General features: G+C 66.9%; 47 protein-coding genes and 2 pseudogenes (1 of these 49 running past the window's edge). 16 read left to right on the top strand and 33 right to left on the bottom strand.

What is annotated here, in order from left to right; all coding sequences use genetic code 11:
• On the top strand, nucleotides 1-77 hold the 3' end of the coding sequence (locus tag DB30_RS29160) for a PEGA domain-containing protein (protein ID WP_052555078.1). The gene continues 985 nt to the left of window position 1, outside the view; 77 of the gene's 1,062 nt are visible here — the last part of the coding sequence; the start codon falls outside the window, past its left edge; its stop codon occupies nucleotides 75-77.
• Between the two features lie 481 nt (nucleotides 78-558).
• On the opposite strand, the gene hisB is transcribed toward DB30_RS29160, so the two are convergent.
• The 18 genes and pseudogenes from hisB to rplU form a co-directional block, all read right to left on the bottom strand.
• Complete coding sequence (gene hisB, locus DB30_RS29155) at nucleotides 559-1,176, bottom strand: imidazoleglycerol-phosphate dehydratase HisB (RefSeq protein ID WP_052555076.1); 618 nt, start codon at nucleotides 1,174-1,176, stop codon at nucleotides 559-561.
• Nucleotides 1,177-1,185: 9 nt separating this feature from the next.
• Nucleotides 1,186-1,704: a J domain-containing protein gene (locus DB30_RS29150; RefSeq protein ID WP_146661096.1), complete on the bottom strand. Its 519-nt coding sequence runs from the start codon at nucleotides 1,702-1,704 to the stop codon at nucleotides 1,186-1,188.
• 44 nt (nucleotides 1,705-1,748) lie between these two features.
• Nucleotides 1,749-3,389 carry an Hsp70 family protein gene (locus tag DB30_RS29145; protein WP_052555072.1) on the bottom strand — a complete coding sequence of 547 codons (1,641 nt, stop codon included), beginning with the start codon at nucleotides 3,387-3,389 and terminating at the stop codon, nucleotides 1,749-1,751.
• A gap of 471 nt (nucleotides 3,390-3,860) precedes the next feature.
• Nucleotides 3,861-4,463 (bottom strand): polysaccharide biosynthesis/export family protein, encoded by a 603-nt coding sequence (locus DB30_RS29140; RefSeq protein ID WP_052555070.1) that lies wholly within the window; start codon nucleotides 4,461-4,463, stop codon nucleotides 3,861-3,863.
• A gap of 1 nt (nucleotide 4,464) precedes the next feature.
• Nucleotides 4,465-5,829 (bottom strand): hypothetical protein, encoded by a 1,365-nt coding sequence (locus DB30_RS29135; protein WP_165703997.1) that lies wholly within the window; start codon nucleotides 5,827-5,829, stop codon nucleotides 4,465-4,467.
• A gap of 151 nt (nucleotides 5,830-5,980) precedes the next feature.
• A complete protein-coding gene (locus tag DB30_RS29130) occupies nucleotides 5,981-6,724 on the bottom strand; it encodes a hypothetical protein (RefSeq protein ID WP_146661092.1) in 744 nt (247 codons plus the stop codon).
• Between the two features lie 143 nt (nucleotides 6,725-6,867).
• Nucleotides 6,868-8,823 carry an AgmX/PglI C-terminal domain-containing protein gene (locus DB30_RS29125; protein WP_052555065.1) on the bottom strand — a complete coding sequence of 652 codons (1,956 nt, stop codon included), beginning with the start codon at nucleotides 8,821-8,823 and terminating at the stop codon, nucleotides 6,868-6,870.
• A gap of 305 nt (nucleotides 8,824-9,128) precedes the next feature.
• Complete coding sequence (locus tag DB30_RS29120; RefSeq protein WP_052555063.1) at nucleotides 9,129-9,662, bottom strand: biopolymer transporter ExbD; 534 nt, start codon at nucleotides 9,660-9,662, stop codon at nucleotides 9,129-9,131.
• Between the two features lie 43 nt (nucleotides 9,663-9,705).
• Nucleotides 9,706-10,281 (bottom strand): biopolymer transporter ExbD, encoded by a 576-nt coding sequence (locus DB30_RS29115; RefSeq protein ID WP_146661091.1) that lies wholly within the window; start codon nucleotides 10,279-10,281, stop codon nucleotides 9,706-9,708.
• A 135-nt stretch (nucleotides 10,282-10,416) separates the two neighbouring features.
• Nucleotides 10,417-11,049 carry a MotA/TolQ/ExbB proton channel family protein gene (locus tag DB30_RS29110; RefSeq protein WP_052555059.1) on the bottom strand — a complete coding sequence of 211 codons (633 nt, stop codon included), beginning with the start codon at nucleotides 11,047-11,049 and terminating at the stop codon, nucleotides 10,417-10,419.
• 932 nt (nucleotides 11,050-11,981) lie between these two features.
• Nucleotides 11,982-13,475 carry a tetratricopeptide repeat protein gene (locus DB30_RS29105; protein ID WP_052555055.1) on the bottom strand — a complete coding sequence of 498 codons (1,494 nt, stop codon included), beginning with the start codon at nucleotides 13,473-13,475 and terminating at the stop codon, nucleotides 11,982-11,984.
• The gene (locus DB30_RS29100; protein ID WP_052555053.1) at nucleotides 13,472-16,957 is read right to left on the bottom strand and encodes a tetratricopeptide repeat protein; all 3,486 of its coding nucleotides are present in this window, start codon (nucleotides 16,955-16,957) and stop codon (nucleotides 13,472-13,474) included. The genes DB30_RS29105 and DB30_RS29100 overlap by 4 nt, the downstream gene beginning before the upstream one ends.
• Nucleotides 16,957-19,365: a tetratricopeptide repeat protein gene (locus DB30_RS29095; RefSeq protein WP_052555051.1), complete on the bottom strand. Its 2,409-nt coding sequence runs from the start codon at nucleotides 19,363-19,365 to the stop codon at nucleotides 16,957-16,959. The genes DB30_RS29100 and DB30_RS29095 overlap by 1 nt, the downstream gene beginning before the upstream one ends.
• Nucleotides 19,366-19,387: 22 nt before the next feature.
• Complete coding sequence (locus DB30_RS29090; RefSeq protein ID WP_146661090.1) at nucleotides 19,388-20,290, bottom strand: hypothetical protein; 903 nt, start codon at nucleotides 20,288-20,290, stop codon at nucleotides 19,388-19,390.
• A 312-nt stretch (nucleotides 20,291-20,602) separates the two neighbouring features.
• Nucleotides 20,603-21,301 (bottom strand): annotated as a pseudogene (locus DB30_RS29085) (Obg family GTPase); the annotation flags it as partial.
• A 447-nt stretch (nucleotides 21,302-21,748) separates the two neighbouring features.
• Nucleotides 21,749-22,036: pseudogene (locus DB30_RS29080) on the bottom strand (GTPase ObgE); the annotation flags it as partial.
• Between the two features lie 162 nt (nucleotides 22,037-22,198).
• Entirely contained in the window at nucleotides 22,199-22,489 is a 291-nt protein-coding gene (gene rpmA, locus DB30_RS29075) for a 50S ribosomal protein L27 (protein WP_052555044.1), read from the bottom strand.
• Between the two features lie 20 nt (nucleotides 22,490-22,509).
• On the bottom strand, nucleotides 22,510-22,827 hold the full coding sequence (gene rplU / locus DB30_RS29070; protein ID WP_052555042.1) for a 50S ribosomal protein L21: 318 nt from the start codon (nucleotides 22,825-22,827) through the stop codon (nucleotides 22,510-22,512).
• Between the two features lie 237 nt (nucleotides 22,828-23,064).
• Between rplU and DB30_RS29065 the strand changes: the two genes are divergently transcribed.
• The 4 genes from DB30_RS29065 (at nucleotide 23,065) to DB30_RS29050 (ending at nucleotide 26,761) form a co-directional block, all read left to right on the top strand.
• Nucleotides 23,065-24,099, top strand: coding sequence for a lytic transglycosylase domain-containing protein (locus DB30_RS29065; RefSeq protein ID WP_165703996.1), 1,035 nt, complete (start codon nucleotides 23,065-23,067; stop codon nucleotides 24,097-24,099).
• A gap of 23 nt (nucleotides 24,100-24,122) precedes the next feature.
• Nucleotides 24,123-25,385, top strand: coding sequence for a cysteine desulfurase-like protein (locus tag DB30_RS29060; protein ID WP_240480355.1), 1,263 nt, complete (start codon nucleotides 24,123-24,125; stop codon nucleotides 25,383-25,385).
• Nucleotides 25,382-26,098 (top strand): hypothetical protein, encoded by a 717-nt coding sequence (locus DB30_RS29055; protein WP_052555038.1) that lies wholly within the window; start codon nucleotides 25,382-25,384, stop codon nucleotides 26,096-26,098. The genes DB30_RS29060 and DB30_RS29055 overlap by 4 nt, the downstream gene beginning before the upstream one ends.
• A 255-nt stretch (nucleotides 26,099-26,353) precedes the next feature.
• On the top strand, nucleotides 26,354-26,761 hold the full coding sequence (locus DB30_RS29050; RefSeq protein ID WP_052555036.1) for a host attachment protein: 408 nt from the start codon (nucleotides 26,354-26,356) through the stop codon (nucleotides 26,759-26,761).
• A gap of 5 nt (nucleotides 26,762-26,766) precedes the next feature.
• Here DB30_RS29050 and DB30_RS29045 read toward each other — a convergent pair whose 3' ends face one another.
• Nucleotides 26,767-29,706 carry a protein kinase domain-containing protein gene (locus tag DB30_RS29045; protein WP_052555034.1) on the bottom strand — a complete coding sequence of 980 codons (2,940 nt, stop codon included), beginning with the start codon at nucleotides 29,704-29,706 and terminating at the stop codon, nucleotides 26,767-26,769.
• A 61-nt stretch (nucleotides 29,707-29,767) separates the two neighbouring features.
• A complete protein-coding gene (locus tag DB30_RS29040; RefSeq protein ID WP_146661088.1) occupies nucleotides 29,768-30,340 on the bottom strand; it encodes a Crp/Fnr family transcriptional regulator in 573 nt (190 codons plus the stop codon).
• Between the two features lie 148 nt (nucleotides 30,341-30,488).
• Here DB30_RS29040 and DB30_RS29035 point away from each other — a divergent pair, with 148 nt between their 5' ends.
• Together DB30_RS29035 and DB30_RS29030 are read left to right on the top strand one after the other, a co-directional pair.
• Complete coding sequence (locus tag DB30_RS29035; protein ID WP_146661087.1) at nucleotides 30,489-30,773, top strand: hypothetical protein; 285 nt, start codon at nucleotides 30,489-30,491, stop codon at nucleotides 30,771-30,773.
• Nucleotides 30,774-30,788: 15 nt separating this feature from the next.
• Nucleotides 30,789-31,484: a hypothetical protein gene (locus tag DB30_RS29030; RefSeq protein WP_052555028.1), complete on the top strand. Its 696-nt coding sequence runs from the start codon at nucleotides 30,789-30,791 to the stop codon at nucleotides 31,482-31,484.
• 96 nt (nucleotides 31,485-31,580) lie between these two features.
• Here DB30_RS29030 and DB30_RS29025 read toward each other — a convergent pair whose 3' ends face one another.
• Entirely contained in the window at nucleotides 31,581-32,936 is a 1,356-nt protein-coding gene (locus tag DB30_RS29025; protein WP_146661086.1) for an NHL repeat-containing protein, read from the bottom strand.
• Between the two features lie 171 nt (nucleotides 32,937-33,107).
• A complete protein-coding gene (gene trxB, locus DB30_RS29020; RefSeq protein WP_052555024.1) occupies nucleotides 33,108-34,049 on the bottom strand; it encodes a thioredoxin-disulfide reductase in 942 nt (313 codons plus the stop codon).
• A gap of 195 nt (nucleotides 34,050-34,244) precedes the next feature.
• Between trxB and DB30_RS29015 the strand changes: the two genes are divergently transcribed.
• The gene (locus tag DB30_RS29015) at nucleotides 34,245-35,432 is read left to right on the top strand and encodes a fatty acid desaturase family protein (RefSeq protein WP_052555022.1); all 1,188 of its coding nucleotides are present in this window, start codon (nucleotides 34,245-34,247) and stop codon (nucleotides 35,430-35,432) included.
• Nucleotides 35,433-35,532: 100 nt separating this feature from the next.
• Here DB30_RS29015 and DB30_RS29010 read toward each other — a convergent pair whose 3' ends face one another.
• A complete protein-coding gene (locus tag DB30_RS29010) occupies nucleotides 35,533-36,429 on the bottom strand; it encodes a hypothetical protein (RefSeq protein ID WP_240480353.1) in 897 nt (298 codons plus the stop codon).
• Between the two features lie 273 nt (nucleotides 36,430-36,702).
• Here DB30_RS29010 and DB30_RS29005 point away from each other — a divergent pair, with 273 nt between their 5' ends.
• Entirely contained in the window at nucleotides 36,703-37,572 is an 870-nt protein-coding gene (locus DB30_RS29005) for a MerR family transcriptional regulator (RefSeq protein WP_052555018.1), read from the top strand.
• A gap of 616 nt (nucleotides 37,573-38,188) precedes the next feature.
• On the opposite strand, the gene DB30_RS29000 is transcribed toward DB30_RS29005, so the two are convergent.
• Nucleotides 38,189-38,719 (bottom strand): TetR/AcrR family transcriptional regulator C-terminal domain-containing protein, encoded by a 531-nt coding sequence (locus DB30_RS29000; RefSeq protein WP_052555015.1) that lies wholly within the window; start codon nucleotides 38,717-38,719, stop codon nucleotides 38,189-38,191.
• Between the two features lie 146 nt (nucleotides 38,720-38,865).
• On the opposite strand from DB30_RS29000, the gene DB30_RS28995 reads away from it, so the two are divergent.
• The gene (locus DB30_RS28995) at nucleotides 38,866-39,813 is read left to right on the top strand and encodes a M28 family peptidase (protein WP_052555013.1); all 948 of its coding nucleotides are present in this window, start codon (nucleotides 38,866-38,868) and stop codon (nucleotides 39,811-39,813) included.
• Here DB30_RS28995 and DB30_RS28990 read toward each other — a convergent pair.
• Nucleotides 39,808-40,554, bottom strand: a complete 747-nt coding sequence (locus DB30_RS28990; protein WP_052555011.1) for a tetratricopeptide repeat protein — start codon at nucleotides 40,552-40,554, stop codon at nucleotides 39,808-39,810. The two genes, DB30_RS28995 and DB30_RS28990, sit on opposite strands and share 6 nt — an antisense overlap.
• Nucleotides 40,555-40,766: 212 nt before the next feature.
• On the opposite strand from DB30_RS28990, the gene DB30_RS28985 reads away from it, so the two are divergent.
• Complete coding sequence (locus DB30_RS28985; protein ID WP_146661083.1) at nucleotides 40,767-41,573, top strand: DUF6159 family protein; 807 nt, start codon at nucleotides 40,767-40,769, stop codon at nucleotides 41,571-41,573.
• A gap of 162 nt (nucleotides 41,574-41,735) precedes the next feature.
• Here the strand turns inward: DB30_RS28985 and DB30_RS28980 are convergent, their stop codons facing one another.
• Nucleotides 41,736-42,005 carry a DUF1294 domain-containing protein gene (locus tag DB30_RS28980; protein WP_146661081.1) on the bottom strand — a complete coding sequence of 90 codons (270 nt, stop codon included), beginning with the start codon at nucleotides 42,003-42,005 and terminating at the stop codon, nucleotides 41,736-41,738.
• 161 nt (nucleotides 42,006-42,166) lie between these two features.
• On the opposite strand from DB30_RS28980, the gene DB30_RS28975 reads away from it, so the two are divergent.
• Nucleotides 42,167-42,895, top strand: coding sequence for a type 1 glutamine amidotransferase (locus DB30_RS28975; protein ID WP_146661079.1), 729 nt, complete (start codon nucleotides 42,167-42,169; stop codon nucleotides 42,893-42,895).
• Nucleotides 42,896-43,397: 502 nt separating this feature from the next.
• Here DB30_RS28975 and metK read toward each other — a convergent pair.
• Both metK and DB30_RS28965 read right to left on the bottom strand, forming a co-directional pair.
• Nucleotides 43,398-44,537 carry a methionine adenosyltransferase gene (gene metK, locus DB30_RS28970; protein WP_052555005.1) on the bottom strand — a complete coding sequence of 380 codons (1,140 nt, stop codon included), beginning with the start codon at nucleotides 44,535-44,537 and terminating at the stop codon, nucleotides 43,398-43,400.
• A gap of 125 nt (nucleotides 44,538-44,662) precedes the next feature.
• Nucleotides 44,663-45,808, bottom strand: coding sequence for a hypothetical protein (locus DB30_RS28965; RefSeq protein WP_052555004.1), 1,146 nt, complete (start codon nucleotides 45,806-45,808; stop codon nucleotides 44,663-44,665).
• Between the two features lie 100 nt (nucleotides 45,809-45,908).
• Here DB30_RS28965 and DB30_RS28960 point away from each other — a divergent pair, with 100 nt between their 5' ends.
• Together DB30_RS28960 and DB30_RS28955 are read left to right on the top strand one after the other, a co-directional pair.
• Nucleotides 45,909-47,336 carry a monooxygenase gene (locus DB30_RS28960; RefSeq protein ID WP_052555001.1) on the top strand — a complete coding sequence of 476 codons (1,428 nt, stop codon included), beginning with the start codon at nucleotides 45,909-45,911 and terminating at the stop codon, nucleotides 47,334-47,336.
• Nucleotides 47,337-47,374: 38 nt separating this feature from the next.
• Nucleotides 47,375-48,568 (top strand): glycosyltransferase family 4 protein, encoded by a 1,194-nt coding sequence (locus DB30_RS28955; protein WP_052554999.1) that lies wholly within the window; start codon nucleotides 47,375-47,377, stop codon nucleotides 48,566-48,568.
• Here DB30_RS28955 and DB30_RS28950 read toward each other — a convergent pair.
• Entirely contained in the window at nucleotides 48,565-49,158 is a 594-nt protein-coding gene (locus DB30_RS28950) for a hypothetical protein (RefSeq protein ID WP_052554997.1), read from the bottom strand. The genes DB30_RS28955 and DB30_RS28950 overlap by 4 nt on opposite strands.
• 169 nt (nucleotides 49,159-49,327) lie before the next feature.
• Nucleotides 49,328-51,673 carry an O-antigen ligase family protein gene (locus tag DB30_RS28945; protein WP_052554995.1) on the bottom strand — a complete coding sequence of 782 codons (2,346 nt, stop codon included), beginning with the start codon at nucleotides 51,671-51,673 and terminating at the stop codon, nucleotides 49,328-49,330.
• A gap of 68 nt (nucleotides 51,674-51,741) precedes the next feature.
• Here DB30_RS28945 and DB30_RS28940 point away from each other — a divergent pair, with 68 nt between their 5' ends.
• The gene (locus DB30_RS28940) at nucleotides 51,742-52,110 is read left to right on the top strand and encodes a TerB family tellurite resistance protein (RefSeq protein ID WP_052554993.1); all 369 of its coding nucleotides are present in this window, start codon (nucleotides 51,742-51,744) and stop codon (nucleotides 52,108-52,110) included.
• Between the two features lie 798 nt (nucleotides 52,111-52,908).
• Here DB30_RS28940 and DB30_RS28935 read toward each other — a convergent pair.
• Together DB30_RS28935 and DB30_RS28930 are read right to left on the bottom strand one after the other, a co-directional pair.
• Nucleotides 52,909-54,690, bottom strand: a complete 1,782-nt coding sequence (locus tag DB30_RS28935; protein ID WP_205633094.1) for a phosphoenolpyruvate carboxykinase (ATP) — start codon at nucleotides 54,688-54,690, stop codon at nucleotides 52,909-52,911.
• A gap of 137 nt (nucleotides 54,691-54,827) precedes the next feature.
• Nucleotides 54,828-55,181, bottom strand: coding sequence for a VOC family protein (locus DB30_RS28930; protein ID WP_052554988.1), 354 nt, complete (start codon nucleotides 55,179-55,181; stop codon nucleotides 54,828-54,830).
• 198 nt (nucleotides 55,182-55,379) lie between these two features.
• On the opposite strand from DB30_RS28930, the gene DB30_RS28925 reads away from it, so the two are divergent.
• Nucleotides 55,380-56,222: a hypothetical protein gene (locus DB30_RS28925; RefSeq protein WP_052554987.1), complete on the top strand. Its 843-nt coding sequence runs from the start codon at nucleotides 55,380-55,382 to the stop codon at nucleotides 56,220-56,222.
• Nucleotides 56,223-56,243: 21 nt separating this feature from the next.
• On the opposite strand, the gene DB30_RS28920 is transcribed toward DB30_RS28925, so the two are convergent.
• Complete coding sequence (locus DB30_RS28920; protein WP_052554985.1) at nucleotides 56,244-57,281, bottom strand: S1C family serine protease; 1,038 nt, start codon at nucleotides 57,279-57,281, stop codon at nucleotides 56,244-56,246.
• Nucleotides 57,282-57,671 lie beyond the last annotated feature (390 nt).

Raw genomic sequence — 57,671 nt, 5'->3', positions numbered from 1 at the left:
CGCGCAAGCAGGCCAAGGTCGAGGCGGCGGTGAAACACCTGCAAGTCGGTCCCGGCGGCGTCGGAATTCGGTTTTAGTTTAGACCCCCACAGCCGCTTTGGCACTTCTTTAGACCCCCACAGCCGCTTTGGCACTTCGCGGTCACTCGCTTCGCTCGCTCCCAAGAGGCCGTTTGTTCGCGGCGGCATGTGTGGCCCCCTCGAAGGGGGCTGTTTCATTGACCCGCACAGGCGCTTTGGCACTTCGCGGTCACTCGCTTCGCTCGCTCCCAAGGGGCCGTTTGTTCGCGGCGGCATGTGTGGCCCCCTCGAAGGGGGCTGTTTCATTGACCCGCACAGGCGCTTTGGCACTTCGCGGTCACTCGCTTCGCTCGCTCCCAAGGGGCCGTTTGTTCGCGGCGGCATGTGTGGCCCCCTCGAAGGGGGCTGTTTCATTGACCCACAGGCGCTTTGGCACTTTTGGGGCCGCTTGTTCGCGGCGGCATGTGTGGCCCCTTCGAAGGGGACTGTGTCATAGACCCACAGTACTTTTGGGGTCGCTGCTTGCTCTGTGGCGTGACTAGATCACGCCCTTGGTCGAGGGGACGACGCCGGCCGCGGCTGGATCTCGAGCGCAGGCCATTCGCAGGGCGCGAGCGAGACCTTTGAAAGAGGCCTCGACCACATGGTGGGCGTTGCCGCCAGCGCGCAGGTGCACGTGCAGGTTCATCCGCGCCTGCACGGCGAGCGCCTGAAAGAACTCGCGGACCAGCTCGCAGTCGAAGCGCCCGATCCACTTGCCGGAGATCGCCGGCAGATCGAAGACGAGGTAGGGGCGACCGCCAAGATCCAGCGCCACGTCGACCAGGGTCTCGTCCATCGCCAGCGAGAAGTGCCCGTAGCGGTAGATCCCAGTCCGATCCCCGAGCGCCTGATCCAGCGCTTGGCCAAGCACCAAGCCCACGTCCTCGACGGTGTGGTGATCGTCGATCTCGACGTCGCCGGTGGCGTCGACCTCGAGTCCCATCGCGCCGTGTCGGGCCAGGGCCTCGAGCATGTGCGACAAGAACGGCACCGGTGTGGAGATCTTGGGCGGCGCGGGGGCGTCCCCGGGCAGCGCCAGCGCCACGCGGATCTGCGTCTCACGGGTGCTCCGCTCAACCTCGGCTCGACGAACGCTGGCGACCGTGTCCTGCACCGGCGCAGCTTACCGACCGGCTAGCGCTTTGACGACCGCGACATGCAGGTTGCGCAGCGGCGGGGTCTCTTCCAGGGACAGCCCGAGCTCGCAGTCGATCCACGCGCCGTTGAGATCACCGGCCTCGTACTTGCGCCGACCCGCGCGCAGGTAGATCCGCGCGAACGGGTTCGAGACCTGGCGCTCGTCAGCGTCGAGCCGCCGGGATCGGGACTCCGCCGCCAGCCGCACCGCCCCCGAAGGCAACCCTTGATCGTAGGCCGAGCGCAGCTCGGGATCGCTGAGCACTTGGTAGGCCTCGGTCATGCGCTTGTAGACCGTGTAGACCGCCCGCTTGACGGTCTCGCCCTCCATCGACACGAAGCGATCCGGGTGGAACAGCTGCGCGCGGGTGTAGAACGCGTCACGGATCCCGATGTAGTCAGCCTTTGGCGTGACCCCGAGAAACTCGTAGTAGCTCAGCCGCTCGATCTCGTTGCTGAGGCGCGCGACCTCAGAGACCAGCTCTCCCATGCCGGACTTCGACATTGCCGGAGCATATCCTGTTTGGGCCCTGCATGTGGCGGGGCGATCTAAACGCCACCACCTCGGCGGGCCACGGAGCCGTCGCCGGGTCCGCGCAGCTCCTGCGCCCGGGCCATGATCGCCTCGACCTCATCTTGCGGGAGCCCACCAAGCACCCGCATCGTCGCGACCTGCTCTTGCCCGGTGTCCTGATCCAGCGCGCGGACCTCGAGCAAGCCGTCGGTGTTGATCTCGAAGGTCACGGCGATGCTCACCGACCCGCGCGGCGCCTCGCGCAGGCCGGTCAGCAGGATCTCGCCCAGCTTGGTGTTGCCGTCGAAGCTGGAGCTCTCGCCCTGGCACACCTGGATGCGGACGTAGCGTTGGTTGTCGGTCGTGGTCGTGAACACGCGCGTCTGCTCGACGGGGATCACGGAGTTGCGCTCGATGATGAAGTCGACGTTGCCGCCGATCGTGCCGACCCCGAGGCTGCGCGGGGTCACGTCGAGCAGCACGGCGCTCTGGGCCATGCTCGGCATCGAGACCCCGCCGCTGGCCATCGGCACCAACGAGCCGAGCAGGGCCGCGCCCTGGATCGCCGCGCCAACGGCCACGACGCTCATCGGGTTGATCGATGTCTGCGGTGGCTTGCCGAAGATCTCTTGGATGACCTCGCGGACGATCGGCAGGCGGGTGGTGCCGCCAACCAGCACGATCTCGTCGATCTGCGACGCGCCCACACCCGCGACCCGCATCGCGTCTTCACACACGGGGATCGTGCGTCGGACGATCGTGCCCGCGATGTTGCGCAGCTCCGCTTCTGACAGCGAGAATTCGAGGTCGCGGTTGCTGCCCGGCGGCACGTTGGGCACGCGAATGGACGAGTGCGAGGTCTCGGACAGCTGAATCTTGACCTGCTCGGCGACCGCTCGCAGCTGCTCCATCGCCCGCGGATCCCCGCGCAGATCGACCCCATGCTGCTGCATGTAGACCGCGGCCATGCGCTCGAGGATCACCGCGTCGACGTCGTCGCCACCCAGGAACATCTCGCCCGAGGTCGACAGCACCTCGAACACGTTACGGGTGATCTGCAGCAGCGTGACGTCGAAGGTCCCGCCGCCAAAGTCATAGACCGCGATCCGGCGATCCATGTCCTCGATGTAGCCATAGGCCAGGGCCGCCGCGGTGGGCTCGTTGATCACCCGGATCACGTCGAGCCCAGCCAGCCGCGCGGCGATCCGCGTCGCGCTGCGCTGCGAGTCCGTGAAGTTGGCCGGGACCGCGATCACGGCCTTCTTGACCCGCCGCCCAAGCGCCTCTTCGGCCATCTGCCGCAGGTACTTGAGGATCAACGACGAGATCTCGACCACGCTCAAGCGCCGGCTGCCGACCTCGATCATCACCGACTCGTTGTTGCCCTCGACGATCCGATACGGCATCGACCGCATCATTCGCTGGACCTCGGGCGACGAGAACCGCCGGCCGATCAAACGCTTGGCGCTGTACACGACCTGGGCCGGATCGATCGCCCTCTGCAGCTTCGCCTCGCTGCCCACGACGATCTCCCCGTTCGAGAGCGCCGCGATCACCGACGGAACGATGCGATCTTCGCCGCGACGAACCACCGAAGCCCGCCCGTCTTGCACGACCGCACAGGCCGAATTCGTCGTGCCCAGGTCGATCCCCAGGACGATGTTCGGATCCGTCATCCACCCAGCAGTGTATCCGAACCCGCCCACCGACGAAAAAAACGCCAAACACGCAGGGCCTTTGACCCGCAGCAGTCGGCGAAGCCACCCGAGCCCCCTTCCAGGGGCCTCACATGCAGATGCGAGTGACCTGCGAAGTGCCAAGGTCCATGTGGGGGCAGGATCTTGGCCCTTCGCCGAAAGCAGTCGGCGAAGCCACGCGAGCCCCCTTCTAGAGAGGCGAACCGCTAAATCGCGCGTGCCAGGGTGCGTCTGGGGCCGTTCCTGACTAGGAGCGAGGCCGAAGCTGTATCGGGATACTGCGAGCGCCGAGTCGACAACGGCAGGGACGGCCCCAGGCGTGCACTGGTGCGTGGGATTTAGCGGTTCGCCTCTCTAGGGGGCCACACATGCGGATGCGAACAGCCTGCTCATCGGGAGCGAGCGAAGCGAGTGACCTGCGAAGTGCCAAGGTCCATGTGGGGGTAATGACTAGATCGGGGCCAGGGGCACGAAGATGATGTCGCCCGGCTGCAGCAGCAGATCCGGCTCACGGCCATCCGTGATCGCCTTGACCGAGACCTCGTAGGTCCCCACGCCGGTCGGCCCCTTGCGCGTCAGCTTCACCCGCCGCGCATGCGCGAGCTCGTTGAGCCCCCCGGCCTCCGAGATCGCCTGGACCAGCGTCAACTTCTCTGCATAGGGAAACGTGCCGGGCTTCGAGACCTGCCCGAGCACGCTGACCTCGAGGTTTTCCCGCGAGGTCAGGATCACCGTGACATGCGGGCTGCGAAGGTAGCCGTCGCCCAGCTGCTGCTCGAGCAGCGCGGCGAGGGCGGCCTGCGTCTTGTCGGTCACGTCGACCCGGCCGATCAGCGGAAAGTCGATCGTCCCGTCTCCTTGCACTTGAAAGGTCCCGCCGATGTCCTCTTCACCGAACACCCGAACCTCGAACACGTCGCCAGCGGTCAGCCCCGAGGTCACCTCAACCGGCTGCGCGGGCGGGATCAGGCTGTGATCCGGCTCGAAGCAGCCGGCGGTCAGCACCGCGAACACCAGCGAGATCAGCCCGACCAACCCGGCGACGCCGCGCACGTCAGTACCTCACGGCGATGAAGCCCATCAGCAGGTTGCGAGTGAAGCGGCCCGGGTTCGAGTACCCGTCGGCGTAGTCAACCACGAAGTCGGTCAGATCCGCCGCGACCGCGTAGCGAAGCCCAGCCACCAGGTACTTGCCGATCGGCTGCTCGAGCTGGAGGTTGAAGGAGATCAGCGTGTCGCGTCGCACGAACCCGTCGGCGGCCGTGTAGCCGGTGATCTGCTGGGTATCCACGCCGGGGATCGGCAGCCCCGCGTAGCGACGCGCATAGATGCCAAGCCCCGCGTCGAGGCCCATCTTCCACGGGAACACATGGCTGGCCACCAATGATCCGCCGACGTCGGTGAAGTAGTTGCCGAACACCGAGTCGTGAAAGTCGCGACCCACGCGCAGCCCGATCTGGGTCTTGGGCGAAGGGAACACCCCGAGCGCCGCGTAGCCGATGAAATTCTTGTGGTTGGGCCCCGAGGTGTCTTGCTTGTACAGGCCCCAGCCCCAGCCGCCGAACACGTCGAGCACGACCTTCTTGCCGAGCTGGCCGACGTAGCCGCCGAGCAAGCGGTGCGCGTGCGAGTCTTCGTTGCGGCCGATCCCCGTGTCCACGCAGCACAGGTAGTAGGTGTAGTGGTACGCGTAGCGAACGGCGAAGGCGCTGCGATCCCGAAACCGGTACTTGGTCTCGGTCTCGGCGCCGTTGACGATGCGATCCGCCGTGCTGATGCTGCCGCTCTCGAAGTACAGGATCTCGTTGCGGTACGCGACGTTGAGGCTCAGCCGCCCGCCGCTGGGACGGATCAAGAAGCGCAGCGCCGCCGAGTTGTCGAAGCGGTTGAAGTTGTACGAGCGCCCAGCTTCGAAGTTGGTCGGCTCGCCGATGCGGTTGAAGTCGTCCTCGATCGCGAACGAGAACCGTCGCCCCGGCGCGAACGTGACCCTGGCGGTGGCGGCGATGTTGAGCTTGCTGGCCTGCCAAACCGTGGGGCGACCGGTCAAGTACAGGCGCCAGCCGGCCAGCAACCCGAGGTGATAGTCGACCTTGCGCCCGGTGCTCTTGGCTGGCGTGTCGAGCAGGCCAGCGCGCAGCGGACGGTTCTCGATCGTCAGCCACACCGAGGGCAGCGCGTAGGCGGCCCGCTGGGGCCGACGCGCGCGGACCTCCGAGAACACGTTCGAGTCGAAGCCGATCGACAGGGCCGCGCCACCGTGAAAGGTGGAGTTCTTGCCGGTCTTGAGCCCCGGCCCGTCCGCGACCCTGGGCACCTGCGTTGCTGGGTTGCCGGGCGCCATGCTTGGGCCGCCCGGCGTCGAAGCCAACGCCAAGCGCGGCGCCAGTCCCAGCACCAACAGCGACAGCACGAACACGAGCAAGAGCTCGAGGCGTCCTCGCGGTGATGTAGACCTGCAGTTCAAGGGTTAGATGGTGGCCGAGCTGGCCACTCCGATCATTTGATCAGTCGCGGGGCCGGCTTCGTGGCCCGCGTGCGGGCGGAGCGTGGGCCGGCTGCGAGCTGGATCATTCGATCGGACTCGCTACCGGCGGCCAGCCGCCATCCATGGGGGGTGGCACTGGGTTGTTACCAAGACCCAAGCTGGGATCCCACATGGGGATCGTTCGGGGCTCGTCGGAGTCGTTGCGCACGATGTCGGTTTCGTCCTCCGGGCCCTGCTGACCTGAGCAGGCCTTGGCTTCTTCGACGAGTAGATCAATGCGATTTGCCGCGGCCTCGAGCTTCTCGAGCGCGAAGCCCCTGGCCTGCTCACTCGCGCCTGGGTCACGAATGACCAGCAGCTCGCTGGTGCCGAGATCCATCACGTCGTTGGCGCGATCTTGCTTGTCGAGCACACAGGTCGCGCGAACGAGGTCGGCGTCGTTGCGGGCCTCGACCGCGAGCTCACCGAGATCCGACATGCCCGACTCCATCTGGCCGCGGAGCGAGCTGGCTCCTGGAACGGAGACTTGCGGAAGCTCTTGCGCGGGCGGCAGGTCGCTGGCTCCGGGATCGACCGCGGCGGGGGTCGACGTGGGATCCGCGTCCATGATCGCGTCGAATTCTGCGCTGGCGTCGCTCTGTGGTGTGGACTCTGCAGTCGCGGGCGCCGCTGAATCTGCTGGATCCGCTGGATCCGCCGGGGGAGCGCCCCAAACGGTGCCCCCAAGACCCAGGCCAACGGTCAACCCAACGATGACGACCAGCGACGCAATCGGCACGAGCCGGGCCCGCGAGCGGTGATTACGAGAGATTTGGCGGTCGGTCATGAGGTCCTCCAGGGGTAGATGGCCGGCGCCAGCGGATCCTTTGCGGCCAGTTGATTTTCTAGGCCCCGCGAAAACCGCGAGCCCTCGAACCAGCTTGCCCGGCGTTGCCGAGCAAATCAACTACAGGGCAGACCTGGAGGTAGCTAGCCCGTGAACGCGACGGAGAAGGTCACTTCCGATGACTCTTCGGCGCCCTCGGACAAGAACCGCCAGCTCTTGATCTTGGCGATGGTGCAAGAGCGGACGGAGGCGTCGCCGACGGTGTCGTCTTCGATGTCCACGTCGGTCACGCGCCCGGTCGGGTTGATCGTGATCGTGTAGGTCATCTTGCCCTTGAGGCTCTGGTTGGAGCGCAGCGCCTTCTCGTAGCAAGCCTCGAGGCCCGGCATGCGTCGGCGGATGGTTGCCGAAACCGACTTCTTGTCGACGTCGCCGACCACGTCGTCGGTGCTGCTCTTGGCCGAGACCTTGCGCTCTTTCTTGTCGGTCGCGCCGACCTCGGCCGGGCCGTCACCGGTCTGCATGCCGGCGTTCTTGGCCACCGTGCCGGTTGACGTGATGCCGCCGCCGCCCGCGACGAAGTCACCGATCTCGCCGCCGCGGTACTCCTCTGTGTTTGACATGCCCTGCGCGAACAGATCGCCGAGGTTGTTCTCGGTGCCTTCGATCACGTCGAGCACGGTGCCCTCGCCGGGGCCGCCGTAGGTGCCGAGCACGCGGGCCACACCCACGCCACGCGCCTCTTGGAACGCGGCCTCGGACACGTTCTCGGGCTTCTCGAGCTTGTCCTCTACTTCTTCCTTCTCTTCTTTTTCTTTCTCTTCCTTCTTGTCTTCTTGGACGAGCGCGTCTTTTTCTTCGGTCTCTTCGGGCTCTTCTTCCTTCTCTTCGTAGAAGGAGGCGGGCATGCCCATCTCTCGCACGAAGCGCTCCGCCGGCGGGGCAGGGGTGCGGTCCGCGAAGTACACGAACCACACGCTGAGCAGCACGGCGACCCCCGCGGCGGCACCAAACGAGGCCGCGTCGAGGCTGGAGGGGCGCAGGTGCGTGAGCGGATCGACGTACTCGACCGGGAACACGGGCGTCGCAGCTGCGCTCGCGGGCCTGGCGGTCTGAAACAGGATCTTGGTCTGACCGATGAGCAGCTTGCCCTTGGTCTTGGTCCCAAGCTTGACCCGCAGGGTCTCGTTGGCGCCCGCGCCCGCGCCAAAGCGCTTGCGGAGCTGGTCGACGCTGGCCTTGTTGGAGCCCAGCGCGATCTTGCCGCGGGTCTCGGGCGGAATGTTGATGTAGTAGACGCCCTCGTTGGGGACCCACTCGAACAGCGTGTGCTCACGGGGAGCGTGGCCGCCCTTGGGGGGGCGCTTGCGTGGCTTGATCGGCGCTTCGTTGAGGCCCATCGTGCCGATCACCAGGGGCACCAGACCCAGCAACCCAATGATCAGGCCCAAGCCGCCCGTGCCACCTTGCTCCTCCGCCTTGAACGCCTGCATGTCGCCGCGCTTGACGTCGGCGTTGGCTTCAGAGGGAGCGCGCTGGTTGACCTCGTAGGCGAACAATCCGCCGCCACCGAGGGCCACCACCGCGCCAATCGCCAGCCAGATCGGCGCGCGCTTGCGGTAGTCCGTGGGCTGCGACCAGCCGTCGTAGACCGTCAGCGGTCGCTTGCGACGACCGCGTCGGCCCCGCAGCATCGTGACGCCGGTCATCAGGGGGAACACGCCCAAGAACGCCAGCGTCAGCGCGATCGTGCTGGTGAGGTCGGTGCCCTCGTCGTCGGTTGACTCGCCGCCGGTTGGGCCCGAGAGCACGGCGTCTGCGCTCACGTGCTGGCTGACCTCGTAGGCGAACAGCCCGCCCATGACCACGATCATCAGCGCGCCGATGACCATGAGCGCGCGGGGCAGCGTCTGTGCTTGGGGGCCTGCCTCTGCGGCGACCCCCGTCTCGAGGTCCAGGCTCGGGCCCATGCTCAGCGACGAGCCCGAAGCCCGGCCGATGATCACATCTCCCGGCTCCGTCTGGTGGAGCTCCTCGCACGATTCGCCGTCGACGATGACGGCGACTCGGAGGACTTTGGGGCGCTTTGCGGCGGACATTTGATAGTTTGTGGTCAGCTCGGGCGAGGCTTCTCACCCGCTTTTCAGGCGGCATTCGGAGACTGGCTTCGCGTGGGCGCCTGGCAGCGAAGATGAGCGGAGCATAGCAGCGAGAAGATTGTGGCCAAGGGATCGATGTCCCTCTTGCGACGGAGCCTTCACATGAGTTTCAGAGCGCGCAGCGTAGAAGTTGCAGCCGGTGGGTAGATCGATCAAACGCGCGCCCAATGTTGCGGCGAAGGCCAAAAACGAGCGAGCCCGACAGCGCAAAAGGCGCTATCGGGCTCGATGGCTGCAAATGGTGCTCAGCCCTTCTGGATGATGCAGAACGAGTATTCCGAGTACTCGAGGCGGCCTGCCGTGTACATCAGATCCACGATTGTCGAGAACTTGAGCGCCTCGTCACCAATCAAGATGACGTGGCCAACCCACTCCTCGCCGCGGGCCTCGAACACCTGCTTGGACTTCTCGGTCTCTTCTTCGAGCTTCTCGAAGAGCGGGCGGATCACGTGACCCTGCACCACGTTGGGATCGAGCTCGCCGTCGGTCAGGGTTGCGACCTGCTCCTCGTTGAAGATCAGCTCGCGCGAGGAGATGTAGATCGCAATGCCCTCTTTGATGGGCATGTCCATGCGGGACATGGGGATCTTCTGCTCGGAGATCGGCTGAATCAAGATCGGATCAGAGGCATACGACTTGAGCAGGTACACCACGATGATGGCGACAATGTCCATCAACGAGGTCAGCCCGAGGTTCGCCACATCATCTTTTTTGTGGCGGCGTTTGGCCTTCTTGATTTCCTTTTTGAGCTTGAAGAGCTCGTCGGGTGTCATGCTCATGACGACTCCTTGACCTGTGGGTTCGAGGGCGAGAGGGGAAGGCTCAGCCGGCGCCGGCTTCGACGATGGGTTGGAAGAACAGACACTCCGGCGGAATCTCTTCGTCTTCCTTGATAGTGAGCAACTTGCACTCTGTCCCGCGAACGGCGTCCATCGTGTTGATCAACACCGCCATTGGGATGTTGTTCTCCGCGCTGATGGTCACCACGGTCTCGTGCTTGGCGATCTCTTTGAGCTCTTTGGCCTTGGCCTCGAGCGCAGCGTAGTCGTAGCGCTCGTAGTCCGTGGCGTCGGCGCTCGGCTTGGCGAGCGGGATGCTTGGACCCGTGCTGTCTTGCTCTTTGCCAGCCTCGGCGCCCTCTTGCTGGGACGCAGTGGTGACGCGGAAGCCGTCGTCGAGGATGAAGACCTTGAACTTCAAGGGCTTCTCTTCCTTCTTCTCTTCTTCCTTCTTGGGAGAAGGAGCCGCCGCAAACTTGGGCGGAGACACGGCGATTGCCGCCAAGCTCGCGACTTCCATGGCCAGCAGCAGCGCCGGGATGAGAAGGAACATGATGTTCATGACGGGAAGCACATTGGCTTCCTCGACTTCCAGCTCTTCGTTATGCCTTACGCGCATGGTGTACCTCGAAGGAGTGCCCTATCCAGGGCTCGAGAAGTGGCGAGCACGACGCCCATTGCAGTGGTTTTGGTCGGCGGCCGCGAGGGTTGTGCCCCCGCGGCCCAGGACCGCAGCACTTGGACGCCCGACTGACTAGCTGTGGCGCACGCGCGCCGCGAGCAGGTTCTCCAGCTTGACCGAGTAGAGCTCGACCTCGTCGGAGATCTTCTTCGCCAAGTTGGAGATGAAGATGTGAGCGGCGAGCAGCGGAATCGCGACCATCAGACCGAAGCCCGTGGTGTTCATGGCGATACCGATACCGCGTGCCAGAGCGGTGGAGCGCTGGTCGGCGGGAGCGTCGGCAACGGCGCGGAACGCCTCCAACATGCCGAAGATGGTGCCGAGCAGACCGAGGAGCGTCGCGATGTTGGCGATCGCGGCGATCATTGGAACGCGCTTGTTGATCGCGGGACCGACCTCGAGCATCGACTCTTCGATGGCAGCCGAGATGTCGGACTCGCTCTTGTTCGCGCGGGTCAGGCCAGCCTTGACCACGCGAGCGAGCGCGGCTTTGTCGGCGGCGTTGCAGAGCTTGATGGCGCGATCAATGTTGTTCGCCATCACCAGCTTCTGAATCTGGTTGAAAAACTGCTGTCCGTTGATGTTGAAACGGAAAAACAGAAAAATGAAGCGCTCTACCATGACGGCGAGGCCGAGAATTGCGCAGAGCGCAATGGCGTGCATGAACACGCCGCCGTTGGCGTAGAACGTTGCGAAATCACCCATGACCGGTGTCCTCCTGAAGGGGCTGTGCTTGCCCGAGTGCTGCGTTGCCCGAGGGGGCGTGGTGGTGGTTGAACGAGAAGTTGGTGAATGTCAGCAGCGCACGCTGCGCTTTTGACTGGTGTTAGAACAAAGGATCTTGAACGGACTCGAGTACGAGAGGCGCGAACTTCGCGTCAAGGCGAGCCCAGTCGTGGTCCAGCGCAGATCGCTTGAACACGAAAAAGGCGCTCGGCTTCTCCAACTTGCCCTCGACGAGGAATTCGTCGTCGAGAGAGATCCGCTTGGTGCCTGAGCTCTTCGAACCCGACCCCGATGCGGGGGCAGTGGAGCCACCTTCCGGTGTCGGATCCTGTGCGAGTGCCTGGCAAGGAAGCAGCATCGTAGACAAAACCCCAGCGACTGCCAAGACCCAAAAAGCGAGCTTTCGTATCAACACGGCGCGGCTCCCATGCTCTCGTGTTCAGATCGCCGACGGGTGTTCAGGGCGTTGTGGCCCACTGGCGTGGCGATCAGGCGACATTCAGGGAACTTTGGCGGGACGGGGCTCGCACATGGCCCTGACGAAACCCGAGACGCAACCCGAGGAATATCGCGTTTCTCGGGTTTCTGGGGGCCATTGTGGCCATCTGGAGAGCGAACGAGCAATGCGCTGGAGATCTGTGCTGGGCCGCCAGCGATCGCGCGCATCTTAGATCGGACAGGCCCTGCAGTGAAAGTACCGTGTGCGAATGCTCCGTCCCCACGGCCAGGTAATTTGTGGCGCCGGCTGCTCATACCACGGATCCGCTGGGGGTTGGCTCGCATCTTCCGGGGCCGACGAACGCCTGGCATTCCTGAGAGATCTCCCGAGACCACTGTTTTCAGCTCGGGCCTGAGGTTTTCGCCGGCTCGTGGGCCCCTCAGCAGATCAAAGCGGTCCTTGGCAGCCAAGATCACCCCCCAGGTTTGAGAACCTTGGGTTTTTGTGGCTGCGGTTGCTGCGGTGACTGCGGATTCTGTGGTTTGACGGGCGCGGGCGGCTTCTCGGCGGGTTTCTCGGCGGGCTGGGCGGGCTTTTCCGCGGGTTGGGCGGGCTTCTCGGCGGGCTGGGCGGGCTTCTCGGCGGGTTGAGCGGGCTTCTCGGCCGGCTGAGCGGGCTTTTGACCTGGGGCCTGCGCCTTGGGTGGCTCGCTCGGATCCGGCTTGGCGGGCTCGGCCGGCTTCGCAGGGTCCGCCGGGTTCGCGGGCTCGGGCTCCGCGCCAGCGGGCTCGGCCTCTGGCTCGGTCGGCGCCTCTGCTTGCTTTTGCTTGCGCTTGGCCTCGCGCTCCTGCCGACGCTCCTCGCTCTCGAGACCCTTGTTGGCGGCCTTGATGTAGAGGTCGGCCTGGGCAACCGTCACGAGCTCGTTACCCATGGCGTCGGTTGGCCCCCGCTTTTGCTTGCTGCGCTCGACGGAGGTCTTGCCCTTGGCGACCAGCGCTTTGTAGGTCTCGAACTCTTTGATCGCGGCGTCGAGCTTGGCGGTCTCGTCGTGCTTGGGGATCTGCTCGGCGTCGAGGTACAGCACGCCGAGGTTGAAGTGGATCTCGGCCCAGTCGGGACGCAGCTTCGAGGCGGTGCGAAACGAGGCTTCGGCCTCGGTGATCTGACCGTTGGCCCGCTGCGCCGAGCCCAGGTTGAGCTGCGCTTCGGCGAACTTGGCGTCGAGCGAGACCGCGTACTCGAAGCAGCTCTGCGCGGTCACTGGCTCGCCACGCCACATGTACTGGACGCCGAGGTTGTTCCACGCCGAGCTGTTCTTGTCGTCGGTCTCGGCCGCGTTCTTGAACGACTTGAACGCCTCGCCGCGCGAGCCCGCCTGCAGGTACGCGAAGCCCATCAGGTTGTAGGCCTGGGACTTCTCTTCGGGGCCCAGGACCTTGGGATCGACATTGAGGATCGAGCCGGTCACCGACAGCACGAGCTCGTGCTTGCCCTGCCTGTAGAACGCCTCGGCGATCACGAGCATGGCCTCGACGTTCTGCTCGTGGTCGCGCAGCGCGTTGCGAGCCTCGGCGATCGCCTTGTCGCTCTGGCCCGAACGCAGCAGCAGCTTGGCCTTGGCGCTCGTCTGCCGCGAGCGCTTCATCTTGGCCTTCTCTTGGTTGGGGTCGCGATCGAGGCCGGGGGTGACTACCGGCTTGGGCGGGGTCTCGATCGGCTTGGCGGCGACCTTCTCCGCGTTGGGGTCTGGATCGGTCTTGGGCTTGGTGGTCGTGTCCGCGACTTTTTTCTCGGGCGGCAGCTCGAGCTCGTCGGGGGCGTCGGTGTCTTGGGTTTGCTTGTTGCAGCCCGCCAACCCACCGACGCCGACGCCGACGCCGACGAGCGTGAACAGCCCCAACTGAAGGGTCAGCCGAAAGGTCAGCCCAAAGCTGGTCGCGAGCGAGGTTGGGGTCAGCTTCATCGTCGGTCCTCCAGCTCCAGGGTCAGCGCCGCGTCACGCAGCGAGGGGTATTCGTCGGCCTTGTAGACGTTCAGGCGCTCGAGCGCCCTGGCGGTCCACACGTTGTTGATGTGGAATTCCTTGCTGCGCTTGACGCACTCTTCGTAGAGGAGGACAGCCTTCTGGGTGAGCGGCTCCATCTGGTCTTGGATCGTGATCTTGTAGGCGTAGTACGCCTCCGACCCCTTGCGCAGCTGGCTGGGCACGGGTGAGTCCATCACGGTGGCCGCGACGGTCTCGAACGCGTAGCCGCGCCGGAACATGCCGGCGAGGACCCAGTCGAGCGAGCGGTAGGTCAACACCTTGTCGTACTCGGCGGCGACCTTCACCAGCGCGTCGAACAGCTTCTTGGCCTCTTCGCCGATCTTCTTGTTGCTGGTCGACTTGATCTTGAGCTTGACCACGTCCTCGAGCTCGTACTCCGCGAGCAGGAACTGAGCCTCGGCCGGGACTGCCGCCTCGGGGGTGCCGTTTTGCAGGCCTCGGGCCGCGAACAAGTCGATCGCAGCCTGCAGCTCGCGGGTCGCGGACTTGCGATCCTTGCCCTTGCGGTAGAGCTGGCCGAGCCGGAGGTGGGCTTCGACCTCGCGGACCGCCTGGTCGGACTGGCCGCCGTGATCCTTGAGATACGCCTTGTAGGCGGCGATCGTCTTGCTGTCGTTGCCGGCCTTCTCGAGCACTTCGGCGGCGCGATAGATCGCCTCGGCCTTCTCGCTTGGGCTCTCGGCTTTCTTGGCGACCTCGTAGTAGAGCTTGGCCGACTTCTCGTAGCTTTGCAGGCTGTCTTGCAAGCTCGCGGCGTTGCGCAGCGCGGTCAGGCGGTACTCGCTATTTTTGTAGTCGTCGTGGGTCGCAAGCACGATGTACTTGTCGACGGCCTCTTCGAACTCGAAGAAGCGCGAGTGGTTGTAGCCGGTCCGCAGCAGCGCGTAGTCGGCGAACTCGCTGCACTTCTCGCCTTCTTTGAGCTTGGGCGCGCTGCACGGCTTGTAGGTCGTGTAGATGCGCTCGTAGGTGTTTGACGCGCTCTCGAACCGGCCGATGTTCTCGTAGGCGACGGCGGCGTTGTTGAGCGCGTTGTCGGCGTTGGGATCATCGGGGGCCTGATTGACGAGCGCGACGTAGCGATCCGCGGCGGCCTCGAACTCGCCGGCCTCGAACAGCAAGGTGGCCTCTTGGAAGATCACCGCGTTGCCGATCGAGCGCAGCTTGCCGGCGAACTCGGTCTTGGCGTCGCCGGTGCCGCAGTTCTTCATGTTCTTGACGATCTCTTCGGTCAGCTGGCCCTGCAGCGAGTAGCCGTCGATGATCGCCAAGCTCGCGTTGATCGAGACGTCGGTGTCGCAGTGGCGATCGATGACCCGCTGAAAGCGTGGGCGGGCGTCGACGAAGCGGTTGTGGCGTTGGCTGATCGCGCCGGACTTGAAGATGATCTCGGCGACGTCTTCGTTGTCGGGGTTGAGCTCGGCGTAGCGGTCGTAGGCGGACTGCAATGCGGCGGCCAGCGGCGGGATCGTCAGCGGCTCATAGGGGCCCGCGTCGGTGTCCTTGGGCATGTCCGGCAGCGTGTACTTGCCAGCGGCGATCTGGACCTCGGCGTAGGACTCGAGCGACGAGACCACGCCGCTCGCGGCGTCGGCCTGCAGGCGATTGTCGAGGTTGGAGTCGCGAACGATCGCAAACTGCTTGGCCGCGTCGAGGAACTGATCCGAGTAGTACAGCGAGTCGGCGAAGTTGTAGCGGTACTCGTAGGAGCTGGGCGTGTTGGGGAATCGCTCGAGGTAGGCGGCGTAGGCCCGCGCGGCGATCTCGTACTCGAGCTTGGCGGCCGCGGTGTCGCCATCGGAGCGCAGCGCCTGGGCGCGGGCTTGGTGATCGACGGCGGTCGCGACGAGGGCGTCCTCGGCCAGCTTGAAGGCCCGCTCGATCGCGTCGGGGTCGTTCTCGTTGGCGTAGTACCAGTTGGTGCCGCGCAGGTAGTTGGTCGCGAGCTTGTCGCGAGCTTCCGTGATGTTTCGATCGTCGCGCAGAGCCTTCCACGCGTCGAGGATCTTGGACTGGATCTCGGGCGCGGCGGCGGCCAGGGGCCAGCGAGACAGCGCGAGCTCGTAGATCTCGACCGCGCCCTCGAACTCGGTCTCGTAGGCGAGCAAGTCGGCGTAGGCGGCGTAGATCTCGGGGACGTGGGGTTCGTCCTTGCGCTCGGCGTAGTCTTGCTCGAGCCGCTTGAGCCCGTAGACCTTGTCGCGGCGGCCGTTGCCGTCCCAGTCCTCCTCGTTGTAGGTCTTGGCCATCCAGCGGATCACGTCACCGCGATAGGCCGCTTCGTCGTCGTACTTGTCGGTGCCCTTGAGCGAGTCCGCGTAGAGGATGTACTCGTCAAACCGGGCGATCGAGCCGGCGAAGTCGCGCTTGAGGTAGGTCGTGAACGCGATCCGCAGCAGCGCTTGGGCAAACAGGCTGCTGCCGCGCTCGCCCAGCGCCTGGGTGTAGGCCTCGAGCGCTGGATCGAGCTCTTCGACGTCGTAGTGGAGCTCGCCGACGCGCAGCCAGCTCTCTGCGACGAAGGTGCTCTTGTCCGACAGCGGCGTGCAATTTTGATAGTCGCCAAGCCGAAACTGCGAGGTCGAGACGATATTGGAGAAGTCCGCGTTGGGGACCCCGTAGCGGTTGGCGCACGACAACGCCAAGAACGCCTGGCGGCTGGCGTCGAACTCTTCGCTCTCGTAGAGCAGCACGCCCATGCGGTACAGTGCGGCGTCGTTGAGCGCGTAGTTGGGGAACCCGCCGACGACCTGGGTGAGCAGCTCGATCGAGCGCTCGTAGGCGACCGTGGGCGGCGGCCGCATGTCGGGCAGGTTCTGCTCGCCGGCCTCGCGGCGCTTCTCGAGCGCGACGAGCTCCTCTTGCCACGCGTCTTCTTGCCGCTGGTAGCGCTCGAGCGAGGACTCGAAGTGCAGCTCCGCGAGCCGGAACATGATCTCGGGGGTCCACGCGGCGTCGTTTGGATGCAGCGCGAGGAAGTCCTCGTAGCGGGTGATCGCCTTGGCGCGCAGCGAGCGAGCTTGGGCCCGGTGCTCTCGCAGCTCCCGCTCGTAGCTCTTGTCGAGCTCCTGCTGACCCTGCTCGAACTCGATGATCAGCTGGTCGCGGAGCGTGTCTTCGGTGGCGACGGCGGCCGACTCGAAGCGCTCGAAGATCTCTTCGAGCTCGCCGATCGCCCTGGCTTCGTCGTCGTTGCGGGGCCGCCGAGGCAGCGGCGCTTGCAGGCGGTTGGGGTCGCCGCCGCCCTCGACGACGCGACCGACACCCGAGCCAGGCTCGCCTGGGATCCCGATCAGCTGGTCGCCGGAGGTCTTGGTTGGCCCCGACGCCGCGACCTCGGTGCCCAACACCAAACACAGACAGCCAAGGCTGATCGCGCTGACGACGGAGAGCTTCATCACTCTTCCTCCAGGGCTTCGTCGATGACGCGCTGGAGCTCACGCGTCTCGCGGTCACGGGTGGTCTCGAGCCGGCGGATCTCCTCGGACTCGACCTCTTGGATCGCCCAGGCGACGTCGAGCAGGCCGACCTCGGAGCGGGTCACGAGGTTGGCGAGCTCGCCCACGACGTCGCGGTAGCTGGCCTGCATGACCTCACCCACGAGCACGCGGGCCTCGCCCTTCTTGTCCTCGAGCTCGACCTTGTAGCGATCGAGGTTGACCCGCTCTTCGCGGAGGATCTGGATCGCCCGATGCAGACGGCGGCCGGCGGCGTTGTCGAGCCGCTCGCGACCTTCGTTGACGCGCCCGCGCAGGGACACGGTGCGGTCCCAGACTTTTTGCGCGCTGGCGTCGGACCGGACCTTCATCAGGGCTGCGAACGCACGGTTCAGGAACGCCGCGTACTCGTTGACGGCGTTGCGCTGGGCCTCTGCCCATGGATCCGAGAACCGCAGGGCCGTCTGCACGCGCTCGACGTCGGCTTCCAAGGTGGCGACGGTGAGCTCGAGCCCGGCGACCTCGTCGCGCAGCTCGGCGGCTTGCTTGAGGAAGCCCTCGGGGTTGATGCGCTGATCTTTGCGGGTCTCTTCGTAGTAGCGCTCGGTTGCGATCAGCTGGGCGCGGAGGGCCTGGACGGTGAGATCGAGCTGGTGCAGCTGCTCGGCGTGCTCGCGCAGGCCGCCGGTCACGTCGTCGCGGCTGCTGCCGTCGCCAAGCGGGTTGTCGACGCGCTTGCGCAGGGCTTGGCGCTGGGCCTCGATGTCGGCCATCCCGGCCCCGGTGATGCCGGTTCGCGCGCGCACGAGCAGCTTCTCTTGCAGCTCGATGATCTCTAGATCCGCGGAGTCGAGCGAGCTCAGGTGCGCGCCGAGGTCCGTGAACAGCCGGGCGCGCTCGGTCGCCTTGACGGCCTCTTCCATGCGCGCGAGCAGGGCCCGCGTCTCGAACAACATTTGCTCGACCTCGCCGACCTCTTGCGCGAGCGCGACGGTCTGGACCGCGCGCGGGAGCGTGTCGGCGACGGGCACGGCCTCGACCGGCATCACGGCGCCAAGCGAGAAGTGCTGCATGTCTTCGGCGGCGACGGCCGAGAAGTACCCGGCGGCGTCGGCCTTGGCCTCGAGCTGCCGGCCAAGCCGCTGGGACAGCTCGTCAAACTCGCGGCGCAGGGCCAAGAACTCGCCTTCGGCGGCCTGCCAGTCGCGCATCTGGATCTTGACCTTGCCGCGCAGCTGCTTGATCTCGGGGACGATCGGGCCGTCGGGATCGTAGACCAACAACAGATCCAGAGCCTGCAGCGCGCGCTCGTAGCTGCCGGCGCGCAGCAGGGTCCAGGCGGTCTCGTACATGGCCTCTGAGAAGAACGGGGAGTCGCGAGAGATGCGCCGGTAGGCTTTGACGGCGAGGTCGGTCTCGTTCAGATCGTGGTGGATGCGGGCCCGGGCCAGCCACGCGAGTTCGACGATCCGCTTGTCTCGCTCGTTGATCGGCGTGGCCACGGTCATGGCCTCGAACCGCCCGAGCGCCTCGTCGGTCGCGCCCATGGCCAACGCCGCGGTCGCGGCGAAGTACGAGGCACGGATCCGCCACTTGGCCCCGAGGCCGCCGCCGGACATGGGCACGCTGAACGGCGACAGGCTGTCGAGCTCTGTGATCGCGCCGACGTGATCGCCACGAAAATATAGCCAGCGACCGAAGGCGTAGCGCAGCTCGAGCTCGCGTTGCTCGGGGGCGATCGCGGCGACGGCGAGGGCGATGCGGGTGATCACGGCCTCGTCGACCTTGCCCTCGGGCGGCGCGATGTCGACGTTCATGCCGATCGCCTCGAGCCGCGCGCGGACCTCGGGGGTGGCCGAGAGCCCGGGCCGGCGGGCGAAGCCCTGATCCTGGCGCGGGACCGCGAGGTCGAACATCCGCGCCATGCTGCGCTGGTGATAGCGGCGGCCGTCTTCGCTGTTGTCGATCAGGTTGCCGTTGAAGCACTCGATCGCCCAGCGATCCATCTCGAGCAGGGCCAGCGCTTCGCCGAGGAAGTACAGCGCCTGGCTCGCGGCGAGGCTGCCGGGGTGGTTCTCGAGCACGTCCAAGAACACGATCGCGGCCCGCTCCACGTCGCGATCGACGAGCATGAGCTGGCCTGTCACGACCCGCTTGGCGAGCTCTTCTTCGGTCTCTTCGCGCTCGAGGTTGGCGGCGTTCTCGGCGGAGACCAGCACCGACTCCACGTCTTCGATGCGCTCGATTGCGACGTCCAGATCGAAGTCGCGGCCCGGCGCCGCGACAGCGGGTGCCGGGGCCATGATCGTCGCCGCGTCGACGAACAGGATCGTCGCCAGCGAGAGCAGGAGTTTGCCGCGGTGCTGCATTGCAGGCTGGGTTGCGCGGGGCTCAGTCGCCAGCGGCAGGCTTTTGCGCGGCGGGCTTTTGAGCGGCGGGTTTTTGAGCGGGCTTGTTGGCGGTGGGCGTGGGGCTTGCCGGCTCGGACGGCTTCTTGGTCGCGGGCTTGGACTTGGACTTGGACTTGGACTTGCTCGGCGACTTGCTGGGCTTGCGCTGGACCTGGGGAAGCGGCTTGCCCGACGCGTCGAGGGGGATCTCTTGCCAGTCGATGCTGGGCCGATCCTTCATCTCGGTGGTCACGTTGCCCTTCTCGAAGCCGGAGCTCAGCAGCCGGACCGAGCCATTCTCGGGGGCGGTGAAGTTGTGCGAGCTGCGGCTCTCGAAGGTGTAGCCGTTGAGGTAGCTGAACACGCCAAAGCCTTGGCCTTGGTAGGTGAGCTCGACGGTGATCGTGTGTGGCCCGGGGACGATGTTGCCGTCGAGCACGGTCAGCTCGTCCTCTTGGTCGAGGGTGCCGCTGTCGTCGGTGCGCGCGTAAATCTGCGCGCCGTCGAGGATCACCGCGAGCTTCGTGAGCCGAAACTGCGAGCCCATCAAGTTGCGATGCGCGATGATCACCCGGCTGCCCGCGAGCACGCCGTGCAGCACGGTCTCTTTGAGCACCGACAGCCGCGCCTTGCTGCGAAAGATCCGCTCTTTGAGGTCATCGACCTCGCCCTGCAGGCCGTCGATGCGCGCGCCGTAGATCTCGCTCTCGCGGCGACTGGAGTCGACGCCATCGGGGGTCTCGGTGGTCTGAAACAGATCCGCCGCGTCGTCGTCTTCGGCCGGCGGCTCTGGCTCTGCGGTGGGCTGGTTCTGCGGAAGATCATCCGGCGGGATCGCTTGACCGGTCGCCGGAGGCGGCGCGGCGTGACTCACCGAGGTGAGCGAGCCCGATAGCGAGACCACGAAAGCCAACGTCAACACCGCGAGCCATGCCCACGGACGAGAGTTCCAACTGGAACGCGACACCCCCCAACGGTATCAGGGCGACTCGGGCCTCGCCAGCCGCCAAGCGGCCCTGATCAGCATTGAGGCAATGATCGAGAGCGGCCGTTCAGTGCCGTCGTGCGCCGGATCAGGCCGGCCTGGGGCCAACTGTTTGGCGGCGCGAATTGTGGTGAAGGAACCGAAGGGCCCGGCCATGGAGGCTGCGCGACGTGTCACGGCTTGGGCTTGGCGGTCGCCGACGAAGCTCGAGGGTCAAGCGTTGCCAAGCTGCAGGCGTCGCCACAGCGCTTCGAGCAGCGCGTCGGTCCCCTCGCCCGTCACGGCGCTGATCGCAAACAGCGGGATGTTGCGCTTGCGAAGCGCCTTGCGAGTTTGCTTGATCAGCTCGCGCCCTTCGTCCGTGTCGATCTTGTTGAGCGCGACCACGCGCGGGCGGCCTTCGAACATCGGGCCGTAGCGGCGCAGCTCACCCTCGAGCGCGTCGAGATCCCGGAGCAGCTCGCGCCCGGGGGTTGGATCGGGGGCGAGCAAGTGCAGGAGCACGCGGGTGCGCTCGAGGTGGCGCAGAAATTCGTGACCGAGTCCACGACCCTCGCTGGCCCCGTCGACCAGGCCGGGCACGTCGGCGACGACCATGCTGCGGTGGCGGTGATCATCACCAGGCAGGCTGACCACGCCAAGCTGCGGCGTCAGGGTTGTGAACGGGTACGCGCCGATCTCCGGGCGCGCGCGCGAGATCCTGCTGATCAAGGTGGACTTGCCGACGTTGGGGTAGCCAACGATGCCGACGTCCGCGAGCAGCTTGAGCTCGAGGCGCAGCCACATCCCCTGACCGGCGGTGCCTGGCTCGGCGCGATCGGGTGAGCGATTGGTCGAAGACCGGAAGTGGACGTTGCCGCGCCCGCCACGGCCGCCGCGGGCGATCAGCACGCGCTCGCCGTCGTGATCGAGGTCGCAGATCAGCTCGCCAGGCTCGAAGCTGGGGGGCTCGTCGCGCCGGCCGGAGCGCTTGCGTGGGCGGATGTTTCGGCGCTGGGCACCGCCGGAGATCGTCTCGCCCGCGGCGACGACCTCGGGCGGGGCGCCAAGCTCGATCAGCTCGAGGCGTTGCTCGTCGAGCTCGCCAAACTCCATCATGGTGGGGATCAGGGTGGGGCCACCGGGTTGGGCCCCGGCCCCGGCCCCAGTGTCTGCGGGGGCGTCGTCACCGGCCTCCGTGTTGTCATCGCTGTCCGCGACGTCGTCATCGTCGTCGCTTGGATCGTGATCGATGACCCGATCGCCAACGACCCACAGGTTCTGCATGCCCTCGTCGCCATCATCGTCGTCGTCGTCTGCCTCGAGGGTGATCCCGTCCGGCGCGTCCTCGTGCCACGGCGGGGGCTCCCCGTGCGCGGTGGCTTCGCCCTCGTAGTAGACCGCGGTGCCAAGCGGCACGCGGATCTCGAGCAGCTCGCCGCCGCGGCCGTTCTTGCTGGCGCCGCCGCCGGGGCGGCCGCTCTCGGCGTCGTGGTGCTGGCGATACTTGAGCTCGAGCAAGGTCGAGAGCTGGGCGTCGACGACCAGGCAGACGTCGCCGCCGTCACCACCGTCACCGCCGGCAGGGCCGCCCTTGGGCACGTGGGCCTCACGGCGCCACGCGACCGCTCCATCGCCGCCGTCGCCGGCACGAACTTGAATGCGAACACGATCGATGAAGCGCATGAGAGATATCCAGAGGGGGAGGAGCGGCGGCGACGGCACCTGCGTCACCGCGATTGAGCGGACTTCGGGGGGCGCGCGACTCCTACGGTATAGAGTAGTCCGAAACGTCAAAGGCCCTCACGACCGGAGTCGGAGGGCCAGTGAGAGTGGTGCGCAGCGGCGTTACTCCGCGGCGGCTTCGAGCTCTTGGGCGACCGCGTCCACCGAGATGTAGCTGCGGCGCTGCGCCTTGCTGCCACTCTTGTGGAAACGGACGACCCCGTCGCGCGTGGCGAACAAGGTGAAGTCGCGTCCGCGACTGACGCCCTCGCCAGCCCAGAAGGTCGAACCGACCTGCCGAACGATGATGTTACCGGCGCGAACGACCTGGCCGCCGTAGATCTTGACCCCGCGCCGTTGGGCGTTGGAGTCGCGGCCGTTCTTGATCGAGCCCTGGCCTTTTTTGTGTGCCATTTCGGTGCTGCCTTTCTAAGTCAGGCGGAGATCCCGGTGATCTCGACCTCGGTGTAGGACTGTCGGTGCCCGTTCTTGCGCCGGTAGTTCTTGCGGCGACGAAACTTGTAGACGATCAGCTTTTTGCCGCGTCCGTGGGACTTCACGAGGCCGCTGACCTTGGCGCCCGCGACGAGCGGTGTGCCGATCCGGGCGTCGTCGCCGGAGCCAACGAGAAGAACCTCGCCGAACTCGATGGCCCCGCCGACTTCGGCGGAGAGCTTTTCGATACGCAGCTTGTCGCCCACGGCGACGCGGTACTGCTTGCCGCCGGTCTTGATGATGGCTTGATCGCTCACTGTCGTCACTCTTCATCGACGATGCGCTCGTCTCGGCGGGGACGTCGACCCAGGTCCCGGGGCCACCGCGGAGGCGCGGGGGAGCGAAGGATATGGATCTGCCAGCGCCGGTCAAGTGGGGGTTCCTTCAGACCCCCCAGCAGCCGCCAGCGGGAACAGACAGGGCGCAGATGTTTAGGAGCGGTGCGGTTTGTCGATAAATTCGGTGATCCCGCGACCTTCCTTAGTGTGGCGGGGATGCGGTCCCCAAACATCCATGTTGGCTTGGTCCTCGGTATCGCTACGGCCGGCGTGATTCTCGCGCTCGGCGGATGCGTGGCAGGTGGGGCCTCGACCACGCAGCCGAGCGCCGTGCCCGCGGGGCAGGGCGCTGGCAAACCAGCGGGGGCGTTCGAGGCGTTTAGTGACAACGAGCGCGCGAGGATCCTCGCGGTTCAGGACATCGTCGAGCGAGCGGCGAGCGAGCACGGCGTGGATCCGACGCTGATCAACGCGGTGATCTGGGTCGAGAGTCGCTTTGATCCCCAGGCGAAGTCGCCGGCGGGGGCGCGCGGGTTGATGCAGCTGATGCCGGCGACCGCCGCGTACTTGGCCAAGCGCATGGGCGAACGCAGCGCCCACGCCTACGACCCCGCCTTCAACGTCCGCGCAGGCTCGCTCTACCTCGCAGAGATGATCGCGAAATTCGGTGATGAGCAGCAGGCCGTCGCGGCCTACCACGCTGGCCCCGGCAACGTGAAGCGCTGGGTCGAGGCTGGCGAGACGTTCCCGGACTACAGCCAGAACTACGTCGCCAAGGTCATGGACGCGCGCGCGCGCTTCGAGGGCGTGAGCGCGCACGGCCGGCCCAGTGGCGCCGCGACGATGCCCGCGCCCACCCCCACTCGCAGGTCTGCGCCCGCTATCGAGCCAGAGCCAGAGCCAGAGCCGCAAGAGGTGCCGGACGTCGCGACGCTGCCAGACGCCGCCGACATTCATGGGGTTGCTCGGGTGATCCATGAAACTCCTGCGCCTGCGCCTGCCCCGAGGCCGGACGAGTTCGAGTCGCAAGAGCCAGTATTCGAGGTGCACCCCGAGCTCGACGTCGATCCGAGCGCCACTGGCTGGGAGACGACGACGCCGCGGCCACGGCCACGGCCACGCGCGCGCGCGCCCAAGCCAGTTGTTTCGCCGTCGCAGCCGGCCGCGAAGCCCAAGCCGAGCGAGCCGCCCAAGCCGAGCGAGCCGCCCAAGGCGGACGAAGTTGGCATCGGCGTGTTGCCGGATCTGTGAGCCGACGAGCCGACGAGCCCGCGGTGGCCAAGGTGTACGATGAGCAGGTGCCCGCGCTCGACGTCGACTTCGTCCGCTCGCAGTTTCCGGCGCTGACCCAGCACTGGCCCGACTGGGCGCTGATGGACAACGCCGGCGGCTCCGTCACGCCGCAGCAGGTTCAGACCCGGGTGGCCGACTATCTGCGCCGCTACATGGTCCAGCTCGGGGCGAGCTATCCGCTGTCGCAGCGGGCCACGCAGATCGTGACCGAGGCCCACGAGTTCGCCGAGCGGCTCGTGGGTGCGCAGTCGGGCGAGGTCGTGATCGGCCCCTCGACAACGCTCAACGCCAAGATCTTGGCCATGGCCCTGCGCCCGCTGTGGCGCGACGGCGACAAGGTGATCGTCAGCGAGCTCGATCACGAGGCGAACATTGGTCCATGGGCCGCGCTCGCCGAGGGTGGGATCGAGGTGCTGACGTGGCGCCTGCGCCCCGAGACAGCGGCGCTCGAGCTCGAAGATCTCACGCCGCTGCTCGACGAGCGGGTCCGCTTGGTCTGCATGACCCACTGCGCCAACGTGGTCGGGCGCATCCACAACGTCAACGCGATCGCGGCGGCGGTCCACCAAGCGGGCGCGCAGCTGTGCGTGGACGGGGTCGCCTACGCGCCGCATCGCTTGGTCGACGTGGCCGCGCTCGACGTCGACTACTACCTGCTCAGCCTCTACAAGGTCTACGGTCCGCACCTGGGCTTGCTGTGGGGTCGGCGGGCGCTGCTCGAGGCCGCGCGCGGGCAAAATCACTACTTCGTTGGCGAACAGCAGGTGCCCTACAAGCTCGAGCCGGGCAACGCCAACCATGAGCTGTGCGCGGGCCTCGTTGGGATCGGTGACTATCTGTCGGTCGTCGACGCGCACCACCACGAGCGGCCCGCGGCCAGCGATCGCCAGGGCTTCGCGCGCAGCTTCGAGTTGTTCGCCGCGCACGAGGCCCAGCTCGCCGAGCGCCTGCTCGCGTTCTTGCGCGACCACCCACGCGTGAAGATCATCGGCCCGCCGTCCAGCGATCCAAGCGTGCGCGTGCCAACGATCGCGTTCACCGTGGACGGCCGCAAAGCCAGCGAGATCCCGCCGCTGCTCGATCCGCACAAGCTAGCGATCCGCTGGGGAGATTTCTACGCGCGGCGAGGGATCGAGGCCCTGGGGCTGACCCAGGCCGAAGGGGTCGTGCGGGTCAGCATGGTCCACTACAACACCCTCGACGAGGTCGACCGCCTCGTGCGAGCGCTCGACGAGGTCTTGTGAACGCGATCACTCGAGCAGGGCTGCTCTCACTGGTGCTGGTCAGCGGGTGCAAGCCCACTGTGATCCTCGAGGCGCCCGAGCCCGAGCCCACGCCGACCGATGCTGATTCAGATCCGCTGGTCGAGTACGAGGCGATCCGCGAGAGCGTGCGTCACTACGCCGCGGCCCTCAGCGCTCACGATCCCAAGGCCGCGAGCGAGTGGGTCGTCAGCGACACCTTTGGCTACTACGAAGATCTGCGCGTCGCCGCGCTGCGAGCGACGCGTGAGCAGCTCGAAGCCTGGGATCTGATGAGCGTGATGCTGATCTTGCAGATCCGCACGCAGATCACCCGCGAGCAGCTCGAGTCGCTCGACGGCCTCGGCTTGTTCGAGCGGGCCGTGACGGCGGGCTTGGTCGGCGAACAGATCGAGGACATCGTGCTCGATGACGTGTGGCTCGACGACACGGGCGAGCACGCGCAGATCCGTCTGGACGGTGAGCCAGTGGTGTGGCTCCGCAAAGAGCAGCGCGAGGGCGATGGCGAGCATGGCCGCTGGCGCGTCGACATCCCCGAGATGATCCGTCTGCTTGGTCCCGCGATCGAAGCGATGGCACACGATGCCGTGTCCGCCGATGGCAAAGTTCGAACCGCGCTGACCTTTGTCGAGTTGAGCACCGAAGCGTTTGTTGACATTGCGGTGCTCGACGGACCGCTCGATGCGACGGACTGACGCGCGCAGCGCCGGGCTGCGCCGCCTGATTGTGCGAGACGCTTCACCGCGATTCAGCGTGCGCATCAGTGAGTGACTAATTTTTTATTGGTGCTGCTTTTAGCTTAGTTCGGTTCCGTTCAGCGTTTCTGGGGGGCGTCTCGAGCTTGGCGCGGTTCTTGACTTGGCGAGCGCGGCGCGAGCTCGAATTGGCACTACGAATTATCTTGCCTCTGCGCAATCGAGGACCCGACAATCAGAGCACTGGAGGTGTGAATGATTCCGACCCTGTTTGTTGTCGCTGATCAAGGCCAAGCCCATCTATACAAAGTGGGGGGCACAAAGCTCGAGCCCACGCTCGAAGAGATAGAACAGCTCGAGCATCCCGAGGCGCGCGAGCGCTTAAATCCGACCGATTCAAACGCGCATCTGCACGTCGACATGAGCGGCGCCCATGCGGAGGAAGAGCGTCGGTTTGTCCGCGAATTGGTCGAACGACTGCGTCGCGGCCAGTCTGCGGGGGAGTTTCGCAAGCTGTACATCGCCGCGCCCGCCAACTTCGTGGGTCGCCTGCGCAAACACTATGGTTCGCTGTCTCGCCTGGTCGAGCGCGAGATCATTGGCGACTACACGCGCCAAGACGAGCGGACGCTGACCAAGCGCTTCGCCAAGTGGACAAACTGACGTTCTCACCGCTCGAGAAAGTGTGACTCGGGCACAACAACGCCGATCCACAGCTTTGGCCGATCTTCGCGTTCGACCAGGCGCAGGCTGACCCAGTAGCGCTCGAGGTCGCTCACCCCGAGCTGGCCGGGGACGTAGTCGAGGACAAACGGATCCGACACGCGACCGAGCTCGCTCCACTCGAGCACGGCCGCGCGCGAGAGCGGGGCGGCCTCGAGCTCGGTGATCGGCTCGAGCAAGAGCTCGTTGGGATCGCCCGAGGCGGGGACGGCTTCACGGGGGAGCCCGAGCACGCGCAGCTGCTCGTCGAGCACGAACACCTGACCTCGCTCGATGCCCTCGGGGAGGCTTCGGGTGATCCGCGAGATGTCGTCGAGCTTGACGTCGAACGCGATCACGAACTCGCGCCCGCTGGCGCTGGTCACGGGCGTCGAGACCGAGATCCCCAGCTCCTGGGTGGTGAAGAACCGGTAGGGCTCCGTCCAGAAGATCGGGCGTGGCTTGGCGGCGCTGACGGCCTGGCGGGCCTGCTCGCGCAGCCCGTCGCCGCCTTGGTACCACGGGCGCGTGTGGGGATCGTAGGGTGGACCTTGGTTGGGAGCCTGGTCGAGCAGCTCACCGCGGGCGGTCCACGAACGTTGCTCGTGCTCGCCACCCGCGACGGTGCTGCGCGTGCGCCAGCCGCTGGGCTCGCGCAGCAACATGTACTCGTTGCCCTCGGCGTCGGCCCACAGGACCGAGCTCGCGGTCTCGAGGCCGTTGAGCAGCGGCATGAAGTAGCGATTGAGCAAGCGCGGATCATCGAGGTCGAAGCTGCCGTCGCTCGCCCACCAGGCCGCGGTCATCAGCGCGCCGTGGATCGGCCCGTAGTGGAGCTCGAGCTGGCCCTCCACGCTGTTGGCGGTCTCGTTGAGCAGGACCTTGGAGATCGTGTCGCGCTCCGCTCGGGCCCGGTCGCGCTCGCGCGCGAGCACCATGCGGCCACCCACGAGGACCACCAGCACGCTGACCGCCAACACCCCCGCGAGCGCGCCGGCCCACCACAGCTTGCGCCGACGTTTCTTGACCAGCTGCTCGCGCTCGCTCAGCTGGCGGCGCAAGCGACCGGCGGTGGCGGCGAGCTCGAGCGCGTCGTCACGGATCTCCGCGGTGCTGACCTGTTGAATCTGAACGCTCGCAACGCTGGCCAGCCCGACGTCTTCGTTGCTGCGACCGAGGCGAGCGCGGGTATCACCGCTGTCTTCGACGTGGATCTCACCCGCGCGCGAGGCCCCGAGCGTGCGCGCGAGCTCCCGCTTGCCGCTGGGGGAACCAGTCGCGAGCTCTGCGGCGCTGCTGAATTGGTTGGAGGTGCCAGCCGCGATCAACGAGTCCGTTGGTCGTGGCGCGCTGATCAGGGTGCCGTCGACGGGGTGCAGGGTCAGGCGTCGGTTGACGCGCTCGGGCTCGTCTTCGGGCAGCGGGGGCAGCTGCTCGTAGGCGTCGATGCTGAGCTTGGCGAGGCCCAGGTCACCGTTGCGCAGGGCCAAGTTGGCGAACTCGAGCTGGGCCTGACCCAGGGTCTGACGAGCGGCGAGGTTGCGGGGCCACGACTCGAGCGCCCCCTCGAGCCGCGCGATCAGGGCCGCGAGCGCGCGATAGGGATCGTTCTCGTCTGCGCCGCGCTCGACCCAGGCGTCGAGCTGCTCTTGCGCCAAGCTGGCGATCTTGGCCGAGTCGTAGTTGCGGAGCGCCAGCCGCAGCGCGTCGACGAACTCGCCAGCGTCGGCGAAGCGCAGCTTGGGATCGCTGGCGAGCGCGCGGTTGAGGACGGGCCGCAGCAGGGCGTCCCAGGGCTTGAGGCGGCCGTTGATCTTCGAGGGGTAGGTCCAAGCGTTGACCTTGGCCTTGGTGATCACCTGCTTGACGGTCTTGCCCTGATGCGGCGGGCGACCGTAGAGCACGTGGTACAGCACGGCGCCGAGCAAGTAGACGTCGGTCGCGGGCCCGATCCGGTCGCGCTGGGCGTTGGCGGTCTCGGGCGACATATAGGCCGGGGTCCCGCAGACCAGCGCCGCGCGGGGCAGCGAAGCCAAGGTCCCCGTCTGGACCCCACCCAGCGAGGGCAGCGGACGCAGGGCGACCGCGAGACCCCAGTCGACCAGCAGCACCTCGCCGTAGTCGCCGATCATCACGTTGGCCGGCTTGATGTCGCGGTGGATGATCCCGCGGCTGTGCGCGAACGCGACCGCCTGGCTGGCCTCGATCAGGATGTCGAGGTGGTCGCGGAGCTCGACCTGGACAATTGAGCCGTCGCCCGTGCGCCGCTGCCCGGTCGAGATCACGTCGCGCCACGCCGTGCCCTCGATCAGCTTCATCGTGTAGAACACCCGCCCGGCCTGATCCCGGCCGAGCTCGTAGACGGTCACGATGTTGGGGTGGTCGAGCGCCCCGGTCAGCCGCGCCTCGCTCTCGAACTGCTGCTGGATCATCCGCGGGATCCCCCGCCGCTCCCGCAGCCGCTTGAGCGCGACCGGGCGCCCAAGCGAGCGCTGGCGGGCCTCCCAGACCTCGCCCATGCCGCCGGTGCCGATCTGCTCGAGCAGCACATAGGGCGAGTCGAGCTGCGACTGCTCACCTGCGTTGGGGCCCTCGCTGACCGGGATCAGGCAGGGCCCAGAGTCGTGGGTGATCTGCGACTGCTCGCCGGGTCCAGCGTGGCTACCGGGCGGTGGTTTGAAGGTCGTCTCGAGCTCTTCGTTGCCCGACGAGTCTCCCGGGCCGGCCGCCGGCTCCGACAGGGCCACGGTCGCGGTGACGAGCGGCGCACTCTCGGGGACCTCTGGCCGGATCGAGGCCATCGGGTCGCCGCCAGCTTCGCGCGCGACCGGGACCGCCTCGGTCGGCAGGTGTGACTGCTTGACCGGCGCGTCTGGGTCCGGCTGCTCGTGTTCGGCTGAGTCCATGCGAGACGACTGAACCCAGGCCAGTCTACCGCCCAGCGTACCCGGTGTACCGTGCGCGGGCTCAGAATTTCGAGGTCGCCGTCAGCATCATCAAGCGGTCGTTCGAGTCGCGCAGCCGCGCGCTGAGCCCCCGGACGAACCGCCACAGGAGCTCGTACGCGAGCTCGCGGTCGACGAACATCAGATCCCGAAGATCGAATTTGGGCAGCTTGAGCAGGCGCGCGTTCTCGTGACACACGGCGTCCGCCGAGCGCGGGATGTCGTCGTCGATCAGCGACATCTCGCCAAAGTGTTGGCCCGGGCGCAGGACCGCGAGCGCCTCTTCGCCCATGCCCGCCATGTTGCGCGAGATCCGAATCGCCCCATCCAAGACCAGGTACAGCCCGTCGCCGTCGTCGCCATGCCGAAACACGTACTCGTTGCGGGCGTACTCGTAGACCCGGGCGAGCTTGGCGATCCGCTGCAAGTGCGTGGGCAGCAGGCCGGTGAACAGGTTGACCTCTTCCAGCGCCTTTTTGACCAGCGCCGGGTCCGTCTCGCTGTCGTCGACGGGCTTGCCGCCGGTCAGCTCCGGTGAGCGAGCGATCGGGGCGTCATCATCGACGATGCCAAATTCTTCCAGACCCGAGGTCATGAGCGGCCAGGGTAGCCGACGCGTGGCCGAATCTGGAAAAAACCCACTGGCGTGGGCCCCTGGGCGCGTGTGCGCGGATCTCCGCGATCAACTGCGGCCGCCCGCACAGCCGCGCGCGTGACCAGGTGTACACGACGAGCCTTGCCCCATGGCCTCGCCCGGCCCATGTTTTGTCGGAATGGCCTCCGAACCCTCGTCGATGACCCCGCCCACTTGGTTGATCAACATCCGGCACGTCGTCTATTTCGCCGCGCGCTACTGGTGGGCTGTCGCGCTCGCAATGGTCCTGCTCGCGCGGATCTCTGGGGCGACATGGGCGGGCGCCTGCGTGCTCGGGTTGCTCGCGCTGGTCGCCGTCGTCGCTGCGCCTGCCGGCTTCGGCGTGCTCGTTGCCGTGGTCAGCCGCAGGATGAATCGACGCCCGGAAATCTAAGGGTACACTCGGAGCATGGAACGGCGGCTGCTGCTCTCGCTGTCTTTGGCTGCGCTCGCGTGCTCACCCGGCGGGATCGGAGCGTCTGGCGAGGACCTCGGCGACGACGGCAGCACCAGCGGCGGCGACTCTGCGACCAGCGAGACCGACACCAGCGAGACCGACGACGGCTGCGGCCCCACCAACGTGGCGGACCCGCAGGCGGAGATCGACCAGGCCATCGCGGATCTCGACGTGATCGTCGCCGCGAACCTGGCGTGGTTTGCCGAGGCACGTGAACAGGGGCTCGATTCCCAGGGGAATCCGTACGCCCCCCATCGATGCCCGCATCCAGACGGGGTTTCGAGTGGCGAAGCCGGGCCGACCCCCGTCATCTCGTTGGATTGCAACGATGCGCCAGACGGACGCTGCGCGCCGTGGCACGGAGACTGGATGGAGATCCCCGAACAGCCTGGCTACTACGATGGACGCTTGTGGTTCCTCAACGCCATGTGGTTCGCGGCAGGCTTCGCAAAGACCGAAGCCCACGCATTTCACTACAACCTGATCGTCGACAACCAGCCCGATGAGTTCGGAGACTGCACCTTCACCGTGAGCGCACAGGCCGACCTCGACGCGGACTTCGTGTTCTCGACCTACGAACGACGAGGCCACATCGACAACGACGGCGTCCAGCTCGAGGCCCTGTTCATCGACAAACCATGCGAATGACCGTTACGTAGGAGATTCGCGTGGTAAGCACTTCCGATGCTCAGCTAGGCTTGGAGCCCGTGGTGCGACGTCGCACCACCAACCCGACCTCGTTGCTCAGTTACTGGGAATTCCGGCGGCCGACAGCGCAAACCCAGTCATGTCGCTATAGGTATAGGCGCCCACCAGTCCCCCAACCGTGTCGATCGTCAAGTTGACGGGATCGACCCGAAACGCCTCATCCCCGCCAAACTCAACCCCCCAAATATACCCCTCGAAGTCAATGGACACCCCATGCACGTACGAAGGAATGTTGATCGACTGCACGATCTGCACGGTGTCCGTATCGATCCCCACCAGCACCGCGTCCGGGTAGCGAGCGTTCCACAGCACCCCGTTGGCGTCTTCCATGCACCCGCCCAGCGCGCTGCCCCCATTCGCGGGCGGCAGGTGGGTCCACTGCTCGGTCTCGGGATCGAAGCGAGACGCCCCACCGCTACCGCACAGCCACGCCCGGCCCTTGGAGTCGACCGCGAGCCCGTAGTGAACCTGACCGGTCACGGGCCAGGTCTGGTAGGTGAACATCTCGCGGTCGACGAACACCAGCGTGCTCGCCCCGTTCCAGTTGTGATCGACCGTCCAGAAGTTGCCAAGCCCATCGACGGCGCCGCCGTACAGGCCCGCCCAGCCGATCACGTTGGGGATGATCACGGTCTCTTCGACGACGCCGGTGTCGCCGTCCATCAGCACGACCTCTGCGTTGCCGATGTTGCCGGCCGTCCACAGCTTCTCGTTCTCGTACTTGCAGCTGCCCTCGTTGAAGTCGCCCTGGGCCCACGCGAGCGGCCGCTGGGTCGTGTAGTTGAACGGCGTGTACCACGACAGGCACTCGTCTTGGCCGAATGGCAGCACGTCGTTGGGGCCGCTCGAGGTCTGGATGCCGGGCACGCCGTTGGTGTCTTCGCACTCCTCGATGTTCGAGATGAACTTGGCCACGCCGCCGCTGCGGTTGGCGACCGCGACGTTGCCGGACAGCGCGACCGAGGTCCGCGACGGGTTGCCGGGGGTGTCGCGGGTCGCGTAGCGGGCCTCCTCGACCAGCGTCTGCGTGTTGATCTTCGAGACGGTGCTCTGGCTGCTGTTGGCGATCCAGATGTACGACTTGGTGTCTTCGCCGGTGTTCTCGCAGTTGTGGGCCGCGTCGGGGATCGTGCCAAGGTCGAACTTGGAGGTCCCGCCATCGTCTGGGTCGCCGTCGCCTGTGTCGCCGTCGCCTGTGTCGCCGTCGCCTGTGTCGCCGTCGCCTGTGTCGCCGTCACCTGTATCGCCGTCGCCGTTGGCGTCACCGATCGTGGTCACGCCCGTCTCCGAGGCGGAGGCGCCCGTGGTCCGGCCCTCTGAACCAGAGGAATCGCCGCAGCCCAGCGCGAGGCCAAGGGATGCAACCGATGCGAGACGAGTCAAGCGAACCATGGGCAGAGTCTACCAAGTTCTCGGTCGGCGACTCAATACGATTGCAGGCTCGCGTCGCGGCCCAGTTCGGGTTCCAGGCGCACCCCAAGCTCGGGGTCGGCGGCGTCGCAGTCGGCGAGCGGCAGGGCGACCGCCCATCGCCCCGAGCTTCGGGGCGATCTCGAGACGCCGCTACGACGCTTGCTCGGCCAACCAGCGCTCGGCGTCGATCGCCGCCATGCAGCCGGTCCCCGCCGCGGTCACGGCTTGGCGGTACACGTGGTCGGCGACGTCACCCGAGGCGAACACGCCCTCGATGTTGGTGAAGGTCGTGCCAGGCTTGACCTTGAGGTAGCCGGTCTCGTCCATGTCGAGCTGGCCCTCGAAGATCTTCGAGTTGGGCACGTGCCCGATCGCCAAGAACAAGCCCGTGCAGACCAGCTCTTCGGTCGAGCCGTCGACGGTGTTCTCGAGCAGCAGGCCCTCCACGCGATCCTTGCCGAGCACGTCCTTGACCGCGCGGTTCCAGTGGACCTCGATCTTGGGGTTCTCGAGCGTTCGCTTTTGCATGATCTGGCTGGCCCGAAACTCGTCGCGCCGGTGGATCAGGTGGACCTTCTTGCACATGCGAGTGAGGAACTGGGCCTCCTCCATCGCCGTGTCGCCGCCGCCGATCACCGCGACCTCTTGGCCCGAGTAGAAGTGACCGTCACAGGTCGCGCAGGCCGTGACCCCGCCGCCGGATTTTTGCAGGCGCTGCTCGTTGGGCAGGCCCAGGTACTTGGCGGTCGCGCCCGTCGAGATGATCAGCGCGTCGCAGGTGAACAGCTCGCCGCCGTCGACCTCGATCTCGAACGGGCGCTTTGACAGATCCACGCGCGTCCCCATGTCGTAGTGGATCTGCGTACCAAACCGCTCGGCTTGCTCGCGCAGCTCGTCCATCATGTCGGGGCCGGTCACGCCCTTGGGGTAGCCCGGGTAGTTCTCGACGTCGGTCGTCGTCATCAGCTGACCGCCGGGCTCGTTGCCCGTGATGATCAGCGGCTCGAGGTTCGCGCGCGCGGTGTAGATGGCGGCGGTGTAGCCGGCGGGGCCGGAGCCGAGGATGATGACCTTGCGGTGGGGCTCGCTCATGCGGCCGAGAGAATAGGCGAGTTGGGCGGGGGCGGGCCAGCCGCTTGGGGGAGGTGGGCTAGCCGCTTGGGGAGGGGCGAGCGGCGTCGTAACCGTGACATAAATACTTTGACAGTAAACACTGTCACGGTTATAGGTGGAACAGTCGGTGGTGCAGAGAGCGCACGCCGACCCACCGAAAGACCAGCCAGAACAATGTACGCAACCGAAACGACCAGCTCTGAGACCACTTGGGCGTCCGAGGACGAGCGCCTCCGCTCGTTTGGACAGGCGATCGACGGGATCCGCCGACGCACGAGCGCCAAGGTTGGCCAGGAAGATCTTCGCTATATCCGCACCGTCGACCGGCTGTCCCGCGTCGCCGAGTTCGCTGGCCGCACGCTGATCGCGGTCAGCCCCGGGCCGATGCTGTTCACGATCGGCGTGGTGTCGCTGTGGGCCTACAAGCAGCTGCAGGCGACCGAGATCGGCCACGCCGCGCTGCACGGCGCCTACAATCGGATCGACGGCGCGGACAAGTATCACTCGCGTCAGCACCGCTGGCAGATCCCGATCGACGAGGCGTCGTGGATCCGCGGGCACAACGGCCGTCACCACGGCCTGACCAACGTCGCCGGCCACGACGCCGACATCAACTTCGGGCCGGTGCGCCTGACCGAACAGACGCCGCACCGCTTCGTCCACTATTTTCAGCTGCCGATCACGCTGCTGTTCGTGTTCCCCAGCTTCGCGGCCGCGATGAACCTGCACTTCACGGGGGTCTCGGACGTGCTCGCTGGCGACAAGAACGGGCGCGAGTTCGACTTCATCGAGGATCGATCGCCCGCGTCCGTGCGTGACGCATTCGGCCGAGCGCTGCGCAAGTTCGTGCCCTATTACGCCAAGGAGTACCTGCTGTGGCCAACCCTCGCGAGCTTGGCGTTTGGCTGGTGGCTTGGCGTGCTGGTGTTTGCCAAGTCCGTGCTCGGTAACCTGCTGTCCGAGCTGCTGCGCAATGTGTACTCGGCGGCAACGATCCACTGCGGCCACGTGGGCGAGCAGACCCGCTCGTACCCAGCGGGTACGGTCCCCCGCTGCAAGGGCGAGCGCTACGCGATGCAGGTGGAGGCGACCAACAACTTCGAGGTGCCGTGGCTGGTCTCGGTGTTCTGTGGCGCGCTCGAGCGGCAGATCGAGCACCACCTGTTTCCGACCTTGCCAACCAACCGGCTGCGCGAGATCTCGCCCGAGGTTCGGGCGGTGTGCGAGGCCCACGGGGTCGAGTACCGAACGAATACCTGGGGTCGGACGCTGATCCAGGCGCTGGCGCAGATCGGCAGGCTGAGCCGCCCGCTGCCGCACGAGCGCGGACAGGCGAGCTCGTTCGCGCAGGCCAGCTCATGAACTCACGTGGGAGCTAGTGCCCTCGAGGGCACTAGCTGCCGTTCACCACTGCTTGGCCGAGAAATCGAGCGACCTTGGTGGCTGGCAACCCGCTCGCGGCTCAGTCGAAGATGCTCGCGGTCGCGCTGGCTTGTGTGGCCCGCGTGACCCAACGCTGGAGTAGATCAGGATCGCTGCAGGCCCGAACCTTGGCCCCCGTAGCTGCATCGATCGGCAGTTGCCGAAGCTCGAGGATCGTGAACAGGAGCCCGACGAGGGTCTCGAGCTTGCCCTCGAGCTTGCCCTCGAGCTTGCCGTTCTCGAGGCCGTCGTGATAGGCGATGCTGTTGAGTTCGAGTTCAGTGAGTTCGTGGCGGTCTTCCATCTTCAGGCCTTCCAACATGCGGTTGCGTTCGTGTTCGGGGACGGCGCTCAGAATGATCGCAGCGTAACGCGATCGGCGTTCGTCGGCGAGCTCCAGGGCCATATCGAGGGCAATTTGGGCGATCGCGTACTCGCCGTTGATCGCATGAGTCACCGCCGAGAGCACCGTCATCGCGGGACGAACGCGGGCGTGCGCGAGATCAGTAATGCGCGGCATGTTTTCGTGGTCGAGAACCAGCAAAGCTTCACGCCTGGGGATCTCTAGCTTCCCAAGCCCTCGCGACCAACGCGCCACAGACTTTGAGAGTGGGACCACGATGACCGCAGTATTTCGGCGCAGGCGCTCAGCGAGCAACGCCCAGTAGACCCACAGCCGCCACCGCTTTTCCGAGCTGATCTTCTTTTGAACCTCGACGATCACCGCGATCCCATCCCGACGATATTCTGGGCGCTCGAGCTCGGCGGAGAGGGCGACGTCTACACGGATCTCTTTCGTGTCGCCAACGAGAGGGAGATAGCGATCGAGTTCGCCCCTGCGATCCGTGTATTGCGTGAGCTTCGGCAGCTCGATGCCAAACACCGAGCGCAGCAGGTCAAACGCGAGCGCCGAGTCATCACAGAAAAGTGAGCTCACCCCTTGGTGCAGTGTGCTTGGCATCGTGACGCACCACCAACGCAAGCGACGTGCCACGGCAATTGGTCAAGGATGTCGAGAAAACACCGGAAATCGGTGGCCCGCCAGCGGGACGGTGGCCCGCCAGCGGGACACCGAGAGTGGCCCACCAGCGGGCCGCTCGATCGGAACTTGGGCCGCCTCGTCACTGGCCGCGCCCGGTCGCTTTGATCTTCGGAGCCGTTTGGTCTGGCGGTGTCGTCAGCTACGCTGCGCCCGAGCAAGCACCCTCCCGTGTCCGACAAGCCCAGCAAACCCAGCAAGCCCAGCAGCACCCGTCGGGCAAAGCGTCGCGCCGCCCGGCGTGGCGACCCTGTGCCCGAGCTCGAGCCGAGCGAGGCGGGCGAGCCCGAGGCGCCCGAGCCCGCGGTGTCGTACACGATCGACGATCTAGCTGCGGCGACCAGCATCCCCAGTCGCACGATCCGCTTCTATCAATCGTCGGGTGTGCTGCCCAAGCCCGAGAAGGTCGGGCGCATCGCGTACTACGGGCCGCAGCACATCGAGCGGCTCGAGCTGATCGGCAAGATGCAAGATCGCGGGCTGCGGATGCGGGCGATCAAGGATCTCGTCACCCAGGTCGAGCGCGGCGACGTGGTCCTGCACGAGTGGCTCGGCCTCGAAGAGCAGCTGTCCTCCGCATGGGTCGACGACGCGCCCAAGCTGTTGAGCCGGGCGCAGCTCGAGGACTTGATCGGCGAGCGTCGGCCGGGCTTCATCGCCGAGCTGGTTCGCGCGGGCACGCTCGAGCAGCACAACGACGCCTACCTCGCCCCGAGTCCGGGCTTGTTGCAGGTCGCCGCGCGGCTCGACGACGCCGGCGTGAGCGTCGAGGTTGCGACTGGCGCTTCTGGGATCTTGCAAAAGCACCTGGCCAAGGCCGCGAAGGAGCTCGCCGGGTTCTTCGCCGAGCACGCGGGCGACGGCTTTGGCCAGGGCGACTCGGTCACGGGGATCAGCGACGCGTTTCGCGAGCTGCGAGCGACCGGGCCCGAGTCGGTGCGGTTGATCTTCGCCCGCGAGATGGAGCAGGTGCTGCGCAAGATGGTCGAGACCGGCGAGACCTCGCGGCGGCTCGACAAGCAAGTCAAGCGTCGGCGCTAGCGAGGAGCGAGGCGGTCTGTTCGACGCGGATCAGCGCGGGCTGCTGTGACCGCACGGTGCGAAGGTTTATGTGGGGAGTCCAAAGGACACGTGATTGGAGAGGTACCCGGTGGCAGCAGGTGGCCAGACGAGAGCCCCCTTGCAGGGGGCCACACATACCCCTGCGACCAAACGCCCCCTTGGGAGCGAGCGAAGCGAGTGACCGCGAAGTGTGAAGGTGTATGTGGGGGGTCTAAAAAGTGCGAAGGTGTATGTGGGGAGTCCAAAGGACACGTGATTGGAGAGGTACCCGGTGGCAGCAGGTGGCCAGACGAGAGCCCCCTTGCAGGGGGCCACACATACCCCTGCGACCAAACGCCCCCTTGGGAGCGAGCGAAGCGAGTGACCGCGAAGTGCGAAGGAGTATGTGGGGGTCTAAACAGTCACCGCGAAGTGCGAAGGAGTATGTGGGGAATCCAAAGGACACGTGATTGGAGAGGTACCCGGTGGCAGCAGGTGGCCAGACGAGAGCCCCCTTGCAGGGGGCCACACATACCCCTGCGACCAAACGCCCCCTTGGGAGCGAGCGAAGCGAGTGACCGCGAAGTGCGAAGGCGTATGTGGGGGTCTAAAGGGTCTAGGAAAGCTTGGCTTGGAGCCCGAGCAGCATGACCTCGAGCCCGAACTCGAACTCGTCGTCGGCCTGCCGCTCGCCCTCGGGCGTGAACTGCCACAGCGCCTGCCCGACCACGAAGGCCAGCATCGACTGCACGGCCCGGAGCGCGTCGGCCTCGTCAAAGCCGGCGGCGATCAAGACCCGCCAGACTTGCTCGAGGGCCACGAACGCGCCGGTGGTCGCGGCCGGGCGCACGAACAGCGGGATCGCGTTGGGGTGCTCCGCGAGCACCCGACGCAGCTCGCGTGCCGCGGCTTCGATCAGCCCCAGCCACGCGCGCCGCCGCTTGGGCAGCTGCATCTGCGCGATGATTCCCTCTTGCACCGCGTCGAGCAGCTCCTCTTTGTTGGCGATGTAGCGGTATAGCGACATCGCCTTCACGCCGCACGCACGTCCGAGCGCGCGCATCGAGAGCGCGTCGAGGCCCTCGGCGTCGATGATGTCGATCGCGGCGTCGATGATGCTGGCGCGAGTGAGGCCCTTGGCGACCATGACCGTTGGTTCCTGTCAGCTCGGGCGAGGGGTCTCGCGAGCTGAGAACAGGCTTGACACGGAAGACTTACTCTGTAAACTTACACCGTAAGCTTACAGAGTAAGTCCGCTGAATCCACCCCAGACCGAACCAGAGGCCAAATTCCATGAACACCCACGCACTCCGTCACGACGTCATCACCCTGGCCACCGCTGCCGGCCGGATGGTCGGCACTGCTGGCCACGAACAAGCTCGCGGCTACCTCGCCGAGCGGCTCGCGGGGCTCGGTCTCGATCCCTACGGCGAGCGCTTCGAGCTGCCCTACGCAGCTTCGGGAGCGCGGCTGTGCAACGTGATCGGGGTGGCACCGGGCACCCAGCCCGAGCTAGCGCCGATCGTGCTCGCCGCCCACTACGACACCTGCGGCCCGCTGCCGGGGGCCGACGACAACGCCGCCGCGATCGCGATCGCGCTACGTGTCGCCGAGCAGCTCCGGGCCGAGCCCGCCCCGCGCGGCGTGGTGATCGCCCTGTTCGACGGCGAGGAGCCGCCCCACTACCTCAGCCCAGCGATGGGGTCGATCCACTGGTACCACCACCAGCGCCGTGGCCCGGTCCACTGCGCTGTCGTCTTGGATCTGGTTGGCCACGACGTGCCCGTGCCGGGGATCGAGGATCTCGTGTTCGTCACCGGAATGGAGAGCGACCCCGAGCTCGTGATCGACCTGGCCGGCGTCAGCGACAGCGTGCGGGTTCAGCCGGTGCTCAACCGCTACGTTGGGGATCTTTCGGATCACCACGTATTTCGAGCCCATGAGCGGCCGTTCCTGTTTTTGTCCTGCGGCCGCTGGCAGCACTACCACATGCCCACTGACACGCCGGATCGCCTCAACTACGCCAAGATGGCTGGGATCGCGGAGCTCGTGGAGCTCTTGGTCCGTCGGGTCAGCGCGGCGCAGCTGAGCGGGCCCTTTGAGGGTGGTGACACCCTCGCGCTCGAGCTCGCGGGGGTCGAGCGGCACTTTGGCAAGCTGCTTGGTGGCGCGGCCAAGCTGGTCGGTCGCCGGGGCGTCGACGCGTTCGTGAAGCTGGCGATGGGTGGGTTTGGGCTATGAGGGGTCGGCCACTGCTTCGCGCAGGGCAGCGTGCATGCGCGCGGCAGCTTCGCTCGCGCCAGGTAGCCCGGCTTTGATCGCGCGCTCGAGCAGCTGGACGCCATCGCGCAGATGCGTGACGCGCTCGCTCGGGCGGCCGAGATCTCCGGCGAGATCGGCCATGAACAACAGACCGCCAGTGAGCAGCGGCAGCGAGCGCGGGAGCAGCTCGCGACCGTGCTCGACGAACGCGGTTGCGACGGCGTATGCCTGGTCGAGCTGGCCGATCTGGGCGAGCGCGAGCGCGTGCCGTGACATCACCTCGGCGAGCTGAAGCCGGTCGCTATCCGATCCCCCAGATCCGGGCAAATTGGCCAGGATCGCGTAGCCAGCCGCTGCCTGTTCATAGGCAGCCGCGGCGCGCTGGAACTGGCGCAGCTGCTGACAGCAGCGTCCAAGGTTGTCAGTCAAGCGCGCGAGCAGGGCCAGGTGGCGCGGTGCGTCGTCGTGGGCGAGCTTGGTGACGAGCTGCAGGGCCTGCTCGGCGGGTGGCAGGGCTTCGGCGACTCGACCGTTTGTACGCAGCAAATTCGAGAGCGCGTCGAGGGCCTCCGCTTGGGCAGGATCTTCACCCAGCGTCGCGTAGATCTGCGCCGCCTCGCGCAACGCCGCGATCGCGTGTTCGTGCTGACCTCGCTGGATCGCAGACGCGGCCTCGCGGCGCTTGGCTACGCCGTCGAGCAGTTGGTTCGACGCCGACATCCCGCTCAGCCTACCCGAACGCGTGGACTTGGTCGCGAGCAGCCCGACCTCACGGGCGGCGCGGGGTGGCGGAGCTGCAATCTGTTCCCGCGATTCGTGTGGCGTGACGGGGGCCGCCGAACTCCGATATGCTCGCCCGGCAGCGTCGCTGCGAGGTCATCATGTTCAGCACACTGTCCCGCTCCTGGAATCTGACAAAGCGCTCCTTCTCCGTGATCGACAAGGACAAGGAGCTGCTGCTGTTCGCGTTGATCGGCGGGGTCTTGTCGATCGGCTGGATCTTGGCGGTGGTCTGGCCCTACGCGTCCGTCGCCATGGAGACCGGCAGCGCGGACGTCGAGCAGATGACGGTCGTCGACTGGATCTTCTGCTTCTTGCTGTACCTGGGCCTCGCCTTCATCGGGACCTTCACCAAGGTCTGCATCACCTACACCACCAAGGTCCGGTTCGAGGGCGGCGACGCGACCTTCGGCGAGTCGATCCGCTTCGCGTTCTCGCGCCTGCTGCAGATCCTTGGCTGGGCGCTGGCGCGCGCGACCGTTGGCATGATCCTGCTCGCGCTGCGCCAGATCGCCGAGAAATTCGGGGCGATCGGCAAGATCGTGATCCGCACGCTCGAGGGCGTGCTCGGCGGGTTGTGGGAGATCCTCACCGCCTTCGTGGTCCCGGCCATGGTCTACGAGGGAGTCGGCCCGATCGACGGCTTCAAGACCTCGGCCGGGCTGTTCAAGAAGACCTGGGGCGAGAGCCTGGTCAAGCAGATCGGCTTCGGCTGGATGCAGAGCCTGAGCATCTTCGGGGTCACGGTGTTCACCGCCGGGCTGTTCACGGTGTTCAGCACCGGCAACCTGCTGTGGATCCCGTTCGGCTTCGCGGTGTTCGGCTACGTCAGCGTCGCGCTGCTGTTCTCGGTCGCCAGCTCGGTCTACGACACGGCCCTGTACGTCTACGCGACCTCCGAGCGGGTTGTTGGCTACGACCAAGAGCTCATGGAGGGCGCGTTCGGTACCAAGCAATAGCCGCAGTCAGCCCGGTCGCGGCATCGCGTACATGACATCCGTCCGCAGCACGTACGACAGTGAAGCAGCGGCCGTCTCCGGCCACACCCGGATGCTCGACTCGTCCAAGCTCATGGCCCCGAGTATCGGACCGCTGCGCTTGGGGCCGTTGCAGGGATCGCGCTAGCGCAGGTAGAGCCACGCTCCCACGCCGCCGATCTGAACGACGAGCAAGAGCGGCACCCCCACGCTGAATCGGGGCTTGCGGGTCTTGTGGCGGCTGGCGTGCATCCCCACCAGCGCACCGGCGGCGCCGCCTACAGACGCGAGCCCGAGCAACGCACGCTCGGAGACTCGCCAACCGCCGCGCTTTGCTTGCCGCTTGTCGTAGGCGTAGACGATCGCCACGACGAGGTTGTACGCGACACCGGCGATCCCGAGCTGGGCCAGCACTGCGGATCAATAGCACGAAAGTGTTTTGAGCTCGGGCAAGGGCTTCTCGCCCGCTTGCGGAACACCGAGGGCAGCGAGCTCTTTGACCCCCACTAGCGCGTCTGGTCGACCTGCGAGCGTGAGCCCTGTTCGGAAGCTGGCCGTGCTGGTACACCGCCTCGGTGAGGAGCGACCTACGCTTTTGCTTGCTGCAGATCCGCAACCCCAGCGACATGGTCCGGGCCCACGAGGTCGAGTGCTTCGTGGACCGGCTCGACGTCGAGCCCAGCCAGGTTCACGCCCTCGATGTGCTCAACGATCACCTGGACGCCAGCATTTACGAGCGCTTTGACGCGGTGCTGGTGGGCGGGTCGGGCGAGTATTCGGTCCTCGACGATGTCGCGCCGATCCGCTCGATGCTCGACTTTCTTGGTGAGACCGCGACGCGGGGGTTTCCAGTGTTCGCGTCCTGCTTTGGGTTTCAGGCGCTCTCGCTCGCGCTTGGCGGCGAGGTCGCCCACGACGCGAACCGAGCCGAGGTTGGCACCTACGAGGTCGTGCTCACCCCCCACGCGGGCAGCGACGAGCTGTTTGGGCACTTGTCCGAGCGCTTCGCGGCCCAGCAGGGCCACAAAGATCACGTCACGCGGCTGCCCGCGTGCGCGCGGCATCTCGCTGGCAGCGAGCGCAGCCCGTTCCAGGCCGCGCGCTTCGGCGACGCCCCCGTGTGGGCCACCCAGTTTCACCCCGAGCTGACCGAAGCAGACAACCGCAAGCGGGTGCTGCACTACCGCGACCGCTACGCCAGCGAGCTCGACGCGGTGCTCGACATCTTGCGGCCCTCGCTCGAGACCCACGGCTTGCTGGCGCGCTTTGCTGATCTGCTCGCCGAGCAGCCCGCGCCCAAGTAAATCGGAAGCCCGCTTCGAGGGCTTCGAGGGGGCCACACATACCGCCGCGAACAAACATCCCCCCCGGGAGCGAGCGAAGCGAGTGACCTGCGAAGTGCGAAACCGGCCGTGGGGGTCAAAACAGGAAGCCCCCTTCGAGGGGGCCACACATACCGCCGCGAACAAACGCCCCTCCGGGAGCGAGCGAAGCGAGTGACCTGCGAAGTGCGAAACCGGCCGTGGGGGTCAAAACAGGAAGCCCCCTTCGAGGGGGCCACACATACCGCCGCGAACAAACGCCCCTCCGGGAGCGAGCGAAGCGAGTGACCTGCGAAGTGCGAAACCGGCCGTGGGGGTCAAAACAGGAAGCCCCCTTCGAGGGGGCCACACATACCGCCGCGAACAAACGCCCCTCCGGGAGCGAGCGAAGCGAGTGACCTGCGAAGTGCGAAACCGGCCGGGGGGGTCAAAAAAAGCGCCCCCGGACGAGTCCGAGAGCGCCGATTGACGAAGAGGGTCCCGATCAGACGGAGGACTTCAGCGCCTCGGCCTTGTTCGTGGCTTCCCAAGCGAAGCCCTCGCGGCCGAAGTGGCCGTACGCGGCGGTCTTCTTGAAGATCGGCTTGAGCAGATCCAGCTCGGCGATCAGCTTGGCCGGTCGCGCGTCAAAGTTGGCCCGGACGATCTGCGCGAGCTTCTCGTCGGAGACCTTGCCGGTGCCGAAGCTCTCGACGCGAATGCTGACCGGCTCGGCCACGCCGATCGCGTAGGCGAGCTGGACCTCGCAGCGATCGCAGAGCGCGGCCGCGACCAGGTTCTTGGCGATGTAGCGCGCGTAGTAGGCCGCGCTGCGATCGACCTTGGAGGGATCCTTGCCCGAGAACGCGCCGCCGCCGTGACGGCCCATGCCGCCGTAGGTGTCAACGATGATCTTGCGCCCGGTCAGGCCGGCGTCACCCATGGGCCCACCGATCACGAACCGACCGGTTGGGTTGATGTGGTACGTGGGCTTGATCAGCAGCTCGGCCGGCAGCACCGGCTTGATGACCTCTTCGATCACGAACTCCGTCAGGCGCTCGTGCGAGACCGACTCCGAGTGCTGGGTCGAGACGACCACGGTGTCGATCGCGACGGGCTTGTCGCCCTCGTACACGATCGAGACCTGGCTCTTGCCGTCGGGGCGCAGGAACGTGCTGGCGTCCTGCTTGCGGACCTGGCTCAGGCGCTCGGTCAGCTTGTGCGCGAGGTAGATCGGCAGCGGCATCAGCACTTCGGTCTCGCGACACGCGTAACCGAACATCATGCCCTGATCGCCGGCGCCCTGATCACCTTCGCTGCGGTCCACACCCTGGTTGATGTCGGGGCTCTGGGCCTCGATCGCAACCAGCACGCCGCAGGAGTGACCATCGAAGCCCATGTCCGAGCTGACGTAGCCGATCTCCGTGACGGTCTCGCGGACGATCTTGGGGATGTTGACGTAGGTCGAGGTGGTGATCTCGCCGCCGACGACGACGAAGCCAGTCTTCACCATGGTCTCGCAGGCGACCCGACAGGAGGGATCGTCGGCAATGATCGCGTCGAGGATCGCGTCGCTGACCTTGTCGCAGATCTTATCGGGGTGTCCTTCGGTGACGGACTCGCTGGTGAATAGGCTTCGTGACATGTGAGACTGCATGCTCCTGGGGTCGATCACCGCGGATTCGGCGGTCGAGAGTGGCGCAGGATAGGGGCGGGTTGAACGGGCCGTCAACCGATGGGCATGAGCCCAGTGCTACGCGCTGGGGCAGCTCAATTGGACGCGATCTCCACGCTCACCGAGATCGCCTCGATCGGGTCAGTCTCGGTGTCGGCGCGCGGTAGCTCGATGAACAGCAGCGGCGCGTCGCCGGTCGCGGCCAACGCGGAGAGCTCGCCGTTGCCGCCCCATGTGAGCAGGGTCTGCATCGCCGTTGGGATCGCGGGTGAGCAGCTCAGCTCGAGCTCGGGCAGGCAGCTCGAGTCACGCAGGGCGAGGCCAACCCGTGGATCATCGGCGCGAACCACCAGCGCGGCGCCGTCGGGCAGCGTCGCGGGTAGCATCAGTTGCTCGACGCGATCGGGCCGCCGCCAGCCGGTGCAGGTGTGCTCGTGCGCGTCGCTGTGTGGTTCCTCGGGTTCGATCGTGATCTCGATCCCGGCCCCCGGCTCGGGCAACGCTAGCTGCCCCGGCGCGACGCAGCTGTCGGCGGGCGGGCGGTGGCAACGCTCGACCTCGAAGCCGTCTTCCTCGCTGACGAGGCACACCGTCCCGGACGCGCATCGCCCCTGGCCCGACCCGCAGGCTTGGCCCTCGTCGAGCACCGCACGGAGCTCGACCTCGAGCTCGAAGTCGAGGGGATCCGGCTCGCCAGCGGCGGCCGCGGGCAGCTCGAGCGCCGGGTCGCCGTCTGGGATCCCAACCGTGAGCAGCAGCTCCGCGCCGGGGCCCATGTCCATGAAGGTCTGTGGGACCGGCCCGACCACGCAGCCGAGCAGGCGATCGGGGTCGGCTTGGGCGGACACGCAGCCAGGCAACAACACGGCGAGCCGCGGGGTGAAGGCGCGGCCGCGGGCGTGGATCGTGAGGTCGGCGCGGGCCTCGAGCTCCAACCGCAGGTACACGACTGGGCCCGTCGCGCCGCAGCTGGCCGCGAAGCCCGGGTCGAGGATCGATGGGGTCGCGTGGCGCAAGCTCGAGGTGAAGGTGGTGGGTGCCTTGACGAGCACGGCGGCGTCGCAGCTGTCGCCCGGCGCCGCGGTGATCTCCCCGGTCTCGGCTTCTGCCTCGTCTTCGCCGGTGCTGCCCGCTGCGCTCTCGCCGGCAGCCTCGCCGCCCCCCTCGTCGCCGCCGCAGCCAGGCGCGCCCACGAGCATCAGGGCCGTGAGCAGGCTCGCTCGCTGGGCTGGGTTGGCCACCGCTCGCGCAGTGTAGCCGCGCCCGCCGGCGCGAGGCGAATCGAAAGAACGAAGCGACGCGGTGACACCCCGGCGGCCCTGCGGTGTTCGAGGCCCAGACATGCAATCAACCACCGAATCTCGGCGCGCGTCGATGCCCACCTTCCTTGGCCTGCTGGCTCTGACGCTGTGTACCGGCTCCATGACAGCCTGCAAGCCCGACCCCGCGCTCGACGAGGGCGGCGACACCGAGACCGGCGACGGCGACGGCGATCCCGGCGACGGAGATGGGGACGGAGACGGGCTCGCGGCCACCTACTGGCAAGAGGTCGCCCCGATCTACTACGACAGCTGCGTCAGCTGTCACCGCGAAGGCGGCATCGGCCCGTTTGTGCTCGACGACTATGACTCCGCCGCCGCGTGGGCGCAGGCGTCGGCGATCGCCGTCGAGAACCGGGTGATGCCGCCGTGGCTGGTCACCGACGACGGCACCTGCAACTCCTGGCAACACTCTCGCGCGCTCTCGCAGGCGGACATCGACACGATCCTCGCGTGGGTCGAGGCCGGCGCGCCCGAGGGTGAGCCCCGCGATGATCTCGAGGTCCCCACGCTCCCCGGGCTCGAGGGCGCGACCGCGTTCGTGACCCCGGAATTCACGCCCGAGCCCGAGGGCGGGTTCCTGTCCGAGTTCGACGAGTATCGCTGCTTTCTGATCGACCCAGAGCTCGACCACGATCAATTCATCACGGCCTACGAGGTCATCCCCGGCAACGAGGCGCTCGTCCACCACGTCCTGGCGATCCCGATCGACCCCGCGTTCGATGTTGGCGGCGGGATGACCAACCTCGATGTGATCGAGGCGCTCGACGCCGAGTCACCGGATCGTCTGGGCTGGTCGTGCTTTGGCGCAGCCGGTGATGGCGTGGCCATTGATACCCTGCCGGTGACCTGGGCCCCGGGGCAGGGCGTCGTCGAGTTCCCGGCGAACTCGGGGACCCAGGCGTCCGCTGGGGATCTGCTCGTCGTCCAGGTTCACTACAACATGGTCGACCCCGAGGTGATCGGCCAGAGCGACAGCACCACCGTCAAGATCCGGTTTGAGGACGAGGTCGCCCGCGAGGGTCTGTTCGACGTCCCCGACGCGCTGCTGGACAGCTTGTTCGAGGGCGACCCCTACATGATCCCGCCGGGCGAACCGGCCCACGACTTCACGTGGAGCTTCCCCGCTGACTGGTACATCGGCTGGAACGGGACGACGAGCCTCGAGCTGTGGGGCTTCTTCCCGCACATGCACGCGTTCGGGACCCAGATGAAGGTGCGCGTGCTCGACGAGCAAGGCCAGGAGGTCGGCTGCGTCGGCGATGTCCAGCGCTGGGACTTCAACTGGCAGCTCTACTACTTCATGGAGCAGCCGATCGTGCTTCAGCCCGGCTACCAGATCGAGGTGACGTGCACCTACGACACCACCGACGCGAGCGAGCCGATCTCGCCCGGATGGGGCACCTACAACGAGATGTGCCTGGCCGGCGTGTATCTCGTCGAGCCCTAGTCCTAGTCGCTGCTCGAGAGGCGTGGCAGGATCCGGCTGTGACGCCCGAGCGAGACCCGGCGGTTGGTCCACGGCGTCGGGTCGCGTTCGTGATCACCCGCAGCGACTCGATCGGCGGCGCCCAGCTGCACGTGCTCGAGCTCGCGCGGGCGCTGGGGCAGGCTGGGCACGCCGTCGCGGTGTTCGTGGGCGGCGACGGGCCCTTCATCTCGCGGCTGCGCGAAGCCGGCGTGAGCGTGTGGCCGATCCCCGACCTGGTGCGCGAGATCGATCCCGCGGCCGAGCTGCGCGGGCTCGCCCAGCTGCGCACGGCGCTGCGGGCGTTCAACCCGGATCTGATCACCGCGCACAGCACCAAGGCTGGCTGGCTCGCGCGGGTGATCGGCACCGCCATGCGGATCCCCGTGCTGTTCACCGTCCACGGCTGGCTGTTCACCTCGGGCAAGCTCAGCGCGCGTCAGCAAGTCGCGCGCCTCGCCGAGTGCAGCACCGGGCCGCTCGCGGATCGCCTGATGGCGGTGTCGGAGCACGACAAGCAGATCGGGATCGAGCACGGGGTCGCGCGGGCCAGCGCGTTCTCGGTGGTTCACAACTCGTTGCCCGACAACGCCGACTCGCTGCGCGCGGACCCCAGCCGATCACCGCCGCGCCTGGTCATGGTCGCGCGCTTCGACTACCCAAAAGATCCGATCACGCTGATCCACGCGCTGGGTCAGCTGCGCGAGCTGGCCTGGACCTGCGAGCTGATCGGCGACGGTCCTGATCGGCCCAAGGTCGAGGCAGCCATGCGCGAGGCCGGCTTGGCGTCGCGGATCGAGCTGCTAGGGACCCGTGACGACGTCCCGCAGCGGCTCGCGGCGGCCCAGGTGTTCTTGCTGTTGAGCATGCGCGAGGGGTTTCCAATCTCGATCCTCGAGGCGATGCGCGCGGGCTTGCCGGTCGTGGCCAGCGACGTCGGGGGCATCGCCGAGGCGGTGATCGACGGCGAGACCGGCAAGCTGGTGCCGCCCGCCGCGGTGCCCGAGCTGGCGGCCGCGCTCGCTCCGTTGATCACCCAACCCGAGCTGCGCCAGCGCTTGGGCGCCGCTGGTCGGGCCCGGTTTGTGGCAGAGTTCGGGTTCGAGACCCACGTGCGCCGGGCGTGGGCGGTCTACGCGGAGGTCATCGAGCAAGGCTCGAAGTCGCTGCCGGCCAAGCTGTGGTCCCGGCTGATGCCGGGCACTGAAAATTAACGCTCGAAGCTGAGGTTGCGGAGCCAGTCGGCGAGGACCTCGGCCTCGCGCCGGGTCAGATCCGCGGGCAGCGTCACGCTCACGCGACGACTTGGCCGCAGCACGTAGGTGTGCTCGATCTCGTCGTCGCCCGCTGCATCGAGCTCGGCCGCGCGCGTGTGACCCGTGCTCGTGGGAGCTGGCGCGGCGTGAGGCTCGTTGGCCGCGACCGGAAGCTCTGGCTGAGCGAACGACAGATCCAACGCGATCGCGGCCGCGGGTGGGAGCGCGCGGTCCGGCTGGTCCGCCTCGGGTGGGCTCGGCTCGGACTCCGACCGCGAATCGTGCTCGGCGTCGTCTCGCCCATCCATCTCGTCGATGATCTGGCGTGCGAGCTCGCGGGGATCCCCGCTCCACTCCAGTCGGCTCGGGTGCCCCTTGCGGCCAACCTTGAACTCACCGCAGCCGGCCTCGTCGAGGTCGCGCAGCAGCGTGATCGCCTGGCGCCGCGTCGCCGCGCCGCTCTCGATCAGCTCGTCGACGGTGGTGCGTCCGTCTTCGACGTCGGCGACGAGGACCGCGGCAAACAGCGCACGGGCGGTCGGTCGCAATGAGTAGATCCTGCGAATTATGTCGTAGTTAATCGGCATCAGTCATGACCGACGGGCACCCGCCGAGACGCGCACGCTAACGCGAGAAACGGCGAATGGGCCAGCAGGAGCCGAGGTTCGTGCGGTTCACGCAGTGTCCCAAAACGGGACGCTTTTGCTCACACTTTGCTCAGGGGCTGGATTGGGCTCGCGCGCTGTGAACCCGCTCGGCCAGGGCTTTGCGGCGGCGCCGGGTCTGGGGTTTGGCGCGACGGGCCAGCAGTCCATCGAGGAGCAGCTCGGCGCGGTCAAGCGACGCGTCGTCGGCCAGGCGCAGCAGCCCCATGATCAGCAGCTCGTCGACGACCCCTGGATCGCTGACCCGACCACCCGCGTGGGCCAGCTCGAGCTCGGCGACCGCGGCCTCGTCTTGCTTGCGGGTGTTGTGGGCAAAGCGGGCGTTGGCGCGCAGTCGATGGGCGGCCTCGTCGTTCGGCTGCAGCGCAACGAGCAGCCGTGCGTGGTGCAGCGCGAGCCCAGGGTTGCCAGCTTCGAGCGCGAGCGCGGCCTGCAGGCGCAGCGGCTCGGGATCCTCGGGGTGGGTCCGCGCGCGTGCGGCCGCGCGCGCGCGCGCGTGATCGGGAGACTGCAGCGCCATCGCGCGCGCGAGCGACATCCAAGCCACGCCGTCGTCGGGCGCCAAGCTGGCGAGTTGCTCGGGCGTGGAAACACCCGCGATCAACCACTCGACCAAGGGCTCGGGGACCGGCTCGCGCAGGCCTTCGAGGCCCGCCTTCACGTGCGCGATCGAGTCGAGCGGCGCGCCGAGCTCGGCCGCGAGCGTGGCCGCGAGCAGGTGGGCGTCGAGCGAGGCCGGGCGCAGGCGGATCGCAACCTTGGCGCGCTGCAGCGCCGGCGCCCACTCGCCAGCCGTCGCGAGCTCGCGCGCCATCGCCAGGTGCAGCATCGCGTCGAGCGGGGTCTGACGCAGGGCCGGCAAGATCGGGAGCTCGCCGGCCAGCACCGCGCGATCGCGTGGGCGTCGCTGCGACCAGCTCGCGGGGATCGACGTGATCGCCACGGCCTGCGCGAGCACGAGGGCGACGAGCGTCGCAAGCATGACCGGACGCCGCGACATGCCCTTTCCGCTCGCCGAGACCCCCAGCGCGCCCGCCAGCGCGATCGCTGGCGCCGCGACGCCCAAGTAGTCGAGCGAGAAGTCGGCGCAGCTCTGGATGCCCAGCGCCAGCAGCCCACACAGGCCCAAGCGACGGCCCAAGCTGGGGTTGGCGAGGAAGCTTCGCACCCACCACCAGCCGATCCCCGCCACGATCACAGCGCCCGGCAGCGGGCCCCACTCGACCAGGAACGCGATCGGTGTCGACTCGAGGTGGGTGAACTGGATCGCGCCCGGCTGGCTGTCGACGAGCGGGAACAAGTCCACGAACGCACCGCGGCCGATCCCCAGCACGGGCGACATCGGGATCAGCTGCAGGCCTTCGCGGGCGATCCGGAATTTCTCGGTGAAGGTGGTCGGGTCGCGCAGGCTGGCCAGCTGCTGCCACGCGCCCTGGGTCAGCGCGAGCGCCAGCATGCCAAGCACGACGATCCCCAAGCCGATCCGACGACGGCGACCGTGTTCGGGCTCGAGCCCGCCGGTCCTGGCTTGGCGAAGCACCAGCACGAGCACCAGCGGCCCGACCAAGGCCAAGCTCGCGAGCGCGCCGCGTGACATCGACAGCACCAAGGCCGTGGTCTGGATCGCGACGGCGCCGGCGGCCAAGTACGCGCGGTCAGCCAGGCGCTCGCTGGGCTGGCGGCCGCGTGTTTCTTTGGATCGCGCGTGGAGATCCACCACCATCGAAGCGGCCGCGAACAGGCCGATCAGCAGCAAGCCCGACTGATGGTTGGGGTTGATGAAGCTGGTCAACAGCGGAGACCCCAGCGCCTGCCCGAGCCCGGCCAGCTGCTGGCGCGGCACGTAGATCCCGTAGATCGCCGTGGCCCCGATCAGCTTTTGCGTCAGCCCGATCAGCGCGACCACGGTCCCAGTCAGGCTCACGTAGGTCGCGACCATTCGCCAGCTCAGCTGCGCCGCCGCGATGAACAGCCCGGTCAGACCCAGCACCCGCGCGAATTCCAGCCCGGTCTGACCCGGGTGGATCGACAGCCGATTCCATGCGCCGAGCTCCGTGCCGGCCAGCACTTGCGTCACCGTGTCCGACAGCCCCGGCGCGAGCACGCGCAGCAGCGCGGTCGGCAGCGGCATCCACTGGACCAAGCACAGCGCGGCCGCGAACAGCCCCAGCCACCACCCGGCCGGAACCCGCAGCGGCGTCTCGCTTCGCAGGCAGCGACGGATCAGCAGCCCCGCCACGACCAACACGAACGCGGGGATCACCCACGGCTTGACCCCGCCCAGCCACAGCGCAGGGCCGGCGACCGCCAACAACAGCAGCGCGCGGGACCACGGCAGCCGCCCGCTGCTCGACGATCCACCCCGATCCGCCTCGGGATCGCTGGGTTGTTCTGGCACGGTCCGATGGTAGCTGGGCGTGGTCGGATTGTCGTGGCCTGTCGTCCAAGTGCGGTACCCTGCCCGCGATGTCTGCCGACACGCAGGTCCTCGAGTCCCTCGCCTTCCTCTACCTGACCTTCGGGCACAGCACCGACGGCCAGCTGTCCGCCGACGAGATGCGGCTGCTCGCCGCCAAGCTGCGCGAGTGGGCGCCGGAGTCGGAGCTCGGTGACATCGGCGAGCTGCTGCGGCGCTCGGTTGGCAGCTACAAGGCTGCGAAGGACAAGCTTGGCGAGGCGCGGAAGATCACGGCGTCGCTCAAGGGGACGCTCGATGATGATCAGCTGCGTCGGGTGCTGAGTGATCTCGAGGGCATCGCCGAGGCGGACGGGCAGGTGATCGACGAAGAGAAAGCCTTCATCGAACAAACCCGCGCTTCCCTGGGGATCCTTTAGGACCCCCACAGCCGCCTTCGCACCTCGCGGTCACTCGCTTCGCTCGCTCCCAATGGGTAGGCTGTTCGCAACCGTATGTGTGGCCCCCTAGCAGGGGGCTCTCCGCTAGCTATGACCCCCACAGCCGCCTTCGCACTACGCGGGTCACTCGCTTCGCTCGCTCCCAATGGGTAGGCTGTTCGCAACCGTATGTGTGGCCCCCTAGCAGGGGGCTCTCCGCTAGCTATGACCCCCACAGCCGCCTTCGCACTACGCGGGTCACTCGCTTCGCTCGCTCCCAATGGGTAGGCTGTTCGCAACCGTATGTGTGGCCCCCTAGCAGGGGGCTCTCGTCTGACCACCTGCAGGCACTGGGTGCCCCTCCATTTACGTGTCGTGCTTTGTGAACTGGTGCTTTCGACAGCGACCCACCGTCCAAAGTAGGTCGGCACGCAGTTGGAGATCAGAAACACCCATGCGACAGCGGCCAGACGAGAGCCCCCTGCTAGGGGGCCACACATACGGCCGCGAACAGCCGACCCATTGGGAGCGAGCGAAGCGAGTGACCGCGCAGTGCGAAGGCGGCTGTGGGGGTCATAGCTAGCGGAGAGCCCCCTGCTAGGGGGCCACACATACGGTTGCGAACAGCCTACCCGTTGGGAGCGAGCGAAGCGAGTGACCGCGAGGTGCGAAGGTGGCTGTGGGGGTCATAGCTAGCGGAGCCCCCTTCGAGGGGGCCACACATACGGCCGCGAACAGCCTACCCGTTGGGAGCGAGCGAAGCGAGTGACCCGCGAGGTGCGAAGGTGGCTGTGGGGGTCATGGAAGGACCACAGCTTGGATGATTGCGGGGGACACTTCGTATTTTTGTAGGAACGCCTTGCGCTCCGCTTTCATGCTCGTGACCCAGTCGGTGTACTCCGGCATCCGCTTGGCCTGTTCGAAGAAGCGGCGGGGCTGCAGGATCTCTGGGGGGACTTGCTCGAGCAGCGCGGCGTTGGCTGGCGCTTCCACGTCGACGACTTCGTAGCCAAAGTCGGGGTCGGTCGTCCACACGAGGTCACCGCTGAGCATGGCCTCGAGCATCGCGGAGGAGTGGCGGATCTTGACCTTGAGCGCGCTGCCTCGCTCTACGCCCTTGGCGTCGCCGCCGATGTAGCCGGTGTTCATCAGCCACATCGAGGTCGCGCCGAAGGTGGCGGCGAGCTCGGAGAAGCGCTGGGCCTGGAGGCTGTGGGCGAGCGGGAAGAACGGCTGGGTGAAGGGTGAGCGGGTCTTGCCGCGCTCTTTGCCAGCGGCGGAGGTCTTGCTGGTCTCGCCGAGCATCAGGTAGCCGGCCGCCTGCTCGGGGCTGGTGAAGCGGACCAGGCCGGGGGTCGCGGCGTCGGGGCCCTCGTCGCGGTTGAGGATCCCGAGTGAGTGCAGATCTTCGAGCTCCTCGAGCACGGCGGCGTCCTCGACGGCGCTCATGGGGATGATCGAGCGGCCGTTTTCCGTCCACACCACGAAGTCCCAGCCGTCCTTGGGGATCCCGTCTTCGACGACGTCGGCGAAGCTGACCTCGCCCTTGATGTATGCATCGACGTTGTTCGCGACGGCGCCGGTGCCAACGAGGGTGTCGCGCAGGCGCTCGACGTCGGCGACCGAGAGCTCGTGCTTGAAGAAGTCGGGGGTGCCGTCGGCGTTCAGGTAGACGTTCTCGATCCATGCGTCGGACGAGATCGTGCCGCGGTAGATGACGGGCTCGGTGTCCTCGGCCAGGCCCCAGGTCTTGGCGAAGCAGCCGTTCTCGGTCACCGAGATCTCGCCGCCGGGCCACAGCGTGATCATGTCGTCCTGCACGGGCTTGGTCGCGTCGCCCTGCTTGGAGAAGGTGGTTGTGGTCTTGCCGGTGCCCGACAGCCCAAGGATGCCCATCGTGATCCGGCCGTTGCCGTCAACGATCTCTTTGGCGCCCGCGTGCATGACCAGGCCGCCGTTGCGGTAGTGCAGCGCGGCGAGCATTCGCAGCGCGCCCTTCTTGCTCTCGCCGAAGTAGTCGGCGCCCATGATGTACGTGACGTAGTTGTCGAGGTCGACGATGATCGCCTGCTTGCCCGGCATGTCGGGCACGAAATCGGGCGTGTAGACCAACCGGAACGCCGGCGCGAACGGTTGGGTGGCGGCCTCGGGGGCTTCCACGCGCTCGCGCGGGAACGCCAAGACCTGCTGCATTCCCGCGATGTTGGCCGCCTCGAGCGTGTAGCACCACTGGACTGGGACCGCGCGCGGTCCAATGCCGACGTAGCCCTCGATCAGGATCAGCTCGCCTTGCGCATGCACATACTCGGCCTGCGCGTTGATCAGGCGCTGCGCCTGCTCGACGCCGATCGTGCTGTGCGAGTAGGCCTCGGGCTTGCCCGCGCGGTCGATGATGTACGTGTACTGGGCCATCCGCGCCTTGTTGCGGGCGACCTTGTTGATGCTGCCGCGCACCGTCTGGACGCAGTACGGCGTGTGCTTCAGGGCGAGCTCGCGCAGCGCGGATTGGCTGGGGTTGACCAGCGTCTTCACGCGAAAGGGAAGGGCAGGCTGCTGGGGCAATTCGAGTCGGCTCGTCATCACATCACCACGTTCAGGCTGGGGGCTGAAGCGCTGCGATATCATTTTGAGCGCAGACTGACCACCGGCCCCGCAGCTGCTCTGCGCCTCCGTTGCCTGCAAAATTTCGGCGGTTGGTCAGCACCGCGTGGCACCGCTCACGAGGCCCGCGGGCTCCAGACCGCGAGCACGTTTCCGCTTGGATCGCTGAAGTGAAACCGGCGACCGCCAGGAAAATCGAAGGGTGGCTCGACGATGCTGCCGCCCGCGCGCTCGACCGCCGTGACGCTCGCGTCGAGCGCATCCGAGTAGAGCACGACCAAGGGCCCGCCCGGCGTGACCTCGTCAGCGAGCGCGAGTCCGCCGAGCTCGCGCTCGGGTCCCTGGATGCCAGCGTACGCGGGACCGTAGTCGTTGAACGCCCACCCAAACGCGGCCGTGTAGAAGCGCTTGGCCTCGGCCAGATCCGTCACGTGAAGCTCGATGTAGTCGATTGCGTGGTGCGTGTGCATGGTTGGCGCGGACGATAGCGCGGAGTGACCGGGGGCGTGAACGGTGCATGAGCCTGGCGCGCGAACGCGGCGCCCAGCAAACAGTTCGCTGCCCTCGGTGAACCAGTCTGCGAAGCTGTCCGCAAGCGGGCGAGAAGCCCTCGCCCGAGCTGAAAACAAAGTGACAAGGCTCGGGATCCCGGCGTAAATTCCTCGCGCATGTCCACGGCCCGAGACGTCTTCCTCGCGCACGTCGCCGCGAGCGCGGACGACGAACGCTACGCCGTCGTCACCGAGGCCCGCCGCTCGCTGTCAAAGGCCAAGCTCGAGGCGCTCGACCAGGTCGAAGGGCTCGATGAAGCCGGGCTGCGCCTGGTCATGCCGGGGCTGTACCAGCAGATCGTGAGCACGACGATCCAGATCGCGGCGCGAGTGGGCGTCGCGGTTGGGCTCGCGCTCGAGGCCGTTGACGAGCTGCGCACCGAGGCCGCAATCGGTAGCTTCTCGCGACCGGTTCGCGATCAGATGACCGAGACCGGCGTGGCGATGAAGCGGCGGCACTCCAGCCGAATCGCCAAGCTAGTGTCCGAGGTCGAGGCCCAGCGGCTCGCGTGGCGGCACAACCATGAGTTCATGTCGTGGCTTGGGTTTCGGCGCGACGACGAGCGCTACCCGGCGCCGGATCGGCGCGCGCGGCTCGAGGCGTTCAAGATCGTGGATCGTCTGCTGCGCAGCCGCGAGGCCCTCACGGTCATGCTTGGCCACCCGCTCACGGTCGCGCTCGAGGCTCACGATCGCTTCATGCTCAGCAACCGCTGGCGCTTGGATCCCCGCGTGCCCGAGCACGCCGTCGAGACCTTCATCTGGCCGCTGCTCGGGTTTCAGACCGCCGAGGTCACGCAGATCGAGATCGCCCGGTATCACTACGACGCGCTGATCGCCGCCGGAGCCGACGACGCAACCCGCACGCAAAAGCGTGGCGAGCTATTGAAGCTGTTCGCGACGCAGCTGGCCAACGCGCTCGAGCACGTGCCAGAGGGCATCGGCACCGGCGTACTATAGAGTTGGCTCAGGAGAGTCGGCTCAGGTCGCCATCTCGGGGATGATCACCAGCTGCTCGGTGCGCTGATCCTTCGCGCGCCGAATCGTGAGCGTGACCTCGGCTCCAACCCCGGCGAGCTGGCTCAGGTACGCCACCTCCGACACGCGGGTGATCGGCTGACCGTTGATGCTCAAGATCACGTCGTCGACCGCCAGCGACGCCCGGTCGCCCGGACCGTCCGGATCCACGCGGGTGACCCGAACTGCGGTCGGCAGCCCGTCGACCTCGTTGTCGTTGCGGGCCTGAATTCCCAGCCGAGCGTGGCGCATGCGTCGGTAGGTGCGGACTTCATCAATGAACTGCAGCGCCATGGCCGAGGGGATCGCAAACGCGAGCCCCTGGCCATCTTGGCGGACCGCTGTCGTGATGCCGAGCACCCGGCCGTCGAGGTCGACGAGCGGGCCGCCGGAGTTGCCGATGTTGATCGAGGCGTCGGTCTGGATGAACGACCAGATGCCCTCGGGCTCGAGATCGGGCGGTCGGCCAAGGTCCGCGTGGTCGCGCCCAAGCCCCGAGATCACGCCAACGGTCACCGTGTCGCCAAGCCCGAATGGCTGACCGATCGCCATGATCCACTCGCCCGGCGTGGGCGGTCGCTCGGGGGCGCGAAACCGGATCGGCTGCAGCGTGTTGAAGTTGCCGCGCAGCTGCAGGACCGCGAGGTCGAACAGCGGATCGGCGACCACGACATCCGCGTCGACCTGGGTGTGATCCGACAGCTGAACCTTGATCGAGGCGGCGTCGCGCACGACGTGCTCGTTGGTCAGGATCTCGCCTTGGACCGAGACCACCATGCCCGAGCCAATGCCACGCATCCGCGAGCTGCCAACCTCTACCGTGGAGATCACACCGACGACCGAAGGCCCGACCGCCTGCGCGACGCGAGCGAAGTCCGGAAGCGTCATCTGGGCGCGGACTGGCTCGCTGTCGACCTGCAGCTGGTTTGGCGCGGTTGGACTCGGGATCTCTGGGTTCGGAGCCGGGTCCTCGATCTCGCGACAGCCGAGCCCCAACAACACCGCGACGCCGAAGAGTTCCGCAAGCAGGCGAGAAGCCCTCGCCCGAGCTGAAAACACTTGAAGGCTGGTTCGAACGCGGGGCACCGCGGGTACTTTAGACCTCCGCTGGCCGTTTCGCACTTTGCCCGGCGCGTGCACTGGACATGTGGTCACGCTCGCGTCCATCCGAGCGCAAACCCGACGAGCGCAAACACGAAGGCCGAGTCACGCAGCGTGACTCGGCCTGCGCTTCGCTCGTGGGATCAGGCGTCGGGGAGCGACCCAGCGGGTGGCTCGCCAGCGGACTGGCTGACGGCGGCGTCGCTCACGGGGCTGTCAGCGACCGGAGCGGCAGCGACTGGCGCGGCGGCAGCGACTGGCGCGGCGGCAGCGACTGGCGCGGCAGCGACT

The organism is Enhygromyxa salina (genome assembly GCF_000737335.2).
Lineage (GTDB): Bacteria > Myxococcota_A > Polyangia > Nannocystales > Nannocystaceae > Plesiocystis > Plesiocystis salina_C.
This window is presented reverse-complemented; position numbering and strand designations above follow the sequence as displayed.

Excerpts from the sequence above, each read along its gene's own strand:
- DB30_RS29015 (WP_052555022.1), top strand. The coding sequence starts at position 34,245 with ATGTACGCAACCGAAACGACCAGCTCTGAGACCACTTGGGCGTCCGAG.
- DB30_RS29030 (WP_052555028.1), top strand. The coding sequence starts at position 30,789 with ATGGAACGGCGGCTGCTGCTCTCGCTGTCTTTGGCTGCGCTCGCGTGC.
- DB30_RS29130 (WP_146661092.1), bottom strand. The coding sequence starts at position 6,724 with ATGACCGACCGCCAAATCTCTCGTAATCACCGCTCGCGGGCCCGGCTC.
- DB30_RS29150 (WP_146661096.1), bottom strand. The coding sequence starts at position 1,704 with ATGTCGAAGTCCGGCATGGGAGAGCTGGTCTCTGAGGTCGCGCGCCTC.
- DB30_RS29000 (WP_052555015.1), bottom strand. The coding sequence starts at position 38,719 with ATGGTCGCCAAGGGCCTCACTCGCGCCAGCATCATCGACGCCGCGATC.
- DB30_RS29025 (WP_146661086.1), bottom strand. The coding sequence starts at position 32,936 with ATGGTTCGCTTGACTCGTCTCGCATCGGTTGCATCCCTTGGCCTCGCG.
- DB30_RS29100 (WP_052555053.1), bottom strand. The coding sequence starts at position 16,957 with ATGAAGCTCTCCGTCGTCAGCGCGATCAGCCTTGGCTGTCTGTGTTTG.
- DB30_RS29125 (WP_052555065.1), bottom strand. The coding sequence starts at position 8,823 with ATGTCCGCCGCAAAGCGCCCCAAAGTCCTCCGAGTCGCCGTCATCGTC.
- DB30_RS28995 (WP_052555013.1), top strand. The coding sequence starts at position 38,866 with ATGAACACCCACGCACTCCGTCACGACGTCATCACCCTGGCCACCGCT.
- DB30_RS28935 (WP_205633094.1), bottom strand. The coding sequence starts at position 54,690 with ATGACGAGCCGACTCGAATTGCCCCAGCAGCCTGCCCTTCCCTTTCGC.
- DB30_RS29105 (WP_052555055.1), bottom strand. The coding sequence starts at position 13,475 with ATGAAGCTGACCCCAACCTCGCTCGCGACCAGCTTTGGGCTGACCTTT.
- DB30_RS28940 (WP_052554993.1), top strand. The coding sequence starts at position 51,742 with ATGTCTGCCGACACGCAGGTCCTCGAGTCCCTCGCCTTCCTCTACCTG.
- DB30_RS29040 (WP_146661088.1), bottom strand. The coding sequence starts at position 30,340 with ATGACCTCGGGTCTGGAAGAATTTGGCATCGTCGATGATGACGCCCCG.
- DB30_RS29110 (WP_052555059.1), bottom strand. The coding sequence starts at position 11,049 with ATGGGTGATTTCGCAACGTTCTACGCCAACGGCGGCGTGTTCATGCAC.
- DB30_RS29120 (WP_052555063.1), bottom strand. The coding sequence starts at position 9,662 with ATGAGCATGACACCCGACGAGCTCTTCAAGCTCAAAAAGGAAATCAAG.
- trxB (WP_052555024.1), bottom strand. The coding sequence starts at position 34,049 with ATGAGCGAGCCCCACCGCAAGGTCATCATCCTCGGCTCCGGCCCCGCC.
- DB30_RS29065 (WP_165703996.1), top strand. The coding sequence starts at position 23,065 with ATGCGGTCCCCAAACATCCATGTTGGCTTGGTCCTCGGTATCGCTACG.
- DB30_RS29050 (WP_052555036.1), top strand. The coding sequence starts at position 26,354 with ATGATTCCGACCCTGTTTGTTGTCGCTGATCAAGGCCAAGCCCATCTA.
- DB30_RS28990 (WP_052555011.1), bottom strand. The coding sequence starts at position 40,554 with ATGTCGGCGTCGAACCAACTGCTCGACGGCGTAGCCAAGCGCCGCGAG.
- rpmA (WP_052555044.1), bottom strand. The coding sequence starts at position 22,489 with ATGGCACACAAAAAAGGCCAGGGCTCGATCAAGAACGGCCGCGACTCC.
- metK (WP_052555005.1), bottom strand. The coding sequence starts at position 44,537 with ATGTCACGAAGCCTATTCACCAGCGAGTCCGTCACCGAAGGACACCCC.
- DB30_RS29035 (WP_146661087.1), top strand. The coding sequence starts at position 30,489 with ATGGCCTCGCCCGGCCCATGTTTTGTCGGAATGGCCTCCGAACCCTCG.
- DB30_RS28930 (WP_052554988.1), bottom strand. The coding sequence starts at position 55,181 with ATGCACACGCACCACGCAATCGACTACATCGAGCTTCACGTGACGGAT.
- DB30_RS28925 (WP_052554987.1), top strand. The coding sequence starts at position 55,380 with ATGTCCACGGCCCGAGACGTCTTCCTCGCGCACGTCGCCGCGAGCGCG.
- DB30_RS29145 (WP_052555072.1), bottom strand. The coding sequence starts at position 3,389 with ATGACGGATCCGAACATCGTCCTGGGGATCGACCTGGGCACGACGAAT.
- DB30_RS29115 (WP_146661091.1), bottom strand. The coding sequence starts at position 10,281 with ATGCGCGTAAGGCATAACGAAGAGCTGGAAGTCGAGGAAGCCAATGTG.
- DB30_RS28960 (WP_052555001.1), top strand. The coding sequence starts at position 45,909 with ATGCAATCAACCACCGAATCTCGGCGCGCGTCGATGCCCACCTTCCTT.
- DB30_RS29095 (WP_052555051.1), bottom strand. The coding sequence starts at position 19,365 with ATGCAGCACCGCGGCAAACTCCTGCTCTCGCTGGCGACGATCCTGTTC.
- DB30_RS29045 (WP_052555034.1), bottom strand. The coding sequence starts at position 29,706 with ATGGACTCAGCCGAACACGAGCAGCCGGACCCAGACGCGCCGGTCAAG.